This is a genomic window from Streptomyces sp. NPDC058401, from assembly GCF_042722885.1.
Lineage (GTDB): Bacteria > Actinomycetota > Actinomycetes > Streptomycetales > Streptomycetaceae > Streptomyces.
The window spans coordinates 1-53,134 of record NZ_JBHXKA010000052.1; the positions used below are offsets into that span (position 1 = coordinate 1).

Here is a 53,134-nt window from a genome sequence, read left to right on the forward strand (position 1 = left end):
ATGCAGTCCAGGCCAACACCCCACCCCGACCCCGGCACCGACCCACCCCACGCAGCAAGCCCAGCGCCCAGGCCAACCCCAGCCCCGCCGGCGTTTGAGGCGCCCGGGGACGGAGTCCCCGGCAACGGCGCCGCACCCGGAGGGCCACCCGTTCGGAGCCCCGCCACGTGCAGCCCGCCCGCCCCGCCGGGATGGTGGACCAAAGCCCCCGAAGCCATACCCGAACGGCAGGAGTTCCCATGCCCTTCCTCCCCCGCAAGGCCTTCCTGAGCTGCGCGGCCGCGATATCCCTCGGCCTGGCAGGCACCCTCACGGCCGCCGTACCGGCCCACGCCGTGGACGGGCCCGCCCCCGACCCGAGGAACGCGAAGGCCATGCGGGACATGGCCACGGCCATCCGGGTGACGGCCAAGTACGCGGACGAGCGGGAGGCCCTCAAGGACGGGTACCTCCCGCACGGCACGGAGTGCATGACCAACCCGTTCGGGGTGGGAGCCATGGGCTACCACTACGTCAAGGAAGCCAACTGGGGCTCGACGGATCCGAGCAAGCCGGCCGCCCTGCTCTACAGCTCCGAGAAGGACGAGCACGGCCGCCGCACCCTCCAGACCGTGGAGTGGATGTCGGCCGACCGGGACCAGGACATGAAGACCACGGACGACCGCCCGACCATGTTCGGCCTGCCCTTCGACGGGCCGATGCCGGGCCACTGGACGGGCATGCCCAAGCACTACGACCTGCACCTGTGGGCGTACAAGGAGAATCCGGCGGGCCGCTTCCACAACTGGAACCCCGCCCTGACCTGCCCGGTCAAGCCCGGCACCCCGACGAAGCCCGCCGACGCACACGACCACGGCCACTAAGTGCCCGAAACCCGAAGCTCACAGCCCGAAGAGGGCTGAGCGCGTTCAATTCACCACCACGGTCTCCGGCCTCCCGGCCTCCCGGCCTCCCGGGCTTCCTCACCGCGTACGCCCTTCGGCACCACCCCGTACGGCAAAGGGCCCGGCTCCCCACTGAAGGGGAGCCGGGCCCTCGGCCGTACTCGGTACGGTCAGGTCAGGTCAGGTCAGGTCAGCGGACGAAGGTGCTCGCGCTGCCCGCCAGGTCCAGGAAGTACTGCGGGGCCACGCCCAGCACCACCGTGACCGCGACGCCCACCGCGATGGTCGTCATCGTCAGCGGGGACGGGACGGCGACCGTGGGGCCGTCCGCCTTCGGCTCGCTGAAGAACATGAGGACGATCACCCGGATGTAGAAGAACGCGGCGATCGCGGACGAGATGACACCGACCACGACCAGCGCTCCCGCGCCGCCCTCCGCCGCCGCCTTGAACACGGCGAACTTGCCGGAGAAGCCGGAGGTCAGCGGGATGCCCGCGAAGGCGAGCAGGAAGATCGCGAAGACCGCCGCCGTGAGGGGCGAACGACGTCCGAGCCCCGCCCACTTGGACAGGTGCGTGGCCTCGCCGCCCGCGTCGCGCACCAGCGTGACGACCGCGAAGGCGCCGATCGTGACGAAGGAGTAGGCCCCCAGGTAGAAGAGGACGGACTGGACGCCCTCCGCCGAGGTGGCGATCACACCGGCCAGGATGAAGCCCGCGTGTGCGATGGAGGAGTAGGCGAGGAGCCGCTTGACGTCGGTCTGGGTGACCGCGATGACCGCGCCCGCCAGCATCGTGACGATCGCGACGCCCCACATGACCGGCCGCCAGTCCCAGCGCAGGCCGGGCAGGACGACGTAGAGCAGACGCAGGAGGGCGCCGAAAGCGGCCACCTTCGTCGCCGCCGCCATGAAGCCGGTGACCGGGGTGGGGGCGCCCTGGTAGACGTCCGGGGTCCACATGTGGAAGGGGACCGCGCCGACCTTGAAGAGCAGGCCCATCAGGATCAGCGCGCCGCCGATGAGCAGCAGTGCGTCGTTGCCCATGGTGTCGGCGAGCGCCGGGTCGATGTTCGCCACGGTGCCGTCGACTACGTCCGCGATCGCCGCGTAGGAGACCGAGCCGGCGTACCCGTAGACGAGGGCGATGCCGAAGAGGAGGAAGGCGGAGGAGAAGGCGCCGAGCAGGAAGTACTTGACGGCCGCCTCCTGCGACATCAGCCGCTGGCGGCGGGCGACGGCGCAGAGCAGGTACAGCGGGAGGGAGAAGACCTCCAGGGCCACGAACAGCGTCAGCAGGTCGTTGGCCGCGGGGAAGATCAGCATTCCGGCGATCGCGAACAGGGCGAGCGGGAAGACCTCGGTGGTGGTGAAGCCCGCCTTGACGGCTTCCTTCTCGCTCTCGCTGCCCGGGACGGACGCCGCCTGCGCGGCGAAGGAGTCCACCCGGTTGCCGTGGGCGGCCGGGTCCAGGCGCCGCTCGGCGAAGGTGAAGATCGCCACGACGGAGGCCAGGATGATGGTGCCCTGGAGGAAGAGCGCCGGTCCGTCGACGGCCACGGCGCCCATGGCCGCGATGTGCGCCTTGGAGCTGCCGTACCCGCCGGCGGCGAGTGCGACGACCGCCGCGAAGGCCGAGGCCAGCGCGGCGACGGCGAGGAACACCTGCGTGTAGTACCGGGCCTTGCGCGGTACGAAGGCCTCTACGAGGACTCCGATGATCGCCGCGCCCAGCACGATGAGCGTGGGCGACAGCTGGGCGTACTCGATGTGCGGGGCCGGGATCTTGTCGATCGGCGCCGCGGCCGCCAGGTTCGGCAGCAGGTTCTGGGCTGCGGCAGTCAGGGTGCTCACTTCGCCCCCTCCCCGTTCTTGGCCTCGACAGCCACCTCGGGCTTCGGATCGGTCTGCTTCACGTCCGACATGGTGTGCTTCACCGCCGGGTTGACGATGTCGGTCAGGACCTTCGGGTAGACGCCCAGTCCGATCAGCAGCGCGATCAGCGGGGCGACCACCAGGACCTCCCGCAGGCGCAGGTCCGGCATGGTGCGGACCTCCTCCTTGACCGGGCCGGTCATGGTGCGCTGGTAGAGGACCAGCGTGTAGAGCGCCGCCAGCACGATGCCGAAGGTGGCGATGATGCCGACGACCGGGTACCGGGCGAACGTGCCGACCAGGACCAGGAACTCGCTGACGAACGGCGCGAGGCCGGGGAGCGACAGGGTCGCGAGACCGCCGATGAGGAAGGTGCCGGCCAGGACCGGGGCCACCTTCTGCACACCGCCGTAGTCGGCGATGAGCCGGGAGCCGCGCCGCGAGATCAGGAAGCCGGCGACCAGCATGAGCGCCGCCGTCGAGAGCCCGTGGTTGACCATGTAGAGCGTCGCGCCCGACTGGCCCTGGGAGGTCATCGCGAAGATGCCCAGGATGATGAAGCCGAAGTGCGAGATGGAGGCGTACGCCACCAGCCGCTTGATGTCCCGCTGCCCGCAGGCGACCAGAGCGCCGTAGACGATGCTGATCAGGGCCAGAACGAGGATCACCGGCGTGGCCCACTTGCTGGCCTCGGGGAAGAGCCCGAGGCAGAAGCGCAGCATCGCGAAGGTGCCGACCTTGTCGACGACCGCGGTGATCAGGACGGCGACCGGGGCGGTGGCCTCGCCCATCGCGTTCGGCAGCCAGGTGTGCAGCGGCCACAGCGGGGCCTTCACCGCGAAGGCGAAGAAGAAGCCGAGGAACAGCAGCCGCTCGGTGTTGGTCGCCATGTCGAGCGTGCCCGCGGCGCGGGCGGCGGTGATCTCCTGGAGGGAGAAGTTCCCGGCGACCACGTAGAGCCCGATGACGGCGGCCAGCATGATGAGGCCGCCGACCAGGTTGTAGAGGAGGAACTTGACCGCCGCGTACGAGCGCTGCGCGGCCGCGTTCTCGTCCGACCCGGCGTGGGCCCGGTCCCCGAAGCCGCCGATGAGGAAGTACATCGGGATGAGCATGGCTTCGAAGAAGATGTAGAAGAGGAAGACGTCGGTGGCCTCGAAGGAGATGATCACCATCGCCTCGACCAGCAGGATCAGGGCGAAGAAGCCCTGGGTCGGCCGCCAGCGCGAGGAGTTGGTCTCCAGCGGGTCGGCGTCGTGCCAGCCGGCCGCGATCACGAAGGGGATCAGCAGCGCGGTGAGTGCGATGAGCACGACCCCGATGCCGTCGACGCCCAGTTCGTAGCGGACGCCGAAGTCGGCGATCCAGGCGCGGGATTCGGTGAGCTGGTAGCGGTCGCCACCGGGCTCGAAGCGGACCGCGACGAGCACGGCCAGGGCCAGGGTCGCCAGCGAGAAGAGCAGGGCGAGCCATTTGGCGGCGGTCCGGCGGGCGGCCGGGACGGCCGCCGTCAGGATCGCACCGACCGCGGGGACCGCGGCCGTCACCGTCAGAAGCGGGAAACTCATCTCACACCGCCCTCATCAGCAGGGTCGCGGCGATGAGGATCGCCGTGCCTCCGAACATCGAGACCGCGTAGCTGCGGGCGTAGCCGTTCTGCAGCTTGCGCAGCCGGCCCGACAGACCGCCGACTCCGGCGGCCGTCCCGTTGACCACGCCGTCGACCAGGCTGTGGTCGACGTAGACGAGGGAGCGGGTCAGGTGCTCCCCGCCGCGGACCAGGACCACGTGGTTGAAGTCGTCCTGGTAGAGGTCCCGTCGGGCCGCCCGGGTGAGGAGCGAGCCGCGCGGGGCGACGACGGGGACGGGCTTCCTGCCGTACATCGTCCAGGCGATGGCGACGCCGATGACGAGGACCACCATGGTGGCCCCGGTGACCGTCGCGGCGCTGACCGGCGGGTGTCCGTGCTGGTGTCCGGTGACGGGCTCCAGCCACTTCAGGAAGCGGTCGCCGATCCCGAAGAAGCCGCCCGCGAAGACCGAGCCGAAGGCGAGCACGATCATCGGGATGGTCATGGTCTTCGGGGACTCGTGCGGGTGCGGGGCGTGGCCGTCGGCGTCGGGCTGCCAGCGCTTCTCGCCGAAGAAGGTGAGGAGCATGACCCGGGTCATGTAGAAGGCGGTGATCGCCGCGCCCAGCAGGGCCACCCCGCCCAGGATCCAGCCCTCGGTGCCGCCCTTCGCGAAGGCCGCCTCGATGATCTTGTCCTTGGAGAAGAAGCCCGACAGGCCGGGGAAGCCGATGATGGCGAGGTAGCCGAGGCCGAAGGTGACGAAGGTGACCGGCATGTACTTCCGCAGGCCGCCGTACTTGCGCATGTCGACCTCGTCGTTCATCCCGTGCATCACGGAACCGGCGCCGAGGAAGAGGCCCGCCTTGAAGAACCCGTGCGTGACCAGGTGCATGATCGCGAACACGTACCCGATGGGGCCGAGGCCGGCCGCCAGGATCATGTAGCCGATCTGCGACATCGTCGAGCCGGCGAGGGCCTTCTTGATGTCGTCCTTCGCGCAACCGACGATCGCACCGAAGAGGAGCGTGACGGCGCCGACGATGGTGACGACCAGCTGGGCGTCGGGCGCCCCGTTGAAGATCGCGCCCGAGCGGACGATGAGGTAGACGCCGGCGGTGACCATGGTCGCGGCGTGGATGAGGGCCGAGACCGGGGTCGGGCCCTCCATCGCGTCCCCGAGCCAGGACTGGAGCGGCACCTGGGCCGACTTGCCGCAGGCGGCCAGCAGCAGCATCAGGCCGATCGCCGTCAGCTTGCCCTCGGAGGCGTCGTCCGCCGAGCCGAGGACCGGGCCGAAGGCGAAGGTCCCGAACGTGGTGAACATCAGCATGATGGCGATCGAGAGGCCGATGTCGCCGACGCGGTTGACCAGGAAGGCCTTCTTGGCCGCGGTGGCCGCGCTGGGCTTGTGCTGCCAGAAGCCGATCAGGAGGTACGAGGCGAGGCCCACGCCCTCCCAGCCGAAGTACAGCAGCAGGTAGTTGTCGGCGAGGACCAGCAGGAGCATGGCCGCGACGAACAGGTTGAGGTAGCCGAAGAAGCGGCGGCGCCGCTCGTCGTGCTCCATGTAGCCGATGGAGTAGATGTGGATGAGCGTGCCCACGCCGGAGATCAGCAGGACGAAGGTCATCGACAGCTGGTCCAGCTGGAAGGCCATGTCGGCCTGGAAGCCCTCGACGGGGACCCAGGTGAACAGCCGCTGGTGCAGGGTGCGGTCCTCGGCTCCGCGGCCGAGCATGTCGGCGAAGAGGACGACGCCGGTCCCGAAGGAGGCGGCGGCGAGCAGGGTGCCGAGCCAGTGCCCCACCTTGTCGAGACGCCGGCCGCCGCAGAGCAGCACCGCCGCTCCGAGCAGGGGCGCCGCGATCAGCAGCACAATCAGGTTCTCCACTGTGAACGCCCCTTACAGCTTCATCAGGCTGGCGTCGTCGACCGAGGCCGAGTGGCGGGTACGGAACAGCGACACGATGATCGCGAGGCCCACCACGACCTCGGCGGCGGCGACGACCATCGTGAAGAACGCGATGATCTGGCCGTCGAGGTTGCCGTGCATCCGGGAGAAGGTGACGAAGGCGAGGTTGCAGGCGTTGAGCATGAGCTCCACGCACATGAACAGCACGATCGCGTTCTTCCGGATCAGGACTCCCGCCGCCCCGATGGTGAACAGCAGCGCGGACAGGTACAGGTAGTTGACCGGGTTCACTTCGAGGCCTCCTCACGGGCGTCGCGGCCGAGCTCGCCCGCATCGCGGCCGAGCCGCTCGGACGACCGCTGTTCCAGGGCCTTCAGGTCGTCCAGGGCCTTGCCGGAGACGTCCCTGATCTGGCCGCGGGCGCGCAGCGTCTGGTTGACGGTGAGCTCGGAGGGGGTGCCGTCCGGCAGCAGGCCCGCGACGTCCACGGCGTTGTGCCGGGCATAGACGCCGGGTGCGGGCAGCGGCGGGAGCTGGACGCCCTCGCGTACGCGGCGCTCGGCGAGCTCGCGCTGGGTGGCGGCCCGCTCGGTGCGCTCGCGGTGGGTGAGCACCATCGCGCCGACGGCCGCCGTGATCAGCAGGGCGCCGGTGAACTCGAAGGCGAACACGTACTTGGTGAAGATCAGCGTGGCCAGGCCTTCGACGTGCCCGCCGGAGTTGATCCGGCCGAGTCCGTTGAAGTGGGTGAGCCTGGCGTTGGCGATGCCCGCGATGAGCAGGATGCCGAAGCCCAGTCCGCACAGGACGGCCAGCCAGCGCTGTCCCTTGATGGTCTCGGTCAGCGAGTCCGCGGCGGTGACGCCGACGAGCATGACGACGAAGAGGAAGAGCATCATGATCGCGCCGGTGTAGACGACGACCTGGACGATGCCGAGGAAGTACGCCCCGTTGGCGAGGTAGAAGACCGCCAGGATGATCATCGTCCCGGCCAGGCTGAGCGCGCTGTGCACGGCCTTCTTCATCAGGATCGTGGCCAGTGCGCCGATGACGGCGATCGTGCCGAGGACCCAGAACTGCACGGCCTCACCGGAGGAGGTGAGGGTGGCGGCCGCGGCGAGGGAGCTCATGCGCCCACCCCCTCGGCGCTGTTGTCGGCGACCTCGCCCTTGGAGACGGCCACCTGGCGGACCGTGCCGGGAGCCGCCCCGGTCACCAGCCCGCGGTAGTAGTCCGTGTCGTCCGTGCCGGGGAAGATCGAGTGCGGTGCCTCGACCATGCCCTCGGTGAGCCCGGAGAGCAGCTGCTCCTTGGTGTAGATGAGCGCTTCGCGGCTGGAGTCGGCCAGTTCGAACTCGTTCGTCATGGTCAGCGCCCTGGTCGGGCACGCCTCGACGCACAGCCCGCACAGGATGCAGCGGGCGTAGTTGATCTGGTAGACCCGGCCGTACCGCTCACCCGGGGAGTAGCGCTCCTCCTCGGTGTTGTCCGCGCCCTCGACGTAGATCGCGTCGGCGGGACAGGCCCAGGCGCACAGCTCGCACCCGATGCACTTCTCCAGACCGTCCGGGTGGCGGTTGAGCTGGTGCCGCCCGTGGAAGCGGGGTGCGGTGGTCTTTTCCTGCTCCGGGTACTGCTCGGTGAGGCGCTTCTTGAACATGGCCTTGAAGGTCACGCCGAAGCCGGCCACCGGGTTCTGCCAGCTCTCGCCCTGCTCGGCGTCAGACTTGTCAGACATTCTCAGCACCCTCCTCTCGGTCACTGTCAGTATTCGCCGCGCCACTGACAATGAGCTCCCGCTCACTGCGGGGCCGCCTGCGCGGTACGGGTGCCAGGTGCTGGCCGGGCTTGGGCGGTACGGGGAATCCGCCCGCCAGGGGGTCGAAGGGTTCGGCGGCCGCGGCCAGTTCGGCGTCCGCGAGGGCCGTCTTCTCCTTCTTGTCGCGGAACAGGTCCGCAACGAAGGACAGCAGCAGGAGTGCGATGACCCCGCCGCCGACGTAGAGCACGATCTCCTGGAAGTCGTAGTTCTCGTTGCGCAGCGCCCGGACGGTGGCGACCAGCATCAGCCACACCACGGAGACCGGGATCAGCACCTTCCAGCCGAGCTTCATCAGCTGGTCGTAGCGCACGCGCGGGAGCGTGCCGCGCAGCCAGATGAAGAAGAAGAGGAGCAGCTGGACCTTGATGACGAACCAGAGCATCGGCCACCAGCCGTGGTTCGCGCCCTCCCAGTACGTGGAGATCGGCGCCGGGGCCCGCCAGCCGCCCAGGAACAGGGTGACGGAGACCGCGGAGACGGTGACCATGTTGACGTACTCGGCGAGCATGAACAGCGCGAACTTGATCGAGGAGTACTCGGTGTTGAAGCCGCCGACCAGGTCGCCCTCGGACTCCGGCATGTCGAAGGGGGCGCGGTTCGTCTCGCCGACCATCGTGATGACGTAGATGATGAAGGAGACCGGCAACAGGATGATGTACCAGCGGTCCGCCTGCGCTTCGACGATCTTCGAGGTCGACATCGACCCGGAGTAGAGGAAGACCGAGGCGAAGGCCGCGCCCATCGCGATCTCGTAGGAGATCATCTGCGCGCAGGAGCGCAGGCCGCCGAGGAGCGGGTACGTGGAGCCGGAGGACCAGCCGGCCAGGACGATGCCGTAGATGCCGACCGAGGCCACCGCGAGGATGTAGAGCATCGCGATGGGCAGGTCGGTCAGCTGCATCGTGGTGCGCTGGCCGAAGATGGAGACCTCGTTGCCCGAGGGGCCGAAGGGGATCACCGCGATGGCCATGAAGGCCGGGATCGCCGCGATGATCGGGGCAAGGACGAAGACGACCTTGTCGGCCCGCTTGACGATGATGTCTTCCTTCAGCATGAGCTTCACGCCGTCGGCGAGCGACTGGAGCATGCCCCAGGGGCCGTGCCGGTTGGGGCCGATGCGCAGCTGCATCCAGGCGACGACCTTGCGCTCCCACACGATGGAGAAGAGCACGGTCACCATCAGGAAGGCGAAGCAGAACACCGCCTTGACGACGACGAGCCACCAGACGTCCCTGCCGAACAGGGAGAGGTCTTCGGCGGCGATCTGAACGGTGTTCACGCGCCCACCTCCGCAGGGGAGTCGCTGGTGTCGGCCGGGGTGGCCGGGCCGATGCGGACCAGGGCCCCCGGGCGGGCTCCGGTGTCGGCGAGGACCCCGGAGCCGGTGGAGTTCATCGGGAGCCAGACCACCCGGTCGGGCATCTCGGTGATGCGCAGCGGCAGTTCCACGGAGCCGGCGGGGCCGGTCACCGCGAGGACGTCGCCGCATCTGACGCCGGTCTCGGCGGCCGTGGCGGCCGACAGGCGGGCGCTGGCCTCGTGCCGGGTGCCGGCCAGGGCCTCGTCGCCGTCCTGGAGGAGCCCCTGGTCGAGGAGGAGCCGGTGGCCCGCGAGAACCGCCTCTCCCGCGGCGGGACGGGGCAGCAGGTCCCGGTCTCCGGGCTGTCCGGCGGCGCGCTCCCCGGCCCACGGGCCGAGTCCGTCGAGCTCCCGGCGTACGGCGTGTACGTCGGGCAGCGCGATCGGCCGGTCGGCCGCGTCGGCCAGCATGTGCAGCACGCGGGAGTCGGCGGGGGCGAGCCGGCGGGTCATCTGCTCGGGCTTCAGCGCGGCCTCGAACGGCCGGACCCTGCCCTCCCAGTTGATGAAGGCGCCCGGCTTCTCGGCGACGGCCGCCACCGGGAAGACCACGTCCGCGAGGTCGGTGACCTCGCCGGGCCGCAGTTCCAGGGAGACCACGAAGGCCTCCTGGAGCGCGAGCCTGGCGCGGGCCGGGTCCGGCAGGTCGGCGAGCTCGACGCCCGCGACCAGCAGGGCGGAGAGTTCCCGGGTCGCCGCGGCCTCGATGATCTGGCCGGTGTCGCGGCCGTAGCGGTGCGGGAGCTCGTCAAGGCCCCAGGCGGCGGCGACCTCGTCGCGGGCCCGCGGGTCGGTGGCGGGACGGGCGCCCGGCAGCAGGGACGGCAGCGCGCCCGCTTCGACGGCGGCCCGCTCTCCGGCCCGGCGCGGGATCCACACCAGGGTGGCGCCGCTGGCGGCGGCGGCCCGTACGGCGGCGGTCAGTGCGCCGGGCACGCCCGCGAGGCGCTCCCCGACGACGATGACGGCGCCGGGCAGGCGCAGCGCGTCGGCGGCGGCCTGGCCGCCGTCCTCCAGCCCGGCCTGCGAGGCGAGTGCGTTGAGCCACTCGGGCTCGGTGCCGGGGGCGGCGGCCAGCAGGGTGCCGCCCGCCTTCTCCAGGCCGCGGGTGGCGAAGGGGGCGAGGGCGAAGGTCCGCTGCTTGTGCTTGCGGTGGGCCTTGCGCAGCCGCAGGAAGACCCCGGGGGCCTCCTCCTCGGCCTCGATGCCGACGAGGAGCACGGCCGGGGCCGCCTCCAGCGAGGTGTTGGTGACTCCGTGCCCGTCGAGGTCGATGCCGGTGCCGGCGACGGTGGCGGCCAGGAACTCGGTCTCCTCCGCGCTGTGCACCCGGGCCCGGAAGTCGATGTCGTTGGTGTCGAGCACGACCCGGGCGAACTTGGCGTACGCGTAGGCGTCCTCGACGGTGAGGCGTCCGCCGGTCAGCACTCCGGCCCGGCCGCGCGCGGCGGCGAGCCCGTTGGCGGCGGCCTCCAGGGCCTCGGGCCAGCTGGCCGGGGCCAGGACCCCGTCGCTGCCGCGGACCAGCGGGGTGGTGAGCCGGTCGGGGCGCTGCGCGTAGCGGAACCCGAAGCGGCCCTTGTCGCAGATCCACTCCTCGTTGACCTCGGGGTCCTCGGCGGCCAGCCGGCGCAGCACCTTGCCGCGGCGGTGGTCGGTGCGCGTGGCGCAGCCGCCCGCGCAGTGCTCGCACACGCTCGGGGAGGAGACGAGGTCGAAGGGGCGGGAGCGGAACCGGTAGGCGGCCGAGGTGAGGGCGCCGACCGGGCAGATCTGGATGGTGTTGCCGGAGAAGTAGGACTCGAAGGGGTCGTCCTCGCCGGTGCCGACCTGCTGGAGCGCACCGCGTTCCAGGAGTTCGATCATCGGGTCGCCGGCGATCTCGTTGGAGAAGCGGGTGCAGCGCGCGCACAGCACGCACCGTTCGCGGTCCAGCAGCACCTGCGTGGAGATCGCCACCGGCTTCTCGTAGGTGCGCTTCTTGCCTTCGAAACGCGATTCGGCGTTGCCGTGGGACATCGCCTGGTTCTGCAGCGGGCACTCGCCGCCCTTGTCGCAGACCGGGCAGTCCAGCGGGTGGTTGATGAGCAGCAGCTCCATCACCCCGCGCTGGGCCTTGTCGGCGACCGGGGAGGTCAGCTGGGTCTTGACGACCATGCCGTCGGTGCAGGTGATGGTGCAGGAGGCCATCGGCTTGCGCTGGCCCTCGACCTCGACGATGCACTGGCGGCAGGCGCCGGCCGGGGAGAGGAGGGGGTGGTCGCAGAACCGGGGGATCTCGATGCCGAGCTGTTCGGCGGCCCGGATGACCAGGGTCCCCTTGGGCACCGACAGTTCGATGCCGTCGATGGTCAGGGAGATGTGGTCCACCGGGGGGACCGCGGCCTCTCCGCCGCCGGAGGCTGCCGTTGTGGTCACGGTCATGCGGTCACCTCCGTGTCGGCCCAGAGGGTCGACTTCTTGGGGTCGAAGGGGCAGCCCTTGCCCGTGATGTGCTGCTCGTACTCCGCGCGGAAGTACTTGAGCGAGGAGAAGATGGGGCTGGCGGCGCCGTCGCCGAGTGCGCAGAACGACTTGCCGTTGATGTTGTCGGCGATGTCGTTCAGCTTGTCGAGGTCGGACATGACCCCGTTGCCCGCTTCGATGTCGCGGAGCAACTGGACCAGCCAGTACGTGCCTTCGCGGCAGGGCGTGCACTTGCCGCAGGACTCGTGGGCGTAGAACTCGGTCCAGCGGGTCACCGCCCGCACCACGCAGGTCGTCTCGTCGAAGCACTGCAGGGCCTTGGTGCCGAGCATGGAGCCGGCCGCGCCGACGCCCTCGTAGTCGAGGGGGACGTCGAGGTGCTCCTCGGTGAACATCGGGGTGGAGGAGCCGCCCGGGGTCCAGAACTTCAGCCGGTGCCCGGGGCGGATGCCGCCGCTCATGTCGAGGAGCTGGCGCAGGGTGATCCCGAGCGGGGCCTCGTACTGGCCGGGGCCGACCACGTGCCCGGAGAGCGAGTACAGGGTGAAGCCGGGGGACTTCTCGGTCCCCATCGACTTGAACCAGTCCTTGCCCTTGTTCAGGATCGCGGGAACCGAGGCGATGGACTCCACGTTGTTCACCACGGTGGGGCAGGCGTAGAGCCCTTCGACCGCCGGGAAGGGCGGACGCAGCCGGGGCTGGCCGCGGCGTCCTTCGAGGGAGTCCAGGAGGGCCGTTTCCTCGCCGCAGATGTAGGCGCCCGCGCCCGCGTGCACGGTGATGTCGAGCTTCAGCCCGCTCCCGAGGATGTCCTCCCCGAGGTACCCGGCCTCGTACGCCTCGCGGACCGCCTCGTGCAGCCGCCGCAGCACCGGCACGGTCTCGCCGCGCAGGTAGATGAAGGCGTGCTCCGAGCGGATCGCGTAGCAGGCGATGATCATTCCCTCGATGAGGGAGTGCGGGTTCGCGAAGAGGAGCGGGATGTCCTTGCAGGTGCCCGGCTCCGACTCGTCCGCGTTCACCACGAGGTAGTGCGGCTTGCCGTCGCCCTGCGGGATGAACTGCCACTTCATGCCGGTGGGGAAGCCCGCACCGCCGCGTCCGCGCAGGCCCGAGTCCTTCACGTAGGCGATGAGGTCGTCGGGGGTCATCGCGAGCGCCTTGCGCAGGCCCTCGTACCCCTCGTGACGCCGGTAGGTCTCCAGCGTCCACGACTGCGGCTCGTCCCAGAACGCCGACAGGACGGGCGCGAGGAGCTTCTCCGGACTCGTACCGTTCTTGCTCAGTTCGGTGGACACGGTCATCACTCCCCTCCCTCGATGGTGGCCTCGCCGCGCGGGTGCACGATCGGGGCGTGCGGGGCTTCGCCGCGCGCGATGCGCAGGCCGATCAGGGAGGCGTGACCGGCGCCGCCGCTCGCCTCGACGGCGCCTTCGCGCTCGTCGGGGAAGCCCGCCAGGATCCGGGCGGTCTCCTTGTACGTGCACAGCGGGGCGCCCCGGGTCGGCTCCACGGTGCGGCCGGCCAGCAGGTCGTCCACCATGGCCTTGGCGGACTCGGGGGTCTGGTTGTCGAAGAACTCCCAGTTGACCATCACCACGGGGGCGTAGTCGCAGGCCGCGTTGCACTCGATGTGTTCGAGGGTGACCTTGCCGTCGGGGGTGGTCTCGTTGTTGCCGACCCCGAGGTGGTCCTTGAGCTCCTCGAAGATGGCGTCGCCGCCCATGACCGCGCACAGGGTGTTCGTACAGACACCGACCTGGTAGTCCCCGGAGGGCTTGCGCCGGTACATCGTGTAGAAGGTCGCCACGGCCGTCACCTCGGCGGTGGTCAGGCCCAGTACGTCGGCGCAGAACCGGATGCCGGTGCGCGAGACGTAGCCCTCCTGCGACTGGATGAGGTGGAGCAGCGGCAGCAGCGCGGAGCGGCTGTCGGGGTAGCGGGCGATGACCTCCTTCGCATCCGCTTCCAGCCGGGCGCGTACGTCGGCCGGGAAGTCGGGTGCCGGAAGCTGGGGCATGCCCAGGCTCACCCCTGCTGCGGGCTGATTGGCTGTCATCGGTCGACGCCTCCCATCACGGGGTCGATGGAGGCGACGGCCACGATGACGTCGGCGATCTGGCCGCCCTCGCACATCGCCGCCATGGCCTGCAGGTTGGTGAAGGACGGGTCGCGGAAGTGGACCCGGAAGGGGCGGGTGCCGCCGTCGGAGACCACGTGCACGCCGAGTTCGCCCTTGGGCGACTCCACGGCCGCGTAGGCCTGGCCGGCCGGTACCCGGAAGCCCTCGGTCACCAGCTTGAAGTGGTGGATGAGGGACTCCATGGAGGTGCCCATGATCTGCTTGATGTGGTCGAGCGAGTTGCCGAGGCCGTCGGGGCCCATCGCGAGCTGCGCGGGCCAGGCGATCTTCTTGTCGGCGACCATGACCGGGCCCGGCTCCAGCCGGTCCAGGCACTGCTCGACGATCCGCAGGGACTGGCGCATCTCCTCCAGGCGGACCAGGAAGCGTCCGTAGGAGTCGCAGGACTCGGTGGTCGGCACGTCGAACTCGTAGTTCTCGTAGCCGCAGTACGGGTCCGTCTTGCGCAGGTCGTGCGGGAGGCCGGCGGAGCGCAGGATCGGGCCGGTGGCGCCGAGCGCCATGCAGCCGGTGAGGTCGAGGTAGCCGACGTCCTGCATGCGGGCCTTGAAGATGGGGTTGCCGGTGGCGAGCTTGTCGTACTCCGGCAGGTTCTTCTTCATGGTCTTCACGAACTCGCGGACCTGGTCCACGGCGCCCGGGGGCAGGTCCTGCGCGAGGCCGCCGGGGCGGACGAACGCGTGGTTCATGCGCAGGCCGGTGATCAGCTCGAACACGTCGAGGATCAGCTCGCGGTCGCGGAACCCGTAGATCATGATCGTGGTCGCGCCGAGCTCCATGCCGCCGGTGGCGATGCACACCAGGTGGGAGGAGAGCCGGTTGAGCTCCATCAGCAGGACGCGGATGGCGGAGGCGCGGTCCGGGATCTGATCGGTGATGCCGAGCAGCTTCTCCACGCCCAGGCAGTACGCCGTCTCGTTGAAGAACGGCGTCAGGTAGTCCATGCGCGTGACGAAGGTGGTGCCCTGCGTCCAGTTCCGGTATTCGAGGTTCTTCTCGATGCCGGTGTGGAGGTAGCCGATGCCGCAGCGGGCCTCGGTGACCGTCTCGCCGTCGATCTCCAGGATCAGGCGGAGCACTCCGTGGGTGGAGGGGTGCTGGGGGCCCATGTTGACGACGATCCGCTCGTCGTCCGCGCGGGCCGCAGACTGGACGATCTCGTCCCAGTCGCCGCCGGTGACGGTGTAGACGGTGCCCTCGGTCGTCTCGCGGGCGGAGGCGTGATCGGCTGCGTGATTCGGTTGCGTGCTCATCAGCTGTACGACCTCCGCTGGTCGGGAGCCGGGATCTGGGCGCCCTTGTACTCGATGGCGATGCCGCCGAGCGGGTAGTCCTTGCGCTGCGGGAAGCCCTGCCAGTCGTCCGGCATCATGATCCGGGTGAGGGCCGGGTGCCCGTCGAAGATCAGGCCGAAGAAGTCGTACGTCTCGCGCTCGTGCCAGTCGTTCGTCGGGTAGACGGAGACGACCGAGGGGACGTGCGGGTCGGCGTCCGGGGCGGTGACCTCCAGGCGCACGATCCGGCCGTGGGTGAGCGAGCGCAGGTGGTAGACGGCGTGCAGCTCGCGGCCCTTGTCGTCGGGGAAGTGCACCCCGCTGACCCCGGTGCAGAGCTCGAAGCGCAGCGCCGGGTCGTCGCGCAGGGTCTTCGCGACGAGGAGGAGGTGCTCGCGCGCGATGTGGAGGGTCAGCTCCGCCCGGTCGACGACCACCTTCTCGATGGCGTTCTCCGGGACGAGGTCCTGCTCCTCCAGTGCTCCTTCGAGCTCGTCGACCACCTCGTCGAAGTACGAGCCGTAGGGGCGGGCGCTGGCGCCGGGCAGGGCCACGGTCCGCACGAGGCCGCCGTAGCCGCTGGTGTCGCCGCCGCCCGAGGCACCGAACATGCCCTTGCGGACGCCGATCACCTCGGGGCCGGTGGCACCTCGGGGCGCGGGCACGTTGTTGCCGTCGCCGGCTTGGGGGCCGTTCTGCACGGCCGGGTCCTCGCTCACCGCAGGAGCCCCTTCATCTCAATGGTGGGGAGCGCCTTGAGGGCCGCCTCCTCCGCCTCTCGGGCCGCCTCTTCCCGGTTCACGCCGAGCTTCGATCCCTGGATCTTCTGGTGGAGCTTGAGGATCGCGTCCAGCAGCATCTCGGGGCGGGGCGGGCAGCCGGGCAGGTAGATGTCCACGGGGACGATGTGGTCGACGCCCTGGACGATCGCGTAGTTGTTGAACATTCCGCCCGAAGACGCACAAACACCCATAGAGATGACCCACTTGGGAGCGGGCATCTGGTCGTACACCTGCCGCAGCACCGGCGCCATCTTCTGGCTGACCCGGCCGGCCACGATCATCAGGTCGGCCTGGCGCGGGGATCCGCGGAAGACCTCCATGCCGAAGCGGGCCAGGTCGTACCGGCCCGCTCCGGTGGTCATCATCTCGATGGCGCAGCAGGCCAGGCCGAAGGTGGCCGGGAAGACGGACGCCTTGCGCACCCATCCCGCGGCCTGTTCGACGGTGGTCAGCAGAAAGCCGCTCGGCAGCTTCTCTTCCAGTCCCATGGAAAATTCAGCCCCTCAGTCCCATTCCAGGCCGCCGCGGCGCCATACGTAGGCGTAGGCGACGAAGACGGTGAGCACGAAGAGGAGCATCTCGACGAGCCCGAAGATCCCCAGCGAGTCGAAGGTGACCGCCCAGGGGTAGAGGAAGACAACCTCGATGTCGAAGACGATGAAGAGCATCGCCGTCAGGTAGTACTTGATGGGGAAGCGGCCGCCGCCGGCGGGCATGGGAGTGGGCTCGATGCCGCACTCGTACGCTTCAAGTTTTGCCCGGTTGTACCGTTTTGGACCGATCAGCGTGGCCATGACCACGGAGAAGATCGCAAACCCTGCGCCGAGGGCGCCGAGCACGAGGATGGGCGCGTACGCATTCACGCTCCTCGCTCCTTCCAGTCGTCCTTGACCGTTGGACCGCTGCCGGCGCCGCGCGCCCCGCCTCGCATGTGAGGCAGTTCACAAGCCGGACTGGTGCGCATCTTATGCCCGCCCATCTGTGATCTGCGACACGGGTTACAACAACGAGTTTGTGATCTCCACCACCTGACGAACGATCATGAAGCCCAATGAGTGGTGATCTTCATACGTGAAGCATCCACATGATCACCAAAGGTGACATCCGCACCTGTCGTCGCAGGTGGAGGGCCTGTTGCACTATCAAATCGTGGCCACTGCACGCAAATTGGCACGGTGGGGTGCGTGATGATAAAGGGATCGGCGTCCCCCGGTCGGGGGACCTCGCGCGTACGGGAGTGGACGCGTGCATGCGTTCACGAAGTCGGGGAAGTGGCGCTTCGAGGAGCCGGTGCGGACGACCGCGGGGACGACTCCGGGGACGAGCCGGCGACCGCGCCGCGAGCGGTCGCGAGCCGTCGGGATGCGAGCGGGAGGCGATCGCGGGGCCGCCCCGGCCCGCCGTCGACCCGGCGGCGAGTTCACGGTTCGATCACAGGAGGGCCACAGCGTCCGCATCGCGTGACGCTTCTGTGACCTGCGCCACTCGGAATTCTCGGTACCGAAAGGGGGCTTGGCCATCTGTGCAGGTGGATGGTAGGCCCGGGATCAATTCGGACTTATTGGTGAAACCCCATGATCACAGCCTTGCGGACGACTGTCCGATTCGCCCGTTACGGCGTCAATAAGAGGTCCGACGCGCCCGGTTAGCCCGCTTCGCGCACAACTGTGGCGCAGACCACGTTTCTTGAACGGAACCGCGAGGCCCTGATAGCGGTTGACCCATGTCCCTCACCGCTCACATACCCAGCCACCGGAAGCCCCGCCGCAGCGCCTCGAAGCTCGCGGTCCGCGCCGGAGTTGCCGGTGGCGTCCTCAGCACCCTGGCCATGGCCGGCACGGCGAGCGCCACCCCCTCCGCCGAGCCCGTGCACGAGACCACCCTCGAAATGCCGGTCCTCAACCTGGACCTGAGCGCCGAGGTGTCCTCGTCCGTGGCCAAGGCCGCGGAGAACACCCGCGCCGCCGCCGTCGACGGCGAGCTCAACGCCCTGGAGGAGACCGCCCGCACGGGCGCCGCCGCCGAGGCCAAGCAGCTGAAGGCCGACGCCCAGCAGAAGGCCGACGCCGAGACCAAGGCGAAGGCCGAGGCGGACCGCAAGGCCGAGGCCGAGCGCGCCAACCGCAGCGCGGCCCGCGCCCCGATCCAGAGCAACTCCGGATCCAACTCCGGCGGCTCCTCCTCCGCGGGGTCCTCGCAGGGCAAGGGCACCGTCACGGCCCCCGCGACCGGCTCCGCCGCCGCCATCGTGAACTTCGCCCGCGCGCAGGTCGGCAAGGCGTACGTCATGGGCGGCACCGGCCCGTCCTCGTTCGACTGCTCGGGTCTGGTCCAGGCCGCGTACCGCCAGGCCGGCATCAGCCTGCCGCGCATGTCGCAGGCGCAGTCCTCGGCCGGCACCTCGGTCTCCCTGAGCGCCCTCCAGCCGGGCGACATCCTGTACTGGGGCTCCAAGGGCAGCGCGTACCACGTCGCCGTCTACGTCGGCGGCGGCAAGTTCGTCGGCGCGCAGAACCCCAGCACCGGCATCGTCGAGCGCTCCATGAGCTACGACAAGCCGACGGGCGCCGTGCGCGTCCTCTGACATCTCCCCGCAGTCCCGGGCCGCTCCCAGGACGCACGAAAGGCCGGTACTCCCCCGCTCGGGGGTGGAGTACCGGCCTTTCGGCCGTCCTGGGGCTCCTGGCGGCGCCCGGAGGCCCCGAGGGGCGTGAGGGGCCGTGAGGGGCCTCTGAGCCGCGCGGCGTTCCGTACGCCGCTCCGTGCGTCGTTCGGTGCGCCGTTCGGTGTGCCGTTCGGTGCGCCGTTCCGTGCGTCGTTCTGTGTGCCGCTCCGTCAGTCGAGGAACGTGGCCGAGGTGATCTTGTTCTTGAAGTTGGTGCTGGCGTTGCCCACGTAACCCGGGGGGAGCGCGCCGACCAGACCGGCGAGGTTGGGGTCGGTGCCCACCTTCCACGTGTAGGTGTCCCGATTGCGGTACGACGCGGTGTCGTCGTTCGTCACCCGGTTCCGGCCGGCGCAGCCCTCCGGCCCGATGAAGAGGTCGTTGTAGAAGTTCCAGTCCGAGGCCAGCAGGTCGAAGACACAACCGCCTTGGTTGGAGTTGTAGTAAAGGCCGAACTCACTGGCTTCCAGATAGCCGTCCTTCGGTGTGTTGGCGGCCGCCGGTCCGGCCGCCGCCAGAAGAACGACGCCCACGGATACCGCGGCGGCGCAGCCGGCGGCAATTCGGTTAAGTGCCTTGCTCATGAGTCTTTTTCTCCATCTTCAGGGAATTGATTCCGGCCGGGATTAAACCCTCCGGACTCCTGCGAAGCAAGCTTCTTCTCGGCTGATCAGGCCATAACCACCATGGCGCGTACCGGACTTGTCGGCTCGGTCGGCATCCGCTTACGCTCTCCCGCGGCCTTCCGCCCCTCCCCCACACGGACGCGCCCCCTCCACTCCGCCGACCGCAAGGGAAACGACCTCGTGCGTGTACGCGAAATATCCTCGTCACTCCTTTTGTGCCTCGCACTGACCGGATGCGGTGGCGGAGCAGTTCCGGGGAAGAACTCCGCAGCGGGAACACCCGGGGCCACCGCCGCGCCCTCGATCCCGTCGGGTGACATCCCGTTCTACCGGTGCATGGAACAGCACGGAATGACCGTCTCCTACGGGGAGAACGGCGCGCCGCACTTCGTGGAGAAGGAGAGCCCGCGCTACCCCGAGGCGCAGAACGCCTGCCTGTCCCTGCTCCCCCCGACGCCCGCCCCCGTCCAGGTGAGTCCGGAGGAACTCGCCGCCGCGCGCAAGGGTTCCGCGTGCATGCGGGAGCACGGCGTCTCCTGGTATCCGGACCCGGATCCGGTCACCGGCGAGGCTGGCCAGAAGGAGGGGGGCACCTCCGAGCAGTGGCAGTCCCTCAAGAGGGACCGCCTCGACGCCTTCCGCACCTGCCTGCCCCGGCCCTCCTGAAGGGCCCGTGCGCGGCTCAGGAGAGCCCGGCCGCCAGCCGGTACCGGGCCTCGCGCTGCTTCTTGTACAGCGCGAGGGTCTCGGCCTGCTCCTCCACCAGCCGCTTCTGGTACGCCGTCTCCACCGCCGCCCAGATGCCCACCAGGTTCACCTCGCGCTTGCAGGCGACGTCGGCCTTGGCCGCGGTGACGGCCTTGGGCCCGCCCGGATCGGCCTCCAGGCCCAGCTTCTGGACGACCTCGTAGGGATCCTTCAGGCCGGTGTACCCGGACTTCCCCATGCACGCCGACCAGTTCTTCAGCACCGCGGCCACCCGCGAATCGCTCTTGGAGCGTTCGTGCGCCTCCGATGCCAGCCCGAACGGGAACAGCAGGTCCACGCTGTCCTTCGTCGGCGCGTACAGCTTGCGGTACGCCTCGCGGATGCATCCGCCGGGCGGCACCTTCTGCCCGCCGACGTCGATGCCGCTGTCCACCTTCGCGGCCTCTTCCTCGTTCGCGGCGTCCGGGGGCTGCGCGGCGCCCTCGGCCCCGCCCGGCCGTTCGCCGTGCATGACGAGGGTGGCGCTCTCGCTCAGCGGGGCGGCCGGGGGCTTGACCGGCCGGCCCTTGCCCGCGGTCAGGTCGTAGCCGTGGGCCGCCGCGAACTCCGGATCGGCCGCTCCGAAGAGGACCTGGTGCCGGCCCTCGGGCCCCTGGGCCCCGGCCGGATCGGAGGGCCTGACCTCCTCGTACGGGAACCCGTACCGGGCCATGCAGCGGGAGAGCAGCCGCTGTTGCACCTGCCCCATGCGGACCGTCTCGGCGTCGGTGTCCGTGTACGCGTCGAGGGGCAGCGAGATCGAGGCGGCGGCCGGGGCGACGGCCACCTCGCCGAGCTCCGGCTCGCCGTGCGCGCCGCCACCGCCGTCGGGATCCGAACAGCCGGCCAGGACGAGCGCCAGCAGGACGGCGGCCGGGAGGACGGGACGGAGGGCGGGACGGAGGAGCGGACGGGAGCGTATGCCGGAAGACCTGTTCACTCTCGGAAATTCAACAGGCCGTCCGGTACCGGGACAAGGCCTTCTCACCAGCTGGTCAGCCAATCTTCTTGCCTGGAAACCGACTTGCAGCCCCGTCCCGCCTGGCGGGCACCTCGTGCCGAACCGGCGGCGCCCTGCGAAGATGGCCACGGGCGAGCGCGCCCGAGTCGCCCCAGGAAGTGGTGATCCGTGACGACCAGTCCGTCCGACGAAACCCCCGGCGCCGGTGCCGGTGCCGTCCCGGCCGCGGCCGGGCTCGGCCTGCTCTCCCTCGGCGGCTGGCTGCTGACCACCACCCGCCCCTGGCAGAAACCCGGCTCCCCGCTCACCCTCACCCTGGACTGGACGGCCTCGGGAACCCTGATGCTCTGCGGCCTGGTCCTCCTGACCCGCTGCATCCGCCAGGTCCACGGCCCGGACGCCCCCGCGTCGGAGCCCGCGTACGAGACTCCGTACGAGACCCCGCGCGAGGCGCGCCCGGTCAGGCTCAGGCCTTGGGGGCGACCTTCGAAAGGCCGTTGATGACGCGGTCCATCGCGTCGCCTCCCGTGGGGTCGGTCAGGTTGGCCAGCATCTTCAGGGTGAACTTCATCAGCACGGGGTGGCTCAGGCCGCGCTGGGCGGCGATCTTCATGATCTTCGGGTTGCCGATGAGCTTCACGAAGGCGCGGCCCAGGGTGTAGTAGCCGCCGTAGGTCTCCTTCAGGACCTTCGGGTAGCTGTGCAGGGTCAGTTCGCGCAGGGCCGGGGTGGCGCGGGAGTGCGCCTGCACGATGACGTCGGCGGCGATCTGGCCCGACTCCATCGCATAGGCGATGCCCTCGCCGTTGAACGGGTTGACGAGCCCGCCCGCGTCACCGACGAGCAGCAGCCCCTTGGTGTAGTGCGGCTGCCGGTTGAAGGCCATCGGCAGGGCCGCGCCGCGGATGGGCTGCGTCATGTTCTCGGGGGTGTAGCCCCAGTCCTCCGGCATCGAGGCGCACCAGGCCTTGAGGACCTCGCGCCAGTCCAGCTCCTTGAAGGCGGAGGAGGAGTTGAGGATGCCGAGGCCGACGTTGGAGGTGCCGTCGCCCATGCCGAAGATCCAGCCGTAGCCGGGCAGCAGCCGGTCCTCGGCCCCGCGCCGGTCCCACAGCTCCAGCCAGGACTCCAGGTAGTCGTCGTCGTGCCGGGGCGAGGTGAAGTAGGTGCGTACGGCCACGCCCATCGGGCGGTCCTCGCGCCGGTGCAGGCCCATCGCCAGGGACAGCCGGGAGGAGTTGCCGTCGGCGGCGACCACCAGCGGGGCGCTGAAGGTGACCGGGGTCTTCTCCTCGCCGAGCTTCGCCGTCACTCCGGTGATGTGGCCGGTACGGGGATCGCGCACGGGCTCGCCGACGTTGCAGCGCTCGTACAGCCGGGCGCCGGCCTTCTGCGCCTGGCGGGCCAGGGTCTCGTCGAAGTCGTCTCGCTTGCGGACGAGTCCGTAGTCCGGGAAGGAGGCCAGCTCGGGCCAGTCCAGCTGGAGCCGCTGGCCGCCGCCGATGATCCGCAGACCCTTGTTGCGCAGCCAGCCGGCCTCTTCGGAGATGTCGATGCCCATCGACACGAGCTGCTTCGTGGCGCGCGGGGTCAGGCCGTCGCCGCAGACCTTCTCGCGCGGGAACGCGGTCTTCTCCAGGAGCAGGACGTCAAGTCCGGCCTTGGCCAGGTAATACGCGGTGGTAGAGCCGGCGGGCCCGGCCCCGACGACGATCACGTCCGCGGAGTGCTCGGAGAGGGGCTCGGTCACGGCGGTCTCCCGAAGGCTCGACAACTCGATAAAGGGTGCCCAACGGCACGAGAACGTGTGCAGTCTATGCAGCGAGAGAGATCGCGATCCGAAGGGCTGCCCCTGTGACCACCTCGCCGACCCGGCCGCTCCCCGCCGTCCAGCTCCGTGTGCCCACGGACGAGGACGCGCACGCCTGGCACCGGGTCTTCCACGACCCCGACGTCATGGAGTTCCTCGGCGGCCCGGCCGAGCTCTCCTTCTACGAGGAAATCACCGCCCGGCAGCGGATGCACGACGCCCGGCTGGGCTTCTGCCTGTGGACGCTCCTGGACGAGGACGGTGAGGTCATCGGCTTCACCGGAGCCCAGCCGTGGCCCGAGTCCAAGGGGTGGGGCCCCGTCGGAGAGATCGAGATCGGCTGGCGGCTCGCTCGCTCCGCGTGGGGGCGGGGGTATGCGTACGCGGCTGCGCTGGCGGCGTTGGAGCGGGTGCGGGGGGCTGGGGTGCGGGATGTCGTCGCGATGGTCGACGATGCGAATGTCCGCTCGATCGCGGTGGCGGAACGCCTGGGCATGACCCTGGCGTCCCGCACCCCGATCCCCGGCGGCCCCCGCACCGCCCGCCGCTACGCCCTGACCCTCCAACCCGCCTAACCCCCCGCTGCGCGGGGCGGAGCCCCCGCCGCACCCCTTGCCGCTGCGCGGGGCTGTCCCCTACCCGCCCTTCCACCGTTCCCCGGGCGCTGCCCGGACCCGGTCCTCAAACGCCGGACGGGCTGGAAGCGGGGCACCGGGCTGCGCCCGGACCCCCTGGGGCTCCGCCCCGGACCCCGCGCCTCAAACGCCGGCGAGGCTGAAACGGCGCTCCGCGCCGTCCAGCTCCGCCCCGGCCATATCCAGCCCCTCCGGCGTTTGAGGAGCGGGGGTCCGGGGGCTGGCCCCCGGCAACGGCGCCGCACACGGCAAGGGTCCGGGCGGAGCCCGGGGAACGGAGGAAGGGCGGGTAGGGGACCTCGCCCCGCAGGGCCGACCAGCCGCACCCGACCACCGAACCCCGAGCCGGGACGGCCGTGGCGGCAGCCCCGACCAGGCCACCGCCGAACGGAGTCCGGCGCAGCGGTGCGTCAAGAATCAGAAGACGGAAAGGCCCGTCAGGGTCGTGAAGCGGTCCAGGGCGGCCACCGCGGCGACGGAGTTGCCCTGGGGGTCCAGGCCGGGGCTCCACGCGGCCAGCGTGCACGCGCCGGGCACGACCGCGACGATGCCCCCGCCGACACCGCTCTTGCCGGGCAGGCCCACCCGGTAGGCGAACTCCCCCGCCGCGTCGTACGTCCCACAGGTCAGCATCACCGCGTTGACCTGCTTCGCCTCGCTGCGCGTCAGCAGCCGGGAGCCGTCGGCGCGCAGCCCGTGCCGGGCCAGGAAGAGGCCGGCCCGGGCGAGGTCGGCGCAGCTCAGCTCGATGGAGCACTGCCAGAAGTAGTGCTCCAGCAGCATGGGTACCGGGTTGTCTATGTTCCCGTAGGCGGCCATGAAGTGGGCGAGGGCCGCGTTGCGGTCTCCGTGTTCCTGTTCGGAGGCGGCGACCTCCGGGTCGAAGGCGACGTCGGGGTTCTGGCTCTCCTCCCGGAGGAAGCGCAGGAGTTCGCTGCTCGCGTCGCCGGTCAGCGTTTGCAGCCGGTCGGTGACGACGAGCGCGCCCGCGTTGATGAAGGGGTTGCGGGGGATGCCGTTCTCGTACTCCAGCTGCACGAGGGAGTTGAACGGGTTGCCGGAGGGTTCCCGGCCGACCCGCTCCCAGAGGCTGTCGCCGCCCTCGGCGAGCGCGAGGGCCAGTGCGAAGACCTTGGTGATGGACTGGGTGGAGAAGGGGGTCTTCCAGTCCCCGACTCCGTACACGTTGCCGTCGAGGTCGGCGATGGCCATCCCGAACTGCCGGGGGTCCACGGATGCCAGCGCCGGGATGTACTCGGCGGTGGTGCCGCTGCCGATCAGCGGGGCGATGTCGGTGGCGACCTGCTCCAGCAGGGCCTGGTAGTCCATCTCCGGGGCCCCGTACTACGCGTGCTTGGTGCCGCGGTGGAGGGCCACGATGCCGCCGCTCAGGTTGCGCCAGGCCACCTTGGACCAGCCGGCCTTCTGCAGCAGGCCGGCCAGCGCGGGCTGGTCGGGCCAGGCGCGGATGGAGTCGGCGAGGTAGACGTACGCGTCGGGGTTGGAGGACACGGCGCGGGCCACCGGCGGCATCGCACGCATCAGGTACTCGGTGTAGACCGTCCGGAAGGGGGCCCAGGTGGGCTGCGAGAACTCGCAGATGACGACCTGGCCGCCGGGCTTCGTGACCCGGTGCAGCTCGCGCAGGGCGGCGTCGGTGTCCTGGACGTTGCGCAGGCCGAAGGAGATGGTGACGGTGTCGAAGACGTCGTCCTTGAAGGGGAGCTTCGTGGCGTCGCCCGCGGTCAGCGGGAGCCAGGGGTTGCGCTTCTTGCCCTCGCGGAGCATGCCGAGGGAGAAGTCGCAGGGCACGACGTACGCACCGGTCGCGGCGAAGGGCAGCGAGGACGTGGCCGTGCCGGCGGCCAGGTCGAGGACCAGCTGTCCGGGGCGGGCGCCGACCGCCTTGGCGACCTCCTTGCGCCACAGGCGGGCCTGTCCGAGGGAGAGGACGTCGTTGGTGAGGTCGTAGTTCGCGGCCACGCCGTCGAACATGGAGGCGACTTCGTGCGGCTGCTTGTCCAGGGAAGCGCTGGTCACTGGCGTTGGCCCCTCGGGTACGGGTACGGGTGCTGCGGACCGCCGACCGGACAGACGGACGGTCCGGCGGGTGCACCGTCATTCTCGCAGGCCTACCCTCTCCCGCGCCCGCCCGCCCCGGCCGCCCGGACCGCCGGGGGCCGTCCCGGGTACGTCCCGGGCGCGTACGAGAGGTGGTCGTGGAGCGGCGGCGTGGCGTGGCGCCCGTCACACCGGGCAACGATCCGGGGCTGCGGACGTCTGGTAGGGCGAAGAGGCCGCCCACTTCCGCATGATCATGGACCCAGTCATGACGAAACATCGCACCGACCGCACGCCCGCACGCCCCAACCCTCGCGCATCCCCCCGTGCTTCCCTCCGCGCTTCCCCCCGTGCTTCCGCCCGCGCTTCCGCCCGTGCTTCCCTCCGCGCATCCGCCCGGGGAGGCCGCCGACGGGGCCGCCGCCGGCCCGCCCGGTTCGTGCTCCCGTTACTGCTGTGCTCGGGCGCCGTCGCCGTGGTGGCTCTGGTGGTGGGGCTGCTGCCCCGGGGCGCCGACCCGGGTGCGCAGCTTTCCGCCCCGTCGGCGCCGGAGTCCGGGCCGCCCGCACCCTCCGGGCCGGTGACCGTACCCACGCCGTCACCTCCGGTGTCGCCGTCGGCGCCACCCGCGGTGGTGTCCCCGGCCGCCCCGGCCACGGTTCCCGAGACGGGCCCCGGCACCTTCCGGGCATCCACCGCCTCGGGGCCCGTACACGGTTCCGGCACCGTACGGCGCTACCGCGTCGAGGCCGAGGACGGCACGGGCATCGATCCGGACGAGGCCGCGCGCGCCGTCGACGCCGTCCTGGGCGACCGGCGCGGCTGGACCGCCGATCCCGCGGTCGCGTTCCGGCTGACCGGGTCCGGGCCGGTGGAGTTCACGGTACGGATCGCCACGCCGGCCACCACGGACCGGATGTGCGAGGTGGTGACCGCGGAGCTGAAGGGCGAGACGAACTGCCGCGCCGGGCACGAGGTGATCGTCAACCTCCGGCGCTGGCTGCTCGGTTCGCCGCAGTTCGACGGGTCGCCCGCCGACTACCGGGCACTGATCATCAATCACGAGGTGGGCCACGAACTGGGCCACGGACACGAGACCTGCCCCGGACCGGGGCTGCCCGCACCGGCGATGATGCAGCAGATCAGGGGCCTGCTGGGCTGCCGGTCCAATGCCTGGCCGTTCGACGCGAAGGGCAACTACACGAGGGGCCCCAGCGTCCCCTGAGTCGCGCCCGGACCGCCCGGGCTTCCCGGAACGCCCGGACCACCCGGTCCGCCCGGACTTCCCGGCCGTTCCGCTCAGCGGCGGCGGTGGAGCAGCCTGCCGCCGATGACCGTGGCCACGCAGCTGGTCGGGCCCTCGACCAGCAGCTCCGCCGGGCCGGCGACCGCGAAGACCGCGAACCGGGCCGGAGCGCCCGCTTCCAGGACTCCGTGGAAGGCCTCCTCGGCCGCGGTCCGGCCGGCGAGCGGGTCCAGGGAGGCCGGGCCCTCGTACGGGGCGGGCGGGACGACGGTGAGCCCGGAGCGGACGACGGCCGTCCGGACGGCCGGGCTGGTGAAGCGGCCGGCCACCGCGACCACCCCGCGGGCGAGCAGCTTCTGCGTGCCGCGCCGCGCGCTGTTGCCCCAGCGCGGCTCGGTCATCTTCAGGTCCGCCAGCGCCTCGGCGCCGCTGATGGGTTCGGCCCCGAGCTCGGTGATCTCGTACGGGTCGTCCGGGTAGTACGTGCGCTCCAGGAGCTCGTCGCCGCCGCGCACGAGCAGCCCCGGGGTCAGCACCCCGGGCCAGCTGCGGGCGCGCGCGTGCGGATAGGCCGCGGCGAGCTCCTCGTACGGGCCCACCCGGGCGATGCGGTCGCCCTCGACCAGGACCGCGCCGCGGGGCAGCGGCGCGGTTCCGGTACCGGAGCCGGTAGCGGAACCGGTCGGTCCGGTGACGAGGAGTTCGGCGGTGTGGATCGTCAGCACGGGCGTGTCAGTTCGAGGAGATGAGCTTCAGCTCGGGGTGCGCCGTGCCGCCCTCGATGGCGGTGGAGGAGATGTGCGAGACCACGCGGTCGTCGACCGGGTCGTTCGCCGGGTCGTCGTGGACCAGGAGGTGCTCGTACGTCGTGGCGCGCTGCGCGGGGACGCGGCCGGCCTTGCGGATGAGGTCGATGATCTCCATCCGGTTCGAGCGGTGCTTGGCACCGGCCGAGGAGACCACGTTCTCCTCCAGCATGATCGAACCGAGGTCGTCGGCGCCGTAGTGCAGGGAGAGCTGGCCCGCCTCCTTGCCCACGGTGAGCCAGGAGCCCTGGATGTGGGCGATGTTGTCGAGGAAGAGCCGCGCGATGGCGATCATGCGCAGGTACTCGAAGACGGTCGCCTGGGTCCGGCCCTTGAGGTGGTTGTTCTCGGGCTGGTAGGTGTACGGGATGAAGGCGCGGAAGCCGCCCGTACGGTCCTGGGTGTCGCGGATCATCGCGATGTGCTCGATGCGCTCGGCGTTGGTCTCGCCGGTGCCCATCAGCATGGTGGAGGTGGACTCGACGCCCAGCTTGTGGGCGATCTCCATGATCTCCAGCCAGCGCTCGCCGGACTCCTTGAGCGGGGCGATCGCCTTGCGCGGCCGCTCCGGGAGCAGTTCGGCGCCGGCGCCCGCGAAGGAGTCGAGGCCGGCGGCGTGGATCCGCTGGATGGCCTCGTCCGCCGACACCTTGGAGATCCGGGCCATGTGCTCGACCTCGGAGGCGCCGAGGGAGTGGATGACCAGCTGCGGGAAGGCCTGCTTGATGGCGGAGAAGTGGTGCTCGTAGTACTCGACGCCGTAGTCGGGGTGGTGGCCGCCCTGGAACATGATCTGGGTGCCGCCCAGCTCGACGGTCTCCGCGCAGCGGCGCAGGATGTCGTCGAGGTCCCGGGACCAGCCCTTCTTCGCGTCCTTGGGGGCCGCGTAGAAGGCGCAGAACTTGCACGCCGTCACGCACACGTTCGTGTAGTTGATGTTGCGCTCGATGATGTACGTCGCGATGTGCTCGGTACCCGCGTAGCGCAGCCGGCGGGCCGCGTCGGCGGCCTGGCCGAGGGCGTGCAGGGGCGCGTGCCGGTAGAGGTCGAGCGCCTCTTCCTGGGTGATCCGGCCCCCAGTGGCGGCTCGGTCGAGGACTGACTGGAGAGCGGCCTGGTCGGTCACCGGTGCGTCACCTTTCGGCTGTGTCGTTCGGCTGGCGCCCGGCTGCGGTCGAGATCCCGGACCGATCCAGCCTACGCCAGCCCCTCCGGCTCCCGGTCTGGCCCCCTGCGGGATGTCCCGAAGGGGGCGGTTCGCGGAGCGGTCCGGGGAGCGGTACGGGGAGCGGTACGGGGAGCCCGGCTCAGGGAACCGGTCCGGCGCCGAGCACGGGGCCGGACCCCAGGTCGAGCCCCAGCCCCAGGCCCAGGCCCGCGTAGAGCACGCCCGCGAGGGCGCCGCCGGCCATGAACGGGCCGAAGGCGAGCGGGGTCCCGGGCTCCGCCCGGCGCAGGGCGGTGCGGACGTACCCGTACACGGAGGCCGCGCTGGACCCGGCGAGAGCGCCCGCGAACAGCACGAACCACCCGTACCAGCCCAGGATCTGCCCCACGGTCAGGGCCAGGGTGACGTCGCCGAATCCCATGCCGGGCGGGTAGATGAGGTGGAACAGGAAGTACACGGCCCCGAGGACGAGGCCGCCGAGCAGCGCGCGCGTCCAGGATCCGCCCGTACCCGTGAACAGGGCGGCCACCCCGAGTGCGGCCGCGGTGAGGGCCGCCAGCGGCAGGGTCACCACGTCGGGCAGCCGGTGCACGGCCTGGTCGACGAAGCAGAGCAGGACGGTGAAGGGCGCCAGCAGCAGCCAGGCGGCCAGTTCGGGCCGCGCCCCGACCCCGGCGCCCAGGGCGAGGCACACCAGGACGGAGGCGAGCACGGACCCGGCGACGGGCGCGTAGCCGGCCCGCCACCGGCCCGCGGGCTCGCACCCCGGGCACACCGGGAGGCCCAGCCAGCCTCGGGCGGGGCCGGTCAGCGGATGCCCGGCCGGGCAGTCGGAGCGCCGGGGCAGGCCCACCTCGACGGAGAGCCGGTAGGCGGCGCGGGGCAGCAGCAGGCCCGTCAGCGCGCCCCAGAGCGTGACCCCGGCCACGAATCCCGCGATGCCCATGTCAGCTCTCGCCCCCGCCCCGCCCCACCGCGCCGCGTCTTGGCGATGGACGGTAGCAGGGGCGGCGGGAGCGGGGGAGGTTGTCCCCAGCCGGCGTCTGCCCACCCTTTCCGTCGTCCCCCGGGCGGCACCGCCCGGGGATGCGCACGGGGATGCGCACGGGACGGTGAAAGGGGGACGCATTCCCGGTAAACGGCGGCATTCGCCTTTCCGCAGAGCGGAATGCAGCGGAAAGGCGAATGCCGTCATAAGCCGCGCTAATGCCCCGGTACGGTCACCGGCAGGAGCTCCACGTTCACATCGGGCGCATAGCCCGTCGTGAGTCCCGTCCGCCGCGCGAATTCGCGTACGCCGGCCAGCTGGTCGGGGCCGAAGCGGAAGTCGAGCGTCGTGAAGTAGCGCTCCAGGAGTTCCGCGTCGAAGGCCTCCCAGCGGGCCGCCTGCTCGGCGACCTTGCCGACCTCCTCCAGGGACACGTCCCGGGAGGCGAGGAAGGCCTCGTGGACCTTGCGGACGACCTCCGGCTCACGCTCCAGGTAGTCCTTGCGGGCGGCCCAGACGGCGAAGACGAACGGCAGTCCCGTCCACTCCTTCCACATCGCCCCCAGGTCGTGGACGGTGAGCCCGAGCCGGGGCGCGTCGTGCAGGGAGGCGCGCAGCGCGGCGTCGCCGATCAGCACCGCCGCGTCGGCCTCCTGCATCATCAGGCCCAGGTCGGGCGGGCAGGTGTAGTAGTCGGGCCGCACCTCGTACTTCTCCGCGAGCAGCAGCTGGGCCAGGCGTACGGACGTTCGTGAGGTGGATCCGAGCGCGACGCGGGCGCCGTCCAGCTGGTCCAGGGGGACCTGCGAGACGATCACGCAGGACATGACGGGGCCGTCGCAGCCGACCGCGAGGTCGGGGAAGGCGACGAGCTCGTCCGCGTTGCGCAGGAACTCCACGAGGGTGATGGGACCGATGTCCAGGCCGCCCTGGACGAGGCTCGCACTGAGCTTCTCCGGGGTGTCCTTGGTCAGCTCCAGGTCCAGCAGCGTGCCGGTTCTGGCCAGCCCCCAGTAGAGGGGCAGGCAGTTCAGGAACTGAATGTGGCCGACGCGGGGCCGGCTGCGATAGACGTCCACATCGCGAGACTAGCCCCCGTGTCACCGTCAGCCGTCTGGCGGGTCTCAAACGTCCGAGTGACGTGATCTTTCCCTCTGGTCTCGGCCGGGAGGTGCGTGCTAGGCTCGACGCAAGTTGCAGTTTGGTTTCCCTTGCAGTACGAGGCCTGCGGAGAATGTGACCCGCAGGCTTTTGTAGTTTTCAGACTTCTTAGCAGGTTCTGGAGCAGGGCGACCCTTTGGCCCATAGGAGGGCTCATGGCTACCGGAACCGTCAAGTGGTTCAACGCTGAAAAGGGCTTCGGCTTCATCGCCCAGGACGGCGGCGGCCCGGATGTCTTCGTCCACTACTCCGCGATCAACGCCGCCGGCTTCCGCTCCCTTGAGGAGAACCAGCTGGTGAACTTCGACGTCACCCAGGGTCCGAAGGGCCCGCAGGCGGAGAACGTCACCCCGGCCTAGTCGCCTGGGCCAACCAATCGCGGTTGGATATGCAGTACCCAAGGAGCCCTGTCTTCTCTGCGCGAGCAGAGTCGACGGGGCTCCTGCCTTTTCCCGGGCGGGCGGGGCGGGGGCGACTGCGGGGACCGGCCGCCGGGGTCGGCTGCGGTCCGGACCAGAAACTAGGGTTCCTAGTCTTGTGCCTAGTGATCCACGTTGTAGCCTAGGGCCCCTAGGTGCAACGGGGAGGATTCGTGGTGCGCGTACGGGTAGGGCTGACGGCCGAGAAGGTCACCGCCGTGGGGGCCGAGGTGGCGGACGACGTCGGGCTGCACCGGGTGACCATGGCTCAGGTCGCGCGGCGGCTCGGGGTCCAGGACGCGAGCCTCTACGCGCACGTCCGCAGCCTGGAAGACCTCCGCGGGCGGATCGCCCTGCTGGCGGCGGACGAGAAGACCCTGCTCATCGCCGAGGCGACCGCGGGGCTCGCGGGGCGGGACGCGCTCATCGCGTTCGCCAACGCCTGGCGGGAGTACGCCCACAAGTTCCCCGGCCGCTACGCCGCCACGCAGGCCCCGGTCAAGATCGACCCCGAGCTGGCCGCGAAGGCCGCAGGCCCGCGCCGCGCGGTCGCGCTGACCTACGGCATGCTGCGCGGCTACGGACTGGCGGAACCCGATCTGACCGACGCCGCCCGGCTGCTGCGCAGCACGTTCCACGGGTTCGTCGCCCTGGAGGCCTCGGGCGGCTTCGCCCACGCCCGGACACCGCAGGCCTCCTGGGTCCGGTCCCTCGACGCCCTGCACATCCTGCTGAAGCACTGGCCCGCGCCCCGCGAGGGCGGCTCCGCATGAGTGCCCCGACCACGGGCCGCCTGCGCGTGCCCGGTGCGTGCCTGCACTACGAAGTGCGCGGCCGGGGCCCGCTCCTGCTGCTGATCCCGGGCGGGACCGGCGGCGCGGCCGCCTTCGACGGAGTCGCCGACGCCCTGGCGGCCGAGTACACCGTCGCCTCCTACGATCCGCGCGGCCTGTCCCGCAGCCCGCTGGACGCACCGGAGCCCGGGCGGAGCGTGGCCGAACAGAGCGTGGCCGAGCATGCCGAGGACGCGCTGCGGCTGCTGGATCTACTCTCGCCCGCCGAGCCCGCCCGGATCTTCGGCTCCAGCTCGGGCGCGATCGCCGCCCTGCACCTGCTGACCGCCCGGCCCGAACGCCTCGTACGTCTCGTGGCGCACGAACCCCCGGTGGTGGAGGTGCTGCCGGACGCCCCCGTGCACCGCGCGCTCCTCGCCCGCGTGCGGGACACCCTGGACGCGGAGGGGCTCGTGCCGGCGATGGGCGTGTTCGCGGCGGGACTGAAGAAGGAGGGGGAGGCGGACGGGAACGGGCAGGCGCCCGCTACCCCGGGGCCCGAACTTCCGCCCGCCGAGCTTCCGCCCGCCGCGGCCGCACGGGCCGCGCGGACGATGGCCGATCTGCCCTACTTCCTCGGGCGGATCGTGCCGGGCTTCATGGCCTACTCCCCGGACCTCGGGCGGCTGGAGGCGGTCTCGGACCGGCTCGTGCTCGCCGGCGGGGCGGACTCCCGGGGCGAGCTGCCCTACCGTACGGCCGCGTTCCTCGCGGACCGGTTCGGCAGCGAACTGCTGCACTTCCCCGGCGGGCACACCGGTCTGACCACGCACCCCGCCGGATTCGGTGAGGTGCTCGGGCAGGCTTTCCGGAAGTAGGGGACAACTCGGGGGTCGGTACCCGATGCGACTCAGGGTGTCGCTTCCGTAACGTCTTGCGCATGACCACACCCCGAACCGCCTTCGTCGCAGCCCCTGTTCTGATGGGTGCCTACGGCGTCATCCGCATGCTCGACGGTCTGGACGGCAGCCGCGGTCCGGGCTTCGCATGGAGCCTCGGCCACCTCTGCTTCCTGGCCGCGCTGGTCCTCTTCGTCCAGGGATTCGCCGCGATGCGGACGATGACCGGCGGCGGCAGGCTGTCCACCGTGGGCCTGTGGACCGGCACGGCGGGAGCGGTGGCCCTGGCGGGGCAGTTCGCGATAGACCTCGTGGTCGGCTTCATGTCGGCGGACCGGGGTGCCATGGAAGAGATGTTCACCAGGATCCAGGACATACCCGGCATGCTCCCGGTGTTCTACGAGCTCGTTCCGCTGCTGTTCTTCGTGGGCCAACTGATCCTGGTCGCCCAGCTCGCGGCACGCCGCGTCCTGAAGCCGTGGGCGCCCGTACTGGTCCTCGTCAGCGCATTGGTGCCCCTGATCGGCAAGGACTTCATACCCCTCGGAGCCGCACTCCTCCTGGTCGCCTTCGCCCCGCTCCGCCCCGTCCGCGAGACCGCCGCGGCCGCCTCGAAGGTGCCCGTCGCCTGACCGGGCGCGGCAATGGGGACCGACCCGCCGAGCCCCCTGGTGACGGGGCCCGGCGGCGTCCGGGGTCTGGCGGTACTAGGCCTTGTGGGCCGGGGGCTCGGTGGCCGGGGGCTCGGTGGCGGGCGGGGCGGTGACGGTGACCTCCAGGAAGAGGACCACCGTGTCCGAGATCCGCACGCGGAGCGTGTACGTGCCTGCGGCGACGCCCGTGGTGGACAGTTCGGGCAGGGCGACCGTGCCGTCCGCCGCGGTTGCCGGGAGCGCCAGCTCCGTCAGCTTCTTGGCGTCCTTGTCCAGGAAGTACGGGGTCTCCCCCGCCTTGGCCGGGTCCGCCGGGACCCACTTGCCGTCCTTGTCCTTGGTCCCGAACCCTGCCGTGGCCTTGGCCCCGGCGACCGGCTTGTCCTTCGCCGTCGCCAGGAACTGCACGCCCTTGATCCCGGTTCCGGCCTCCGCCGTGAGCGGCTTGCCGGCGTTCGTGTCGCTGCGGACCAGCTTGTCCGCCTCCGGGACGGGTACCGGCTTGGCCGGGGTGACCTTGCCGCCGATGCGCAGGGAGACCTCGACCGAAACGGCGTAGCCCGTGGCGCGGAGGGAGAAGGTGCCCGCCTTGGGGCCCGCCTTCAACTTCGGAACCCTGACCAGGCCCTTGGCATTGGTGCGCACGACCGCGAAGTCCTTGCCGTCGGCCGCGAAGGCGGTGCGGCCGGTGGTGTCGTCGTCGACCGAGATCACGATCGCCTGGTCGACGGCCGGCATGCCGTCGCTCAGCACCGCCTTGATGAGCGGGGTGCGCGCGAACTCGGTCCCCGCCTCGGCGGTGAGCGTGGGGGAACCGGCCAGGATCAGCTTGTCCAGGGTCGGGACCGGCGTCGGCGTCGGGGTGGGGGTCGGCGTCGGGGTCGGCGTGGGGGTGGGCGTCGGGACCGGCGCGGGCGTCGGCGGGGCCGGCGGCAGCTGCGGCGGGTTCGGCGTCGGGTAGTTGCCGGAGGGCGGGTTCGGCACCGGGGTGGCGCCCTGGCCGGCCTGGTACTGCCGCATGTAGCCGAGCACGGTGTTCACGTACTCGCGCGACCTGTTGTAGCTGAGGATCGCCTTGTCGATGTCGCCCGCATCGGTCAGGTTGCGCTGCCCCGCGCAGAGGTAGAGGCCGGCACCCAGCGCGGCGTCGTAGATGTTGTTCGGGTCGCGCTTGCCGTCGGCGTTGCCGTCGGCGCCCCAGGTGGACCAGGTGGAGGGGATGAACTGCATCGGGCCGACCGCGCGGTCGTACTCCGCGTCCGCGTCCCACTCGCCCCTGTCGGTGTCCTTGATCTCGGCGAAGCCGTTGCCGTCCAGGCGCGGCCCGCGGATCGGCTTCTCGGTGTAGCCGTCGGCCTTGAGCCCGTAGCCGGAGGCGTGCACGGACTCCACCCGGCCGATGCCCGCGAGCAGTTCCCAGGGCAGGTGGCAGCCGGGGAGCGCTGCGGCCACCGATATCCCGGCACGCTTGTAGGCGTCGAGGGCGGTCGCGGGTATGCCGGCGGTGGCCCCGCCGGGGGCGGCGGCGCCGGGGGGCGCGGGCGGCGGGTCGGCGACCAGGTCCGGGAGGTCCAGCCGGGCGTCACCGCGATCGGTGGCCTGGGGGCTGTCGGGGGTCGGTTCGGCTTCCCCCGCGCCCGCGATCGGAGTGTTGGTCACGACCGCGGCAGTGGTCAGGCTGGCCGCGAGGGCGGCCGTGCACATGACTTTGCGCGAGGTGTTGACGAGGTGACGGTGAAGTGGCTTCACAGTGCGGCGATCCCCCCAGAGCGGCGGCCTCTCCGGGCCCCCGTAAAACGTAAAAAAGTCACATGTCGCTCCGCACGCCCCGAAATCCCCGTGCGGACGGCCGCGAACGGGCCGTGGAGGTTAACTGTCTATCAGTTCTTCGCACGCGACTCACCGTCGCCCGGGGAGATGTGTCACACCATTCGCCCGACCTTCACGAGACCTTGGCCGGATGCGGACCACCGGATACGGACCGAGGGACTTAGGTCCCCGCCCGATTCGCACCAATGGCACCTACTTGAGTGCTCTACGGTCTTTATTCTTGGGGAATGGCAACCAGCAAGAAGGATCAGCGGCGCGAGGCCCGCGAGCGCATGCGCGAGGAGCGCGAGGCCCAGGCCCGCCGCGACAAGCTGCGCGGACGCGCGATGATCGGCGGCGCGCTGGTCGCCGTACTGGCCCTCGCGATCGGCATCGGCGTGTACGCGGCGAACTCCTCGGGCTCCGACGACGAGGCCGCCGGCAAGCCCTTCGTCCAGCCGGCCAACACCACCGGCAAGGACGGGATCGTGATCCCGTACGGCAAGGCCGACGCGAAGAACGTCCTCTCCGTCTGGCTCGACCCGCGCTGCCCCTACTGCGCGGGCGTCGAGATCGGCCTCGGCAAGACCCTCAAGGAGCAGGCGGACGCGGGCACGTACCGCGTCGAGTACCACTTCGCCACGTTCCTGGACAAGGCGCTCGGCGGCGGCAAGGGCTCCAAGCGGGCGGTCAACGCCCTGGGCGCGGCGGTGAACGAGAGCCCGGAGAAGTTCATGGAGTACCTCCAGGTGCTCTACCAGAACCACCCGGAGAAGGAATCGGACGACAAGTTCGGCTCCACGGCCACCCTGCTGGACCTCGCGAACCAGGTCCCGGGGCTGCGCACGCCCGCCTTCAACCAGGCGGTCAAGGAACTCACCTACATGCCGTGGGCCGAGAAGGTCGGCCAGGCCTTCTACGACCAGAACATGCAGGGCACCCCGGACGTCTCCATCAACGGCACGAAGCTCACCGTGAACTCCGGCAAGGGCATCGACTCGATCACCCCGGACGAGTTCAAGAAGCTGATCGCGGACAAACTGAAGTAGCGGAGCGGGCGGGTCAGGCCGCCTCGGATGCCGCCTTGCCCGCCGCCTTCGCCTTCTCGTCGAGCTGGTCCCCGTACCCGCCGGCCGTCCACACGTGGTGGCGGAACCGCTCGGGCGTCGCCACCCCCTCCCACGGACCGCCGGAGGGGAAGAACACCCCGTCGCACTCGGAGCAGAACCGGGCCCCCGCGGCGGCCCCGGCCGCCCGGCCGGCGCCGGCCTGCACCCGCCGCTTGCCCTTGCCCTCGCTCCGGATCACGGCGACCGTCCCCACCATCACGAGCAGCGCGGCGACGATCCCGACCGGCAGCAGCCAGGGCCAGCCCCGGTCGTCGGCGTAGTACGCACCCGCGCAGGCGACCAGCCCGGCGATCGCGGTGCCCTCGACGAAGTTCGTACAGCCGTCGCCGGTCGTGTTCGGCGCCACGGCCAGCCGTATCCGATCCTTGCCCCGCCGCACCTCGGCGACCGGGACGGTGTCCCCGGTCCCGCAGCCGGGGCACATCACCGGACCGCCGTTCACTTCCCCGTGGTGCGGTTCCCCGTGGTGCGCTTCCCCGTGATTCGTCATGGCCCCATCATGACGGTCCCGGAACCAACGGCCGCGGCCCGGCGTTCCCTTGGACGAACGGGCTACCGGAACACGGGGGTGGGCGCGAGGTGCTGGCCGAGTCACTGGAAGCGTTGGCAGCAGCAGGGGCCGCCGCGGTCGTACAGGCCGCGACGACGGACGCGTGGACGGAAGTCCGCGACCGGGTCGCCCGGTGGTTCGGGCGGGGCGACGGCGAACTGGAGCGGGTGCAGCTGGAGCGGCTGGACCGGAGCGCGGCCGAACTCGCGGCCGGGGGCGGATCGGACCGGGCGCGCCAGGAGACGGTGTGGCGGACCCGCATCGAAGACCTCCTGGAAGGCCTGACCGACGACGAGGAGCGGGAGCAGGCGGCCACCGAGCTGCGCGCCCTGCTGGACGCCACCGCGGATGCCCGCGGGGTCTGCGCCGGAACCGGCGGACTGGCCGCCGGGCGGGACGTCAGCGTGCAGGCCGAGGGCGGTTCGATCGCGGCGGCCGTCCTCCACGGAGGCGCGCACATCGGCCCCCCTCGGGTGCCGGATCCGTCCCAGGGCTGACCGGACCGGCGTTCCCGAGCCTCCCCGCCAACGCGCCACCGGCCGGCGGCGTGCGGGTCCACGCTGCGCAGGGAAGCGTGGCGGCGCACCAGATCGGCCAGATCACCTACCAGGCCGCCGCGCGGCATACCGTCACCTGGCCGCACCAGATCGGGGTGATCCCCCGCCGGGCCGGGTCGTTCCAGGAGCGGGCCGAGGCGCGGGAGCTGCGGTCCGCCGTGCCGTGCCAGGTCCTGCACGGGATGGGAGGGGTGGGCAAGACCCAGCTCGCGGCCGACCACGCCCGCCACGCCTGGACCCACGGGCAGGTCGACCTCCTGGTCTGGGTCACCGCCGCCACCCGTCAGGCCGTCATCGAGGCCTACGCCCGGGCCGCCGCCGACGTCCTGCACACCGACCCCGCCGACCCGGAGCGGGCGGCGCAGGCGTTCCTGGCCTGGCTCGAACCCGCGCCGGGCCGCCCCCGCTGGCTGATCGTCCTGGACGACGTCGACGTCCCGGGGGACCTGCGCGCCCTGTGGCCGCCCGTCCACGACCGGGGGCGGACCCTGGTCACGACCCGCCGCCGCGAGGCCGCCCTCGTCACCCACGGCCGCCGGGTCCCGGTGGACCGGTTCACCCCGACCGAGGCCACCGCCCACCTCCGGCAGGCCCTGGCCGGCCAGGGCCGCCCCGAACCCGACGTGGACCTCGCCGCCCTGGCCGAAGACCTCGGCTACCTGCCGCTCGCCCTGTCCCAGGCCGCCGCCTACCTCGCGGACACCCACCTGACGGCCGCCGAGTACCGCACCCGCCTGGCCGACCGCGCACGCCAGTTGGTCGATCTGCTCCCCGAGCCAGGCGACCTGCCCGACGACCAGTCGACCCCCGCGACAGCCGCCTGGTCCCTGTCCGTGGACCGCGCGAACGTGCTGCGCCCGGCGGGTCTGGCCGGCCCCATGCTGGAGCTCGCCGCGATGCTCGACCCGAACGGGATCCCGCAGCAGGTCCTGACCGGTGAGCCGGCCCTCAGGTACCTCACGGCCCACCGATCGGCCGAGCACCGTGACAGCCCCGCCCGGAAGGTTCGGGCGGTCACCGAGGAGGAGGCGTCCGGTGCCCTGCGCGCCCTGCACCGGCTGAGCCTGATCGACCACTCCCCCGCCGAAGCCCACCACACCGTACGTGTCCACCAGATCGTCCAGCGGGCCGTACGCGAGCCGCTCGACCCCGAGTACCGGGCCTTGCTCGCGCTCGTCGCGGCCGACGCCCTGGCCGACGCCTGGCCCGCCACCGAACGTGACGCCGGCCGGGCAAGTGCCCTGCGCGCGAACACCACCGCGCTGATCGCGTGCGCCGAAGACGCCCTGTACGAGCCTGCCGTCCACAAGGTGCTGTACCGCCTCGGGGAAAGCCTCGGACGGGCCGGCCAGTTGGCCGCCGCCATTCACCACACCCAGCAGCTCACGAACACCGCCACCCGCCGCCTGGGACCGGACCACCCCAGTACTCTCACCTGCCGGTCCAACCTCGCCGTCTGGCGTGGGGAGTCGGGGGACACCGAGGGGGCGGCGGAGGCCACCGTCCACGTGCTGGAGGAGGCCCTGCGGGTGCTGGGCCCCGACCACTACAACACCCTCACCGCCCGGTCCAACCTCGCCGCCCTACGGGCCAGGGCGGGGGACCCCGCCGGAGCCGCCGCCGCGTTCGGCGCCCTGCTGGAGGACCAGCTGCGACTCCTAGGCCCGGACCATGCGGGCACCCTCAGCACCCGGAACAACCTCGCCCTCTGGCTCAAGGAGGCGGGGGACACGGCCGGGGCTGCGGCCGCGTTCGCCCACCTGTTGGAGGACTACCTGCGGGTCCTGGGCCCGGACCACCCCCACACCCTCGGCACCCGCAGCAACCTGGCCGGCTGGTGCGGGAGCACCGGTGATCCGGCCGGAGCCGCGGCCGCGCTCGCCACCCTCGTACAGGACCACCTGCGCGTCCTGGGCCCGGACCACCCCCAGACCCTCATCGCCCGGAACAACCTCGCGCACATGCGGGGCAAGTCGGGGGACCCGGCCGCAGCCGCAGCCGCGCTCGCCACCCTCGTACAGGACCACTTGCGCGTCCTGGGCCCGGACCACCCCACCACGCTCATCAGCCGCTCCAACTTCGCCGCCTGGCTCGGAGAGGCCGGGAATCCGGCCGAGGCCGCCGCCTCGCTCGCCGTGGTGCTGGAAGACCACCTGCGGGTCCTGGGCCCGGACCACCCCGACACCCTCGCCGTCCGGGCCGGTCTCACCCACTGGCGCCGGAAGGCCGACGAGCCGTGACGTTCGACCGCGCAGCACGGCGTTCGCGGCCGGCTCCCCCACCACCAGTTCCACGTCCTCCGGACGGAGGCGCACGCACGGGCGATCTTCGAGAGGTATGAGCCGAGGGGGCCACTGGACGTGGCCCCCTCGGCTTCCGTTTGCCGTTCAGCCCAGCAGGGCTCTGACCGCGGTGATCACCGGGACTCCGGCTTCTCCGATCAAGGTCGCAATTCCGGAGAACGTCGCGAGAATTCTCCGGAATCTCGCCTCGGGGGGATTCTCCCCGAGTTCCTCAACCGCCGCGTCGACTTCCGCCCGGTCGTTCTCGCCCAGGTGCTGCCTCATCGCCTGGACTTCTTCGAGGAGCTTTTCCAGCGCCGAGGCCTCCGGCGGGGTTCCGCCGGCGTATTTACCTCCGGCCACGATGTCGCCGGAGCCCGAGTGGGTGGCCTTTCCGATGCCTCCGGCACCGCTCACCGTGTACTGGTCGCCGGCCATCATCGACCGCCTCCCCTGATGTCGCCGGTGCCGCTGTGCTGGGCCTGCCCGATGGCCCCGGCTCCGTACACCTTGAACTGGTCGCCCATCACCGCTTCCTTGATGTTGATGGTCACCGGGGCGGCGTCCGGCCGGCCGATGGCCTTGGTGATCTCGTAGACGAGGTTCTCGATCTCGGCGCGGTCCAGGGACCACACCGCCTCGCGCTGGATGCCCGAGGTGTTGAGGACGAGGCCGTACACCGGAGGTGTTCCGATCACCTTCACGAGCTGCCAGACCAGCAGTCCGAGGACGGCGACCGCGATGATTCCGGCCACGTTCCCGAAGACGGCCACGGCGATGGCGCCGAGGACGATGCAGAGCAATGCCCGGCGGATGAACCTGCGCCAGGCCGCTCCCTTGTCCACCTCCAATACGCGCTGCCCCACGTGGGAGATGTTGTGCAACGGATAGGCCTCACCGTCGACCCACAGCACACCGTCTTGCACACGGACTTGGACTGTCGAATTACTAACCGCCATTTCGCGCCCCCCTGGCTCTTTTTGGCGTTGACGGCACGAAGTGTAGGACGGGTCCGACCGCCCAAGTAGGGATAGGACCATTTCGACGTAGTCATGATCGATCCGCGATTCCGCTTGACATGCAGCACGACGGAATGCGGGGTTCCTCAACGGGGTGAGGTAGAAGGGCAGCATGGACACCGCAGAACTTCAGCGGACGCTGAACGAGCACATCGAAGCCCATGTCGTGCACCACGGGTACACCACCTACATGCGCGACTACGAGGTCGTCATCGACGTGTGGAACGGCCCCAAGAGCCCGACGACCTACCTGCGGTACCTCTTCCGGTACTGCGTCGAGGCCCGATGCGAGACGTTCCTGTCCATGGACATCTGGCAGAAGTCCTTGGACGAGCGGCTCCTCGACTGCGACACCGCCATCGACCTCGACGGTTACGTCTGGGGCGCGAACTATCACGAGCTGTACGGAGCCGAGCTCCGGCCCAAGTCGGAGGCCGCCCTCCGCTGGTCGAAGGCGGTCGGGATCGACTTCCACGAGGTCCACATCGAGACCAACGCCCATGATCTGACCTTGGTCTTCTCGGACCTTGAGGTGACCGAGGTCCCGGTCGGCTACGCACCCTTCGTCACGGGCTGAGAGCCGTCTCGAAGCCCCGGCCCACACCCCGGAGAGCGGCTGGATACCCGTCGCCTGCGCGCGGAAATCCGCTGTGGGTAGTGAGGGGTGAAGCCGTAGCCTCCGGGGATGCCTCTCCACCAGTACGTCTACTTCGCCCTGTCCAGCCGGCTCATCGCTGCGCAGGAGATCACTGATGCGCTGGGTATCGAGCCCGATGAGACGAAAGTGCTCAACCGCCGCGGCCTTCCTGTCGACCCGGCAAAGCCGTTCTGGCAGGTCTGGAAGGTCGTGTGCAGGGAACCGGGCCTGTGCGTCGACGAACAGATCGCGCACGTCCTGGACCGCCTCCGCCCACAGACCGGCCGGATAGCCGAGCTCATGAAGCAGTACAACAGTGCCGACGACGAGGAAGAGCGGGGCCTCGAAGCGGTGCTGGAGGTCGTGCGCTACTTCAACGACGACCGGCAGGACGAAGCCGGGCAGCCGCACGAGAGGGACGAGCACAACCTCTTCGGCTGGGCGCTCGATCGCGAGGCCATCGCGTTCCTTGCCGCTACCGGCGCATATCTGGACGTCGACGAGTACGACATGACTCCTTCCCCGCCGTCGGACTGAGCCGGCCCGCCGCCTTCGCGGCGAGGTGACCCAGGTGCGCCCGTTTGTGCAGGTCGTAGTGGGTTTTGGCCCGCCGCAACCGCCGTGACAGTCCGGTGACATGGAGCAGACACTTCGCCTACACAGGCTCCGTAATTTTCTTCTTGCAGCCCCGCCAAGCCCCGACAGTCGAGAGTCCGTCTGGCAGAGGAGGTGCCGTGCCTCTCCCTCTTCCACCCTTTGCCATCACGGAGTTCTCCATGTCGATCCGCACCCGCTCCCGCCGTCAGACCCTCCTCCGCTCCGCCGTCGCCACCGCCGCCCTCGCGGGGGCCCTGCTCGCCCCGGGCACCGCCTTCGCGGCCGACGCCCCCAAGGCGGACGCACCCAAGTCCGTTGCTCCCAAGGCCGATGCGGCCGGGCAGGGGCTGGGCGGCAAGCTCGTCAAGCACCTGGTCCTGGCCAACGGCACCAAGGCGGACCTGTGGCAGAAGGGCAAGGGCGCGTACTGGCTGGACGTCTACAGCGAGGGCAGCAGCCAGCTCGGCAGCCTCAGCGTCGGCGGTCCGGGCGGGCAGGCGGAGGACGGCGACCAGATCGCCGGCATGTGGGTCATCCTGAACAGCAAGGGGCAGGTCCAGTCCTGGAAGAACCCGGGGTCCGGGGGCTTCGCGCAGGGCGGCAGCGAGACCCGGCAGGGCTGCACGGTGACCAGGCACATGTCCACCCCCCTCGAAGGCGTCAGCCTGGAGATCTCCAACGGCCCTTCGGGCCCGGTCGCGAAGCTCATCGACGCGAAGGGCTCCCGGACCCTCGCCACGCTCACCCCGGCCAACCCGGTCGGCCTCGCCGGTGGCGTCCGCATCAAGGAAGCCTGGGAGCCGACGGCCCGTCAGCTCCAGGTGCACGTCGCCGACGGCGTGGTCCCGTGGCTGGGCGTCAGCTTCCCGGCGCCGCTCAAGGACTGTGGCGTCAAGCCCTCCACCCCGGCGGCCAAGCCCTCCACCACCCCGAAGCCCGCGGTCTCCGCCCACGGCGGCGCGCAGACCGTCGTGGTCCCCAAGGGCGGCGTGGCGGCCGGCGCCGAGGTGGCCGACTCCACCAACAGCGCGTCCGCGTGGATCGCTGCCGGAGCCGGTTCCGCGGTGCTCGGCGCCGGCGGCTTCCTCCTGCTCCGCCGCCGCTCGGCCTAGCCCCCCCCGCCCGGCACCGCCGGGCCCCACCTGCCGCCCCCGTGAGGCCCCCCGGCCCCACGGGGGCTTCCGGGGTGCTCCGGGGACTCCTGGCGGCTTCCGGGGGCTTCGGCCCGTGCGGGGGCCGGCTGGGAGGGATGCCACGGGGGTGCGACCCTCACAGCCACCGGCCGAACCGGCCGGCCGGCGGTCCCCGGAGCACCCTTACCCGTACAGCTTCATGCCCGTACAGCCCCCAACCCGACGGCTTCCTAGCCATACAACTCCTCGATCTCGCGCGCGTACCGCTCCGCCACCGCCCGGCGGCGGAGCTTCAGCGTCGGGGTGAGGGTGCCCGCCTCGACGGTGAAATCCCCGGGCAGGACGCGGAAGGCGCGGACGCGGGCCGGGCGGGAGACCGTGGCGTTGGCCGCCTCGACCGCTTCCGCGACGAGGGCCCGTACGGCGGGGTGCTCGCCGGGGGCGGCGGGGTCCAGGGTCACCGATGCGCGGGCCGCCCAGGCGGCGATCTCCTCCGCGTCCAGGGTGATCAGGGCCACCGGGTGGGGGCGGCGGTCGCCGATCATGACCGCGCGGGAAACGTAGCGGGAGCGCTGGACGGCGAACTCCAGCTCGGTGGGGGTGATGTTCTTGCCCGCCGAGGTGATGATCAGCTCCTTCTTGCGGCCGGTGATGGAGAGGTAGCCGTCCTGGTCGAACTCCCCCAGGTCACCGGTGTGCAGCCAGCCGTCCGGGTCCAGCGCCTCGGCCGTGGCCGTGTCGTTGGCGTGGTACCCGGGGAAGATCATCGGGCCACGGGCCAGGACCTCCCCGTCCTCCGCGATGCGGACCTCGCACCCGGCGATCGGGCGGCCCACCGTTCCGTAGCGGATCCCGTCCGGGTGGTTGAGGCTGATGACCCCGCCCGACTCCGTCATGCCGTAGCCCTCGAAGACCGCGATCCCGCAGGCCCGCAGGAAGTCGAGGGTGGCCGGGGCGATCGGGGCGCCGCCCGTCAGCGCCCATTTCAGGCGCCCCCCGAAGGCGCCCCTGACCAGGGAGTACAGGGTCTTCTCGGCAGCCTCGTACGCGGCCCGGTCCGCGGCCGGGAGCCGTCCCTCGGCGGCCAGCAACCCGAGCCGGACCGCCTCGGCGAAGCGGTCCGTACCGCCCTCCTGGGACTCGGCGAGGGACAGGACCACGGAGTGCAGCTTCTCGAACAGCCTTGGTACGGAAGGCAGATGGGTCGGCCGGGCCTCGGCAAGCTCGCCGATGACGTCCTCGATGCGGCCGCCGAAGTAGCAGAGCTCCCCGCCCTCCAGGAGGGTGGTGAACTGGATCAGCTGGGCCAGCAGGTGGGCGAGGGGGAGGTAGAGGTACGTGGAATCCCCCGGGCCGCCCTTGACCAGCGGAAGCGTGGCGTCCTGGATCGCGCCGAGGTTGGCGTGCGTGAGGCGGCACCCCTTGGGCAGGCCGGTGGTGCCCGAGGTGTAGACGATGGAGGCGTCGGCCGAGGGGTCCACCGCCGCTGCCCGGGCCAGGAGTTCGGCTTCCGGCGCCGGGCCGGAGAGGTCGCGCAGCGCGTCCATCTCCACCACCGCGCGCAGCGCCGGAAGCTTCGGGCGCAGCGCCTCCACCCGCGCCGCCTGCGCGGAGTCGTCGCAGACGGCCACCACGGCGGCGGAGTCCGACAGCACCCAGGCAAGCTCCTCCTCCCCGGCCGTCGGGTACACCGGCACGAGGACGGCCCCCGCGGCCAGCACCCCGAAATGGGTGTACGTCCACTCCGGGCGGGTCTCCGCGAGCACCGCGACGCGCTCGCCGGGGGCAACCCCCAGGCCGAGCAGGGCGCGCCCGGACTCCCTCACGCGGGCGCGCAGTTGACCGTAGGAGACGGTGTCCCAGCCCCCCGGGCCTCCCCCCTTGTGCCGCAGGGCGGTCTCGGCCGCGTACCGCTCGCCCGTCCACTCGGTGAACACCGCCAGCGTGCGCGGCCGCACCGCTCCGCCGGTCTCGCTCCCGCTCATCGGGCTCACCGGGTCCATCGGGTCCATCGGGCTCATCGCGCTCGCCTCCCCCTCGGGTCGTACCGATGACGCTAGGCACCGCGATGGCGTCCGCGGCATGACCGGAAGCGTCACCCCCGCTGACCTCAGCGCTCATTGCGGCTACCGTCGGACCCATGGGGAGGCGGACGGTCACCGTGCACCACGTGCGTGCCGTGCTCGCGGGGGCGCGCGGCAGCGGGCTCGACACCGTGCCGCTGCTCCAGGAGGCGCAGATTCCGCCGCTGCTGCTGGGCGACGACCGGGCGCGGGTCACGCCCGCGCAGTTCGCGCGGCTGTTCCGGGCGCTGTACCGGGCCACGCAGGACGAGTTCCTGGGCCTGTCGACCGTCCCCAGCCGGCCGGGGACCTTCGCGATGATGTGCAGGGCCGCGCTGGGCTGCCGCGATCTCGGGGCGGCGGTGGAACGCTCCGCGACCTTCTACGGGCTGTTCCCGGGCGGGCCGGAGCTGGCGCTCGAAGTCGAGGGCGGGCAGGCCTGGTTCGCGGTGCGCAACGAGTTCGCGCGGGACGAGGAGCGCTTCCTCACCGAGTGCGTGCTCGCCATCTGGCACCGGCTGAGCAGCTGGCTGATCGGCCGGCGCATCCCGCTGTCCTACGCCTCCTTCGCGTATCCGGCGCCGCCGCACGAGGAGGAGTACGAGCTGCTCTTCGACTGCCCGGTCCGCTTCGGCGAGGCGCGCACGGGCGCGGCCGTGGCCTTCGACGCGCACTGGCTGACGGCTCCGCTGGTACGGGACGAGGCCGCGCTCGACGCGATGCTCCGGCGGGCCCCCTTCGACCTGCTGTCCCGGCCGGCGTACGGGACCACGGTCGCGGAGCAGGTCCGCCGGAGCCTCACCCAGGCCCTGCGCGGTTCGCCGCGGCTGCCGGAACTGGGCGAGGTGGCGGCGCGCCTGGCGGTGTCCCCGGCGACGCTGCGGCGGCGGCTCCAGCAGGAGGGCACGTCCTTCCAGCAGCTGAAGGACCACGTGCGGCGGGATGCGGCCATCGCCGGCCTGGCGGAGAGCCGCGAACCCATCGCGGAGCTCGCGGCCCGCCTGGGCTTCTCGGAGGACACGGCCTTCCACCGCGCCTTCCGCCGCTGGACGGGCACCACCCCGGGGGCGTACCGGATCGCGTCGGGCGGCTGAGGCGGGGGCCGGGGCCGGGGCCGGTGCGCTGGTGTTAGCGGGTCGCGCCGGGGACCTCGAGGGTGAACAGGCCGCATTCGCAGCCGCCGTTGCCGGTGGCGCAGGAGCCCTTCGGGGTCTGGGCGGCCGGGGTCTGGGCGGCCGGGGCCGGGGCGGAGCAGCCCGTGGGGGCGGCTTCGGCGCAGGTGTTGCCCGCGCAGGAGCGGCAGGCGTTCATGTCGCAGCTGCGGCAGGCGGAGGCGGGGGCGTTGCAGCCGCGGCAGGCGCTGACGGCGCAGGTGGCGCAGGCCGCGCCGGCCACGTCGCAGGAGGTGCAGGCGTTCATCTCGCACGCGGTGCAGGCGGAGGCGGGGGCGGTGCAGCCCCGGCAGGCGCTCACCCCGCAGGACACGCAGAGCTGCGTACCGCTGCCGCAGCCGCCCCGCTCGGTCCGCTCACCGCAGTCGCAGGCACGGGCGCCGCGGATGCCCGGGGCGGTCCGGACGTCGCGGCGGACGGTGCCGACCTCGGCGACGCGGAGCGCGGTACGCAGGGTGGGGGCGGGACCCCGGTGGATGACCCGACGCTTGGCCGTCTGTCGCACTGCCGCGTTCATCTGGTGCCTCCTGGGCGGGGTGGGAATCGCTTTCCGAGGCGGACTCTAACAATTAACTCGTATATGAATGCAAATCGGGATGAAAGAAGAAAGGCTTGCCTTCCCTAAGAAGGCAAGCTTTTCTTGATGATTGAGCGGGCAATCATTCGCCATGGATTGATTCAATTAGCAAATGACGGCTACGGCTAGGCCCCGCTCAGCAGCTCCAGCAGCCGGCCCACCATCTCGATGATCGGCAGCCCGATCTCGCCCGCGAGGGTCGCGATGCCGAGGACGGCCATCAGGGCCCCGTGCCGCGCCTCCGGGCCGCTCTCCGGGGAGACGATCACCGGCAGGTTGGTGTCGATGGCGCCCGCGTCGGCCGGAGTGACCTGCGGGCGGAGCTCCAGGAGCAGCCGCTCCAGCTCCCGGATCGCCTCTTCGGGGGTCGTGGGCGCCGCCTGCGGGCCGCCGATGGTCGGGGACTGGTTCTTGACGATGCCGATGTTGTCCCGGCCGCCGTTCATGGTGACGTTGTCGCCGTAGTGGTACGAGCGCCCGATCCCGCTGCCGCTGCCGCTGTCCGTCGTCATTTCTTCACCACTCCGATGTTTCCCGAGCCGTTGATGTTCGCGGTGTCGCCGACGTGGACGTAGTGCCCGATGTTCACCGTCGGCTGGGCCACGTAGAGGGAGAACTCCCTCTCCGGGTGTTCGATGGCGTCGACGATCCGCGCGACCAGCCTCCGCAGTTCGGCCCGGTCCCCCAGGGTCACCACCGCGCTGGGTGCACCGGAGGTTTCCACGCTCATGACGTACAGGTCGGGCCGGTTCAGCCGGCGCACGAGGGCCGTGACGAGGAGGGCGATCGCGACGGCCGTGGCGACCAGGCCGGGCGGGTTGCCGTCCATGCCGAACGCCGTGAAGAACGCCGCCAGCAGCAGGATCCACGGCAGGAAGGTGGCGACGGCCTTCTTGCGGTCCGGACTGAGCACGAAGGTGTGCACCCGGACGACGTTGTGCAGCGGATAGACCGCCTCCCCCACCCACAACAGGCGGTTGCTGACCCGCAGCACGAGGTCGGGTGCGGCGAACTCCTCCGTGCGCGACTTCGGTTGGGGGGTCGGGTCGGGCACCCACAGCGGGGTCAGCGGCGGCGGAGGCTGGAAGGTCGGCTGCTGCGACGGCTGGGGCGGTGGCTGGTGGGGCGGGGGCTGGTGGGACGGAGGCTGGTGGGACGGAGGCTGGTGGGACGGGGGCTGGTGGGGCTGCTGCGGGAGCGGCGGTACCGTCACGTCCTCACCACCCCGGTGTTGCCCACGCCCCCGTAGACGTTCACGTTGTCGCCGAGGTGGTAGCTCTTCAGATTGATGTCCACCCGGTCCATCCGGAGGGAGAACTCCGCCTCCGGGTGGTCGATGGCGTGGACCACGTGCTGGACGACCACGTCCAGCTGGCTCGCGTCCGGCATCGTCACCAGCGCGAGGGAGGCGCTGGCCACCTCCACGACCATGACGTGCAGGTCCGGCCTGCTCAGCCGGTAGACGAGCAGCGACACGAGGGCCAGCCCCCCGATGAACCCGACGCCGTACAGCGCCTCGGCGGTGGAGCCCGCGCCGTCCTCGTAGCCGTAGTCCCCGTACGAGTAGTTCGGGCCGTCGTCGGTGAACTGCGCCAGCAGGAAGCAGAACACGGCCAGGGCGGTCCCCCAGACCAGGAACCGGATGACGGCCTTCGCCCGGTCGGGCGTCAGGACGGCGGTCTGCACCCGCACGATGTTGTGCAGCGGATAGGCCGCCGGCCCCACCCACAGCAGCCGCCTGCTGATCCGCAGCTGGACACCGCGCGCCCCCGCGCTCGGCGGCAGGGGCGGCAGGGCGGGCTGCCGCGGTGGCTGTGTGGGTGGCGGTGGTGCTGTGGCCCCGTTGGATTCCATGGCTCCCCCAGTCGAACGCGCAGCCGACTGAGACTGCGCGGGGAACCATTAAGCACCCGGAGCCCCGACTGTGTAAGCGTCAATTACTCGCCAACTCATGATGGGGCAAAGCGAGTTGGCGGTACGTGATCGTCCGTCATGCGCGTCGGGTCCGTCGGGTCCGTCGCCTCCCGCGGCGAGGGCGTAGGCCGCGCCCCGCCGAGCCTGATGGTCCGCATGGCTGAATTCCGCCCTGCACGCCGCGCGTTCGTACCGCATCCGCGGCCACACCGACAAGGTGAGCGGCGCGGCAGGGATGCGGTCCCGGGTCAGGAAAGCTGAGCTGTGCGGTCAGCGACGTTCCTACCGGTCGGTCACTACCTTCTCCTCACCTACCACCCCCACCCGGACCCTTGGGAGAGCCGCCCCATGCGCATCCGAAGCTCAGCACTCGCCGCAGTGGCCGCCCTGGCCCTCTCGGCCGCGATCCCCGCCACCGCCACCGCCCAGGCCACCGCCCGGGCCGCCGCCCAGGAGGGGGCCGCGGCCCGCCCCGGCGACATCGTCAGCAGTGCGCCGTCCGCGTTCCACCCGCTGCCCGGCCAGCCCACGAACACCAAGGCCTGGAAGATCCACTACAACTCGACCACCGCCGACGGAGCCCCGAACGTCGTCTCCGGCACCGTCATCGTCCCGCAGGACGGCCGCACCGGCCCGCGCCCCCTGATCACCTACGCCGTCGGCACCGTCGGCATGGGCGACTCCTGCGCGCCGAGCAACAACCTCCCGTACGGCACCGCCCTGGAGGCCAACCTCATCCAGCAGCTCACCCTGCGCGGCTGGGCCGTCGTCGTCACCGACTACGAGGGCCTCGGCACCCCCGGCGTGCACACCTACACCGTCGGCCCCTCCGCCGGTCACGCCGTCCTCGACGCCGCCCGCGCGGCCACCCGCCTCCCCGAGGCCGGGCTGGCGGCCACGACGCCCGTCGGCATCATGGGGTACTCCCAGGGCGGCCAGGCCAGCAGCTGGGCCGCCGAGCTGCAGGGCTCGTACGCACCGGAGTTGCAGGTCAAGGGCACCGCGACGGGCGGCGTCCCGGCCGACCTGCTGAAGGTGGCGGACTTCAACAACGGCTCCTACGGCTCCGGCCTCATCTTCATGGCCGCCGCCGGCCATGACGCGGCCTTCCCGGAACTGAAGCTCGACTCCTACCTCAACCCGGCCGGGAAGCTGCTGGTCGGCGCCATGAAGGACAACTGCGTCGCGATCGACGCCATCGCCGGCTCCTTCAAACGGATCTCCGACCTGACCACCCGCAACCCGCTCGCGCAGCCGGACTGGCAGGCCCGGCTGAACCAGAGCAAGCTCGGACGCACCGCCCCGGCCGCGCCCGTGTACCAGTACCACGCGCTCGGTGACGAGCTCATCCCGTACGCCGTCGGCAGCCGGCTGCGCTCCGACTGGTGCGCGCGGGGCACGAACCTCGAATTCGACACCATCTGGATCGGTGAGCACGTCAGCGGCGTGATCACCCACTCCCTCACGGTCGGGAACTGGCTCGCGGACCGCTTCGCGGGTCGCGCCACGCACCCCAACTGCTGACCACCCGGTCACCCGGCCCGGCTGGCGGCTACTTGCCGGCCAGGCCGAGGTTGGCCCCGGTGCGCAGGTCCGGGAAGCCCTGGGCGAGGACGGCCCCCGCCGCCAGGCACGCCTGGCGGTCCGGTGCGTCCGCCGGGTTCTTCGCGCAGCCCAGCTCCTGGTACCTGGCGGCGGCCTTCTGGATCTTCTGCGCCGCCGAGGTCAACGTGGCGAACCCAGGGCGGCCGCCGATCCTGGTCAGGGCGTAGGCCGCGTCCGCGTCCGTCGCCGCGGCCGCGTCCGCGCACGCCTGGGTGAACAGCTTGGCCGAACCCGCCGAACAGGGCGATCCGCTGCCGGAGCCGAACCGGCCCTCGTCCGGGGTGAGTCGCGCCTCCAGAAGGGACTTGACCTCCTCGGCGACGGCCGCCTTCCCGGACACCGGGGCTCCGGAGGCACCCGCCGAAGGGGCGGCCTCCGCGCTCATGCCGCTGCCACCGGCACCCGCAGCATCGTCACCACCGCCGCCACTACCGCCACTGCTGCCACTGCTGCAGCCCGCGAACAGCGCGATCCCGGCCACGACTCCGCAGACCGCCCACCCCACCTGTTTCCGCTGTTCCCGCACCACGCGTCTTTCCCCCCACCGTCGGACATCGAGCGCGTCACCCTAACCCCGCCCAGGTCAGGAGTCCCCGGCGGGGCAGGAGCGCGTCCCGGAGGGCAGCCGGCCGTCGATCAGGAAGTGGTCCACGTACCCCTGCACGCAGCGCGAGGCCACGTACCCGGTGTGTCCGTCGCCCTTGTAGTCCACGATCACGGTGTTGCCGAGCCGCTTCGCCGTCTCCTCCGTCCACTCGTACGGGGTGGCCGGATCCCCCCGGGTACCGACGAGCAGGATCCGCGGGATCCCGGCGGGGCGGTCGATGCCGCGGATGAAATCGGTGCCGGCGGGGCGCCCGTAGCAGGCCAGCACCGTCATCAGCTGGCGCGGCCCGAAGATCGGCGAGGCGGCCAGGAAGACCGGCTGGAGCGCCTCCAGCTCCTGCGCGACGGCCACCGGGGAGGCCTTGGCGTCGCCGCGGTCCGGGTCGTCGGCGCAGTTCACGGCGACGAGCGCGGCACTGGCGTTGTCGGCGGGCACGGCGACCGCCCCGGCGACCTCCTCGCGGGGCGGCGGCGGCTCCTCCGGACCGCCGAGCTGCATCAGCCCCACGGGGTCGCCGTTGCGCTCGACCAGGGCGAGCGCGTCCGCGAGGTCGGGCCACGCCTTCTGCGAGTACAGGGCGACCCCGATGGCATCGGCCACGTCCTGCCCGGTGAAGCGCAGTCCGCCCTCACCGGTCAGCGGGGTTGCGTCCAGGCGGGTGACGAGGGCCTGGACCTTCTCCTTGGCGGTACGGGTGTTCGTCCCGTAGACGCAGTCCTGCCGGTGGGCGCACCAGACGAGGAAGTTGTCGAGCGCCCGCTGCTGGCCGACCGCCGACAGCAGGGCCTGCTCGCCGAGCGGCTCGGTGAGGGTGTCGACCCCGTCGAGGACCATGCGGCCGGTGCGGTGCGGGAACAGTGCGGCGTAGACCGCGCCGAGGCGCGTGCCGTAGGAGAACCCGAGGTAGTCGAGCCGGTCCTCGCCGAGGGCCTGGCGCAGCAGGTCCATGTCGCGGGCCACGCTGACGGTACCGACGTACGGGAGCACGGGCCCGGAGTCCAGCGCGCAGCGCTTGGCGACGGCGCGCAGGGCGGCGAGCTCGGCGGCGGGCCCGACGGGGGCCGCGCCGCCCTCCGGGGGGCTTCCGCCGCAGGTGACGGGGGCGCTGCGGCCTACGCCGCGGGGGTCGAAGGCGACCAGGTCGTAGCGCTTGTTGAGCTCCGCGAAGGCATTGGGGTCGGTGGCGAGGGTGGAGACGCCGGGGGCGCCGGGGCCGCCGAAGTTCAGCACGAGGGAGCCGAGCCGCTTGGCGCGGGGGCCGGTGGCGGGGAGCCGGGCGAGGGCGATGCGGACCTTGCCCTTCGCATCCGCTTTGCCCTTGGCCCCGTAGTCGAGCGGCACGGTGAGGGTGCCGCAGCGCATGCCGTCGGGCACGGGCTTCTCGGGGCACGCTCCCCACGCGATCCCCGCGGGCGCGGGGGTCCGCGGGGTGCGCGCGGGCGCCGTTCCGGGCACGGCGGCGAGCAGGGCGCCGGCGGCCAGGGCGGTGCCGAGGAATCCGGCGGCTATTCGCGTACGAGCCCGCGCAGCCGAGCGGGCTCCGGAACGGGAACGGTGCACTGCACCCTCCTGGAGCGGCCCCCCGGACCAGTTGGCCCCACCCTAAGCGTGCCCTCCGCACCCCGCTCCGCGAGCCCATCACCCTTCCGGCCCCTTGACACGGACCACCCGGCCGACACCGCTGCGCGGGGCGGAGTCCCCTACCCGCCCTTCCACCGTTCCCAGGGCTCCGCCCTGACCCGAAGGCCCCCCGGGCTGCGCCCGGACCCCTGGGG

52 protein-coding genes are annotated in these 53,134 nt (G+C 71.3%); 18 read left to right on the forward strand and 34 right to left on the reverse strand.

Annotation, left to right across the window (positions count from 1 at the left end):
* Positions 1-239: 239 nt before the first annotated feature.
* A complete protein-coding gene (locus tag ACFWNV_RS20325; protein ID WP_383948680.1) occupies positions 240-863 on the forward strand; it encodes a hypothetical protein in 624 nt (207 codons plus the stop codon).
* 211 nt (positions 864-1,074) lie between these two features.
* Here the strand turns inward: ACFWNV_RS20325 and nuoN are convergent, their stop codons facing one another.
* Genes nuoN through ACFWNV_RS20395 form a run of 14 tightly spaced genes read right to left on the reverse strand, consistent with a single transcriptional unit; the run spans position 1,075 to position 16,952 of the window.
* A complete protein-coding gene (gene nuoN / locus ACFWNV_RS20330) occupies positions 1,075-2,694 on the reverse strand; it encodes an NADH-quinone oxidoreductase subunit NuoN (RefSeq protein ID WP_383948814.1) in 1,620 nt (539 codons plus the stop codon).
* Between the two features lie 38 nt (positions 2,695-2,732).
* Complete coding sequence (locus ACFWNV_RS20335; protein WP_383948683.1) at positions 2,733-4,325, reverse strand: NADH-quinone oxidoreductase subunit M; 1,593 nt, start codon at positions 4,323-4,325, stop codon at positions 2,733-2,735.
* A 1-nt stretch (position 4,326) separates the two neighbouring features.
* Positions 4,327-6,222 carry an NADH-quinone oxidoreductase subunit L gene (nuoL, locus tag ACFWNV_RS20340; RefSeq protein WP_383948686.1) on the reverse strand — a complete coding sequence of 632 codons (1,896 nt, stop codon included), beginning with the start codon at positions 6,220-6,222 and terminating at the stop codon, positions 4,327-4,329.
* Positions 6,223-6,234: 12 nt separating this feature from the next.
* Positions 6,235-6,534: an NADH-quinone oxidoreductase subunit NuoK gene (nuoK, locus tag ACFWNV_RS20345; RefSeq protein ID WP_112449176.1), complete on the reverse strand. Its 300-nt coding sequence runs from the start codon at positions 6,532-6,534 to the stop codon at positions 6,235-6,237.
* The gene (locus ACFWNV_RS20350) at positions 6,531-7,373 is read right to left on the reverse strand and encodes an NADH-quinone oxidoreductase subunit J (protein ID WP_383948689.1); all 843 of its coding nucleotides are present in this window, start codon (positions 7,371-7,373) and stop codon (positions 6,531-6,533) included. Before ACFWNV_RS20350 ends, nuoK begins: the two co-directional genes overlap by 4 nt.
* Positions 7,370-7,981 (reverse strand): NADH-quinone oxidoreductase subunit NuoI, encoded by a 612-nt coding sequence (nuoI, locus tag ACFWNV_RS20355; protein ID WP_383948692.1) that lies wholly within the window; start codon positions 7,979-7,981, stop codon positions 7,370-7,372. Before nuoI ends, ACFWNV_RS20350 begins: the two co-directional genes overlap by 4 nt.
* Positions 7,974-9,344, reverse strand: a complete 1,371-nt coding sequence (gene nuoH / locus ACFWNV_RS20360; protein WP_383948695.1) for an NADH-quinone oxidoreductase subunit NuoH — start codon at positions 9,342-9,344, stop codon at positions 7,974-7,976. The genes nuoI and nuoH overlap by 8 nt, the downstream gene beginning before the upstream one ends.
* On the reverse strand, positions 9,341-11,848 hold the full coding sequence (locus tag ACFWNV_RS20365; protein ID WP_383948698.1) for an NADH-quinone oxidoreductase subunit G: 2,508 nt from the start codon (positions 11,846-11,848) through the stop codon (positions 9,341-9,343). Before ACFWNV_RS20365 ends, nuoH begins: the two co-directional genes overlap by 4 nt.
* Entirely contained in the window at positions 11,845-13,194 is a 1,350-nt protein-coding gene (gene nuoF / locus ACFWNV_RS20370; RefSeq protein WP_383948701.1) for an NADH-quinone oxidoreductase subunit NuoF, read from the reverse strand. Before nuoF ends, ACFWNV_RS20365 begins: the two co-directional genes overlap by 4 nt.
* Positions 13,194-13,949, reverse strand: a complete 756-nt coding sequence (nuoE, locus tag ACFWNV_RS20375; protein ID WP_383948704.1) for an NADH-quinone oxidoreductase subunit NuoE — start codon at positions 13,947-13,949, stop codon at positions 13,194-13,196. The genes nuoF and nuoE overlap by 1 nt, the downstream gene beginning before the upstream one ends.
* On the reverse strand, positions 13,946-15,286 hold the full coding sequence (locus tag ACFWNV_RS20380; RefSeq protein WP_383948707.1) for an NADH-quinone oxidoreductase subunit D: 1,341 nt from the start codon (positions 15,284-15,286) through the stop codon (positions 13,946-13,948). The genes nuoE and ACFWNV_RS20380 overlap by 4 nt, the downstream gene beginning before the upstream one ends.
* Positions 15,286-16,026 (reverse strand): NADH-quinone oxidoreductase subunit C, encoded by a 741-nt coding sequence (locus tag ACFWNV_RS20385; protein ID WP_383948710.1) that lies wholly within the window; start codon positions 16,024-16,026, stop codon positions 15,286-15,288. The genes ACFWNV_RS20380 and ACFWNV_RS20385 overlap by 1 nt, the downstream gene beginning before the upstream one ends.
* On the reverse strand, positions 16,023-16,577 hold the full coding sequence (locus ACFWNV_RS20390) for an NADH-quinone oxidoreductase subunit B family protein (RefSeq protein ID WP_328300246.1): 555 nt from the start codon (positions 16,575-16,577) through the stop codon (positions 16,023-16,025). Before ACFWNV_RS20390 ends, ACFWNV_RS20385 begins: the two co-directional genes overlap by 4 nt.
* Before the next feature lie 15 nt (positions 16,578-16,592).
* Positions 16,593-16,952, reverse strand: coding sequence for an NADH-quinone oxidoreductase subunit A (locus ACFWNV_RS20395; protein WP_030010013.1), 360 nt, complete (start codon positions 16,950-16,952; stop codon positions 16,593-16,595).
* Positions 16,953-17,812: 860 nt separating this feature from the next.
* On the opposite strand from ACFWNV_RS20395, the gene ACFWNV_RS20400 reads away from it, so the two are divergent.
* The gene (locus ACFWNV_RS20400) at positions 17,813-18,673 is read left to right on the forward strand and encodes a C40 family peptidase (RefSeq protein WP_383948713.1); all 861 of its coding nucleotides are present in this window, start codon (positions 17,813-17,815) and stop codon (positions 18,671-18,673) included.
* A gap of 251 nt (positions 18,674-18,924) precedes the next feature.
* Here the strand turns inward: ACFWNV_RS20400 and ACFWNV_RS20405 are convergent, their stop codons facing one another.
* The gene (locus ACFWNV_RS20405) at positions 18,925-19,338 is read right to left on the reverse strand and encodes a hypothetical protein (RefSeq protein WP_383948716.1); all 414 of its coding nucleotides are present in this window, start codon (positions 19,336-19,338) and stop codon (positions 18,925-18,927) included.
* Between the two features lie 378 nt (positions 19,339-19,716).
* Between ACFWNV_RS20405 and ACFWNV_RS20410 the strand changes: the two genes are divergently transcribed.
* Positions 19,717-20,046, forward strand: a complete 330-nt coding sequence (locus tag ACFWNV_RS20410; RefSeq protein ID WP_383948719.1) for a hypothetical protein — start codon at positions 19,717-19,719, stop codon at positions 20,044-20,046.
* Positions 20,047-20,062: 16 nt separating this feature from the next.
* Here ACFWNV_RS20410 and ACFWNV_RS20415 read toward each other — a convergent pair whose 3' ends face one another.
* Positions 20,063-21,067, reverse strand: a complete 1,005-nt coding sequence (locus ACFWNV_RS20415) for a hypothetical protein (protein WP_383948722.1) — start codon at positions 21,065-21,067, stop codon at positions 20,063-20,065.
* Positions 21,068-21,256: 189 nt separating this feature from the next.
* Between ACFWNV_RS20415 and ACFWNV_RS20420 the strand changes: the two genes are divergently transcribed.
* A complete protein-coding gene (locus ACFWNV_RS20420; RefSeq protein WP_383948725.1) occupies positions 21,257-21,589 on the forward strand; it encodes a hypothetical protein in 333 nt (110 codons plus the stop codon).
* On the opposite strand, the gene ACFWNV_RS20425 is transcribed toward ACFWNV_RS20420, so the two are convergent.
* Positions 21,555-22,838 carry a geranylgeranyl reductase family protein gene (locus ACFWNV_RS20425; RefSeq protein WP_243339952.1) on the reverse strand — a complete coding sequence of 428 codons (1,284 nt, stop codon included), beginning with the start codon at positions 22,836-22,838 and terminating at the stop codon, positions 21,555-21,557. The genes ACFWNV_RS20420 and ACFWNV_RS20425 overlap by 35 nt on opposite strands.
* A 104-nt stretch (positions 22,839-22,942) precedes the next feature.
* Here ACFWNV_RS20425 and ACFWNV_RS20430 point away from each other — a divergent pair, with 104 nt between their 5' ends.
* Positions 22,943-23,473: a GNAT family N-acetyltransferase gene (locus ACFWNV_RS20430; RefSeq protein ID WP_383948728.1), complete on the forward strand. Its 531-nt coding sequence runs from the start codon at positions 22,943-22,945 to the stop codon at positions 23,471-23,473.
* A gap of 477 nt (positions 23,474-23,950) precedes the next feature.
* On the opposite strand, the gene ACFWNV_RS20435 is transcribed toward ACFWNV_RS20430, so the two are convergent.
* Positions 23,951-24,862 (reverse strand): glutaminase, encoded by a 912-nt coding sequence (locus ACFWNV_RS20435; protein ID WP_383948731.1) that lies wholly within the window; start codon positions 24,860-24,862, stop codon positions 23,951-23,953.
* Positions 24,863-24,877: 15 nt separating this feature from the next.
* Complete coding sequence (locus ACFWNV_RS20440; RefSeq protein WP_383948734.1) at positions 24,878-25,573, reverse strand: demethylmenaquinone methyltransferase; 696 nt, start codon at positions 25,571-25,573, stop codon at positions 24,878-24,880.
* A gap of 601 nt (positions 25,574-26,174) precedes the next feature.
* Between ACFWNV_RS20440 and ACFWNV_RS20445 the strand changes: the two genes are divergently transcribed.
* A complete protein-coding gene (locus tag ACFWNV_RS20445) occupies positions 26,175-26,819 on the forward strand; it encodes a DUF3152 domain-containing protein (RefSeq protein WP_383948736.1) in 645 nt (214 codons plus the stop codon).
* Positions 26,820-26,893: 74 nt separating this feature from the next.
* Here the strand turns inward: ACFWNV_RS20445 and ACFWNV_RS20450 are convergent, their stop codons facing one another.
* From ACFWNV_RS20450 to ACFWNV_RS20465, 4 genes are all read right to left on the reverse strand, one after another.
* Positions 26,894-27,565 (reverse strand): hypothetical protein, encoded by a 672-nt coding sequence (locus ACFWNV_RS20450; RefSeq protein ID WP_383948739.1) that lies wholly within the window; start codon positions 27,563-27,565, stop codon positions 26,894-26,896.
* A 7-nt stretch (positions 27,566-27,572) separates the two neighbouring features.
* Entirely contained in the window at positions 27,573-28,772 is a 1,200-nt protein-coding gene (mqnC, locus tag ACFWNV_RS20455; RefSeq protein WP_383948742.1) for a cyclic dehypoxanthinyl futalosine synthase, read from the reverse strand.
* 181 nt (positions 28,773-28,953) lie between these two features.
* Positions 28,954-29,760 carry a prepilin peptidase gene (locus ACFWNV_RS20460; RefSeq protein WP_383948745.1) on the reverse strand — a complete coding sequence of 269 codons (807 nt, stop codon included), beginning with the start codon at positions 29,758-29,760 and terminating at the stop codon, positions 28,954-28,956.
* Positions 29,761-30,017: 257 nt separating this feature from the next.
* Entirely contained in the window at positions 30,018-30,881 is an 864-nt protein-coding gene (locus tag ACFWNV_RS20465) for a menaquinone biosynthetic enzyme MqnA/MqnD family protein (protein WP_383948747.1), read from the reverse strand.
* Between the two features lie 237 nt (positions 30,882-31,118).
* Here ACFWNV_RS20465 and ACFWNV_RS20470 point away from each other — a divergent pair, with 237 nt between their 5' ends.
* The 4 genes from ACFWNV_RS20470 (at position 31,119) to ACFWNV_RS20485 (ending at position 33,686) form a co-directional block, all read left to right on the forward strand.
* Positions 31,119-31,322: a cold-shock protein gene (locus ACFWNV_RS20470; protein ID WP_112451444.1), complete on the forward strand. Its 204-nt coding sequence runs from the start codon at positions 31,119-31,121 to the stop codon at positions 31,320-31,322.
* 236 nt (positions 31,323-31,558) lie between these two features.
* A complete protein-coding gene (locus ACFWNV_RS20475) occupies positions 31,559-32,155 on the forward strand; it encodes a TetR/AcrR family transcriptional regulator (RefSeq protein WP_383948750.1) in 597 nt (198 codons plus the stop codon).
* Complete coding sequence (locus ACFWNV_RS20480) at positions 32,152-33,033, forward strand: alpha/beta fold hydrolase (RefSeq protein WP_383948753.1); 882 nt, start codon at positions 32,152-32,154, stop codon at positions 33,031-33,033. The genes ACFWNV_RS20475 and ACFWNV_RS20480 overlap by 4 nt, the downstream gene beginning before the upstream one ends.
* A gap of 62 nt (positions 33,034-33,095) precedes the next feature.
* Entirely contained in the window at positions 33,096-33,686 is a 591-nt protein-coding gene (locus tag ACFWNV_RS20485; protein WP_383948756.1) for a hypothetical protein, read from the forward strand.
* Between the two features lie 75 nt (positions 33,687-33,761).
* Here the strand turns inward: ACFWNV_RS20485 and ACFWNV_RS20490 are convergent, their stop codons facing one another.
* Complete coding sequence (locus ACFWNV_RS20490) at positions 33,762-35,456, reverse strand: lytic transglycosylase domain-containing protein (protein WP_383948759.1); 1,695 nt, start codon at positions 35,454-35,456, stop codon at positions 33,762-33,764.
* A 308-nt stretch (positions 35,457-35,764) separates the two neighbouring features.
* Here ACFWNV_RS20490 and ACFWNV_RS20495 point away from each other — a divergent pair, with 308 nt between their 5' ends.
* The gene (locus ACFWNV_RS20495; RefSeq protein WP_383948762.1) at positions 35,765-36,565 is read left to right on the forward strand and encodes a thioredoxin domain-containing protein; all 801 of its coding nucleotides are present in this window, start codon (positions 35,765-35,767) and stop codon (positions 36,563-36,565) included.
* Positions 36,566-36,578: 13 nt separating this feature from the next.
* Here the strand turns inward: ACFWNV_RS20495 and ACFWNV_RS20500 are convergent, their stop codons facing one another.
* Positions 36,579-37,136 carry an MrpF/PhaF family protein gene (locus ACFWNV_RS20500; protein ID WP_383948765.1) on the reverse strand — a complete coding sequence of 186 codons (558 nt, stop codon included), beginning with the start codon at positions 37,134-37,136 and terminating at the stop codon, positions 36,579-36,581.
* Positions 37,137-37,249: 113 nt separating this feature from the next.
* On the opposite strand from ACFWNV_RS20500, the gene ACFWNV_RS20505 reads away from it, so the two are divergent.
* On the forward strand, positions 37,250-37,693 hold the full coding sequence (locus tag ACFWNV_RS20505; protein WP_383948768.1) for a hypothetical protein: 444 nt from the start codon (positions 37,250-37,252) through the stop codon (positions 37,691-37,693).
* A 77-nt stretch (positions 37,694-37,770) separates the two neighbouring features.
* On the forward strand, positions 37,771-39,993 hold the full coding sequence (locus ACFWNV_RS20510; RefSeq protein WP_383948771.1) for a tetratricopeptide repeat protein: 2,223 nt from the start codon (positions 37,771-37,773) through the stop codon (positions 39,991-39,993).
* Positions 39,994-40,140: 147 nt separating this feature from the next.
* Here the strand turns inward: ACFWNV_RS20510 and ACFWNV_RS20515 are convergent, their stop codons facing one another.
* On the reverse strand, positions 40,141-40,476 hold the full coding sequence (locus ACFWNV_RS20515) for a hypothetical protein (RefSeq protein WP_383948774.1): 336 nt from the start codon (positions 40,474-40,476) through the stop codon (positions 40,141-40,143).
* Positions 40,473-40,994: a DUF6232 family protein gene (locus ACFWNV_RS20520; RefSeq protein WP_383948777.1), complete on the reverse strand. Its 522-nt coding sequence runs from the start codon at positions 40,992-40,994 to the stop codon at positions 40,473-40,475. The genes ACFWNV_RS20515 and ACFWNV_RS20520 overlap by 4 nt, the downstream gene beginning before the upstream one ends.
* A gap of 172 nt (positions 40,995-41,166) precedes the next feature.
* Here ACFWNV_RS20520 and ACFWNV_RS20525 point away from each other — a divergent pair, with 172 nt between their 5' ends.
* The 3 genes from ACFWNV_RS20525 to ACFWNV_RS20535 all read left to right on the forward strand — a co-directional run bounded on the left by ACFWNV_RS20525 (position 41,167) and on the right by ACFWNV_RS20535 (position 43,400).
* Positions 41,167-41,631, forward strand: a complete 465-nt coding sequence (locus tag ACFWNV_RS20525; RefSeq protein WP_383948780.1) for a hypothetical protein — start codon at positions 41,167-41,169, stop codon at positions 41,629-41,631.
* Positions 41,632-41,739: 108 nt separating this feature from the next.
* The gene (locus tag ACFWNV_RS20530; protein WP_383948783.1) at positions 41,740-42,228 is read left to right on the forward strand and encodes a DUF4279 domain-containing protein; all 489 of its coding nucleotides are present in this window, start codon (positions 41,740-41,742) and stop codon (positions 42,226-42,228) included.
* 239 nt (positions 42,229-42,467) lie between these two features.
* Positions 42,468-43,400, forward strand: a complete 933-nt coding sequence (locus tag ACFWNV_RS20535; protein WP_383948786.1) for a hypothetical protein — start codon at positions 42,468-42,470, stop codon at positions 43,398-43,400.
* A gap of 251 nt (positions 43,401-43,651) precedes the next feature.
* Here the strand turns inward: ACFWNV_RS20535 and ACFWNV_RS20540 are convergent, their stop codons facing one another.
* Entirely contained in the window at positions 43,652-45,442 is a 1,791-nt protein-coding gene (locus ACFWNV_RS20540) for an AMP-dependent synthetase/ligase (protein WP_383948789.1), read from the reverse strand.
* A gap of 119 nt (positions 45,443-45,561) precedes the next feature.
* Between ACFWNV_RS20540 and ACFWNV_RS20545 the strand changes: the two genes are divergently transcribed.
* Positions 45,562-46,578, forward strand: a complete 1,017-nt coding sequence (locus ACFWNV_RS20545) for an AraC family transcriptional regulator (RefSeq protein ID WP_383948792.1) — start codon at positions 45,562-45,564, stop codon at positions 46,576-46,578.
* Between the two features lie 34 nt (positions 46,579-46,612).
* Here the strand turns inward: ACFWNV_RS20545 and ACFWNV_RS20550 are convergent, their stop codons facing one another.
* The 4 genes from ACFWNV_RS20550 to ACFWNV_RS20565 all read right to left on the reverse strand — a co-directional run bounded on the left by ACFWNV_RS20550 (position 46,613) and on the right by ACFWNV_RS20565 (position 49,087).
* Positions 46,613-47,173 carry a hypothetical protein gene (locus tag ACFWNV_RS20550; protein WP_383948795.1) on the reverse strand — a complete coding sequence of 187 codons (561 nt, stop codon included), beginning with the start codon at positions 47,171-47,173 and terminating at the stop codon, positions 46,613-46,615.
* A 185-nt stretch (positions 47,174-47,358) separates the two neighbouring features.
* Positions 47,359-47,745 carry a hypothetical protein gene (locus ACFWNV_RS20555; protein ID WP_383948798.1) on the reverse strand — a complete coding sequence of 129 codons (387 nt, stop codon included), beginning with the start codon at positions 47,743-47,745 and terminating at the stop codon, positions 47,359-47,361.
* Positions 47,742-48,446 (reverse strand): DUF6232 family protein, encoded by a 705-nt coding sequence (locus tag ACFWNV_RS20560; RefSeq protein ID WP_383948800.1) that lies wholly within the window; start codon positions 48,444-48,446, stop codon positions 47,742-47,744. The genes ACFWNV_RS20555 and ACFWNV_RS20560 overlap by 4 nt, the downstream gene beginning before the upstream one ends.
* A complete protein-coding gene (locus tag ACFWNV_RS20565; protein ID WP_383948803.1) occupies positions 48,443-49,087 on the reverse strand; it encodes a DUF6232 family protein in 645 nt (214 codons plus the stop codon). Before ACFWNV_RS20565 ends, ACFWNV_RS20560 begins: the two co-directional genes overlap by 4 nt.
* Before the next feature lie 408 nt (positions 49,088-49,495).
* Here ACFWNV_RS20565 and ACFWNV_RS20570 point away from each other — a divergent pair, with 408 nt between their 5' ends.
* Complete coding sequence (locus tag ACFWNV_RS20570; RefSeq protein WP_383948806.1) at positions 49,496-50,671, forward strand: lipase family protein; 1,176 nt, start codon at positions 49,496-49,498, stop codon at positions 50,669-50,671.
* A gap of 28 nt (positions 50,672-50,699) precedes the next feature.
* Here the strand turns inward: ACFWNV_RS20570 and ACFWNV_RS20575 are convergent, their stop codons facing one another.
* On the reverse strand, positions 50,700-51,137 hold the full coding sequence (locus ACFWNV_RS20575) for a hypothetical protein (protein ID WP_383948809.1): 438 nt from the start codon (positions 51,135-51,137) through the stop codon (positions 50,700-50,702).
* A gap of 198 nt (positions 51,138-51,335) precedes the next feature.
* On the reverse strand, positions 51,336-52,919 hold the full coding sequence (locus ACFWNV_RS20580) for an alpha/beta hydrolase (RefSeq protein ID WP_383948811.1): 1,584 nt from the start codon (positions 52,917-52,919) through the stop codon (positions 51,336-51,338).
* Between the last annotated feature and the right edge of the window lie 215 nt (positions 52,920-53,134).

What these genes read in the sequence shown, in the direction of transcription:
- ACFWNV_RS20325 (WP_383948680.1), top strand. Translation starts at nt 240, where the DNA reads ATGCCCTTCCTCCCCCGCAAGGCCTTCCTGAGCTGCGCGGCCGCGATA.
- ACFWNV_RS20335 (WP_383948683.1), bottom strand. Translation starts at nt 4,325, where the DNA reads ATGAGTTTCCCGCTTCTGACGGTGACGGCCGCGGTCCCCGCGGTCGGT.
- ACFWNV_RS20350 (WP_383948689.1), bottom strand. Translation starts at nt 7,373, where the DNA reads ATGAGCTCCCTCGCCGCGGCCGCCACCCTCACCTCCTCCGGTGAGGCC.
- nuoI (WP_383948692.1), bottom strand. Translation starts at nt 7,981, where the DNA reads ATGTCTGACAAGTCTGACGCCGAGCAGGGCGAGAGCTGGCAGAACCCG.
- ACFWNV_RS20365 (WP_383948698.1), bottom strand. Translation starts at nt 11,848, where the DNA reads ATGACCGTGACCACAACGGCAGCCTCCGGCGGCGGAGAGGCCGCGGTC.
- nuoF (WP_383948701.1), bottom strand. Translation starts at nt 13,194, where the DNA reads ATGACCGTGTCCACCGAACTGAGCAAGAACGGTACGAGTCCGGAGAAG.
- nuoE (WP_383948704.1), bottom strand. Translation starts at nt 13,949, where the DNA reads ATGACAGCCAATCAGCCCGCAGCAGGGGTGAGCCTGGGCATGCCCCAG.
- ACFWNV_RS20380 (WP_383948707.1), bottom strand. Translation starts at nt 15,286, where the DNA reads ATGAGCACGCAACCGAATCACGCAGCCGATCACGCCTCCGCCCGCGAG.
- ACFWNV_RS20390 (WP_328300246.1), bottom strand. Translation starts at nt 16,577, where the DNA reads ATGGGACTGGAAGAGAAGCTGCCGAGCGGCTTTCTGCTGACCACCGTC.
- ACFWNV_RS20400 (WP_383948713.1), top strand. Translation starts at nt 17,813, where the DNA reads ATGTCCCTCACCGCTCACATACCCAGCCACCGGAAGCCCCGCCGCAGC.
- ACFWNV_RS20405 (WP_383948716.1), bottom strand. Translation starts at nt 19,338, where the DNA reads ATGAGCAAGGCACTTAACCGAATTGCCGCCGGCTGCGCCGCCGCGGTA.
- ACFWNV_RS20410 (WP_383948719.1), top strand. Translation starts at nt 19,717, where the DNA reads ATGGAACAGCACGGAATGACCGTCTCCTACGGGGAGAACGGCGCGCCG.
- ACFWNV_RS20435 (WP_383948731.1), bottom strand. Translation starts at nt 24,862, where the DNA reads ATGGACTACCAGGCCCTGCTGGAGCAGGTCGCCACCGACATCGCCCCG.
- ACFWNV_RS20460 (WP_383948745.1), bottom strand. Translation starts at nt 29,760, where the DNA reads ATGGGCATCGCGGGATTCGTGGCCGGGGTCACGCTCTGGGGCGCGCTG.
- ACFWNV_RS20470 (WP_112451444.1), top strand. Translation starts at nt 31,119, where the DNA reads ATGGCTACCGGAACCGTCAAGTGGTTCAACGCTGAAAAGGGCTTCGGC.
- ACFWNV_RS20480 (WP_383948753.1), top strand. Translation starts at nt 32,152, where the DNA reads ATGAGTGCCCCGACCACGGGCCGCCTGCGCGTGCCCGGTGCGTGCCTG.
- ACFWNV_RS20485 (WP_383948756.1), top strand. Translation starts at nt 33,096, where the DNA reads ATGACCACACCCCGAACCGCCTTCGTCGCAGCCCCTGTTCTGATGGGT.
- ACFWNV_RS20495 (WP_383948762.1), top strand. Translation starts at nt 35,765, where the DNA reads ATGGCAACCAGCAAGAAGGATCAGCGGCGCGAGGCCCGCGAGCGCATG.
- ACFWNV_RS20500 (WP_383948765.1), bottom strand. Translation starts at nt 37,136, where the DNA reads ATGACGAATCACGGGGAAGCGCACCACGGGGAACCGCACCACGGGGAA.
- ACFWNV_RS20515 (WP_383948774.1), bottom strand. Translation starts at nt 40,476, where the DNA reads ATGATGGCCGGCGACCAGTACACGGTGAGCGGTGCCGGAGGCATCGGA.
- ACFWNV_RS20520 (WP_383948777.1), bottom strand. Translation starts at nt 40,994, where the DNA reads ATGGCGGTTAGTAATTCGACAGTCCAAGTCCGTGTGCAAGACGGTGTG.
- ACFWNV_RS20525 (WP_383948780.1), top strand. Translation starts at nt 41,167, where the DNA reads ATGGACACCGCAGAACTTCAGCGGACGCTGAACGAGCACATCGAAGCC.
- ACFWNV_RS20530 (WP_383948783.1), top strand. Translation starts at nt 41,740, where the DNA reads ATGCCTCTCCACCAGTACGTCTACTTCGCCCTGTCCAGCCGGCTCATC.
- ACFWNV_RS20535 (WP_383948786.1), top strand. Translation starts at nt 42,468, where the DNA reads ATGTCGATCCGCACCCGCTCCCGCCGTCAGACCCTCCTCCGCTCCGCC.
- ACFWNV_RS20540 (WP_383948789.1), bottom strand. Translation starts at nt 45,442, where the DNA reads ATGAGCCCGATGGACCCGATGGACCCGGTGAGCCCGATGAGCGGGAGC.
- ACFWNV_RS20545 (WP_383948792.1), top strand. Translation starts at nt 45,562, where the DNA reads ATGGGGAGGCGGACGGTCACCGTGCACCACGTGCGTGCCGTGCTCGCG.
- ACFWNV_RS20550 (WP_383948795.1), bottom strand. Translation starts at nt 47,173, where the DNA reads ATGAACGCGGCAGTGCGACAGACGGCCAAGCGTCGGGTCATCCACCGG.
- ACFWNV_RS20555 (WP_383948798.1), bottom strand. Translation starts at nt 47,745, where the DNA reads ATGACGACGGACAGCGGCAGCGGCAGCGGGATCGGGCGCTCGTACCAC.
- ACFWNV_RS20565 (WP_383948803.1), bottom strand. Translation starts at nt 49,087, where the DNA reads ATGGAATCCAACGGGGCCACAGCACCACCGCCACCCACACAGCCACCG.
- ACFWNV_RS20570 (WP_383948806.1), top strand. Translation starts at nt 49,496, where the DNA reads ATGCGCATCCGAAGCTCAGCACTCGCCGCAGTGGCCGCCCTGGCCCTC.
- ACFWNV_RS20575 (WP_383948809.1), bottom strand. Translation starts at nt 51,137, where the DNA reads ATGAGCGCGGAGGCCGCCCCTTCGGCGGGTGCCTCCGGAGCCCCGGTG.